This window comes from Citrobacter sp. Cf132, from assembly GCF_030333885.1.
Lineage (GTDB): Bacteria > Pseudomonadota > Gammaproteobacteria > Enterobacterales > Enterobacteriaceae > Citrobacter > Citrobacter freundii.
Window position 1 is genome coordinate 1 of the sequence record NZ_JAOWFA010000053.1, and the last position, 57,042, is coordinate 57,042.

Below are 57,042 nucleotides of genomic sequence, written 5' to 3' on the forward strand. Positions count from 1 at the left end.
AGGGAAGGTGCGAACAAGTTCCTGATATGAGATCATCATATTCATCCGGAGCGCATCCCAGAGGGACATCATGAGCCATCAACTCACCTTCGCCGATAGTGAATTCAGCACTAAGCGCCGTCAGACCCGAAAAGAGATTTTCCTCTCCCGCATGGAGCAGATTCTGCCATGGCAGAATATGACCGCTGTCATCGAGCCGTTTTATCCCAAGGCGGGCAATGGCCGACGGCCCTATCCGCTGGAGACCATGCTGCGTATTCACTGCATGCAGCATTGGTACAACCTGAGCGACGGTGCCATGGAAGATGCCCTGTACGAAATCGCCTCCATGCGCCTGTTTGCCCGATTATCCCTGGATAGCGCCCTGCCGGATCGCACCACCATCATGAATTTCCGCCACCTGCTCGAGCAGCATCAACTGGCCCGTCAATTGTTCAAGACCATCAATCGCTGGCTGGCCGAAGCAGGCGTCATGATGACCCAAGGCACTTTGGTGGATGCCACCATCATTGAGGCACCCAGCTCGACCAAGAACAAAGAGCAGCAACGCGATCCGGAGATGCATCAGACCAAGAAAGGCAATCAGTGGCACTTTGGCATGAAGGCCCACATTGGTGTCGATGCCAAGAGTGGCCTGACCCACAGCCTGGTCACCACCGCGGCCAACGAGCATGACCTCAATCAGCTGGGTAATCTGCTTCATGGAGAGGAGCAATTTGTCTCAGCCGATGCCGGCTACCAAGGAGCGCCACAGCGCGAGGAGCTGGCCGAGGTGGATGTGGACTGGCTGATCGCCGAGCGTCCCGGCAGGGTAAAAACCTTGAAGCAGCATCCGCGCAAGAACAAAACGGCCATCAACATCGAATACATGAAAGCCAGCATCCGTGCCAGGGTGGAGCACCCGTTTCGCATCATCAAGCGGCAGTTCGGCTTCGTGAAAGCCAGATACAAGGGGCTGCTGAAAAACGATAACCAACTGGCGATGTTATTCACCCTGGCCAACCTGTTTCGGGTGGACCAAATGATACGTCAGTGGGAGAGATCTCAGTAAAAACCGGAAATAACGCCAGAAATGGTGGAAAAAATAGCCTAAATAGGCTGATTCGATGTGTTTGCGGGAAAAAAATCGGCCCAGATCCGCGAAATTTTAATCAGCGAGTCAGCTTGGGAAGAAATGACCTGCTTATTCGCACCTTCCTTAGGTGCGGTCGTAACATACGCCAGAACAACACCATCCCGATTTTGATTAACTTACCGCGTACAAAGCAATGCGTTATCAAGCGAAAGGTCATTTCGCCCCCGTAGGGGCCATAAGAATGCAGAAAAGAGTTATACAGTGTACTCTGCCTGGATAAACACGCCAGATGGTGATCAGATAACCTTTCTGCTCCCACGCATCGGCGGATATTGCTGTGCCCCTTTTCCCCTGAGGGACACGAGAACTCGCTAACTTATTGAGCGTTCGGTGATTTTTATGAAGAAACTGTTTGTGCAGTTTTACCTCCTGCTGTTTGTCTGCTTTTTGGTGATGACCCTGTTGGTCGGCCTGGTATACAAATTCACCGCAGAACGCGCAGGCAGACAGTCGCTCGACGATTTGATGAAAAGCTCGTTGTACCTGATGCGCAGTGAACTACGCGAAATCCCGCCACGCGATTGGGGTAAGACGCTGAAGGAAATGGACTTAAACCTCTCATTTGACCTGCGTGTTGAACCGCTGAATAAGTACACACTGGATGCCCCAACCATGCAGCGTTTGCGCGAAGGCGATATTGTGGCTCTTGACGATCAATACACCTTTATTCAACGCATTCCTCGCAGCCATTATGTGCTGGCAGTCGGCCCGGTTCCTTACCTCTATTTTCTTCATCAAATGCGCCTGCTGGACATCGCGCTGATGGCGTTTATTGCTATCTCACTGGCCTTCCCGGTACTGATCTGGATGCGTCCACACTGGCAAGAAATGCTAAGACTCGAATCCGCCGCACAACGTTTTGGTGAAGGACATCTGAGTGAACGCCTTCATTTTGACAACGGTTCCAGCTTTGAGCGCCTGGGCGTAGCGTTTAACCAAATGGCCGACAATATCAATGCGCTGATCGCCAGTAAAAAACAGCTCATCGATGGTATTGCCCATGAGCTTCGTACTCCGCTGGTACGTTTACGTTACCGGCTGGAAATGAGTGATAACCTCACCGGGCAGGAATCTCAGGCGCTTAATCGTGATATCGGCCAACTGGAAGCGTTGATCGAAGAGTTACTGACCTACGCCCGCCTGGATCGCCCGCAAAATGAACTGAAGCTCAGTGTACCTGACCTGCCTGTTTGGTTGACAACCCATCTGGAGGATGTGCAAAGCGTGAATCCTGGCCGTACGGTGCACTTACGTCATCTCGAAACTGGCGACTACGGCGCGTTGGATATGCGCCTGATGGAGCGGGTCCTGGATAATTTGCTGAACAATGCCCTGCGCTATTGCCAATCTACAGTGCAAGCCAGTCTGCTGCTGAACGGCAATCAAGCCACGCTGGTAGTGGAAGACGACGGTCCCGGTATTGCACCAGACGCTCGCGAACAGGTTTTTGAACCGTTTGTACGCCTTGACCCCAGCCGTGACCGGGCAACCGGGGGTTGTGGGCTTGGGTTAGCCATCGTCCACTCAATTGCTTTGGCTATGGGGGGGACGGTCGTCTGTGATGAAAGTGAACTTGGCGGCGCCCGGTTTACTTTCCGTTGGCCCGTCTGGCATAACATTCCCGAAATCTCAGCTGCCTGACCTATTCTGCTCGGTGGTCAGGTGGTGGAGGTTGTGCTATAAAAAAGTATGTTGTAACTAAAATGGTAAACCTATGGCCCGTTACGATCTTGTTGACCGCCTGAACGGCACCTTTCGCCAGATGGAACAAGAACTGGCACTTTTGAACGAAAACCTGTTGCAGCAGACGCTGCTGATTGCGCGCGTATTCTCGTTACCGGAAGTGGCTAAAGAGGCAGAGCATGCCCCTCTGCAGAGCATTAATGTTAAGCAGCATTTAGGCAAAGAGGCTGAAGCGCTGGCACTGCTCCATTACCGTCACCTGTTTATTCAGCAGCAGTCCGAAAACCGCAGCAGCAAAGCGGCCTTCCGCCTACCGGGTGTATTGTGCTATCAGGTTGATAACGCGGCGCAATGTACTCTGGAAGAACAAATCCAGCGTATAAACCAGTTGAAAACCACCTTCGAGCGCATTGTTACAGTGGAATCAGGGCTGGCGCCGGCAGCACGTTTCGAATGGGTGCATCGTCATCTGCCAGGGCTGATTACTCTGAATGCCTATCGTACGCTAACCGTAGTCCGCGATCCTGCCACCCTACGATTTGGCTGGGCTAATAAGCACATCATTAAAAACCTGAAACGCGATGAAGTACTGCAGCAACTGGAAAAAAGCCTGACGTCACCGCGCAGCGTACATCCCTGGACACGTGAAGAATGGCAGGCGAAGCTTGAACGCGAATATCAGGATATCGCCGCCTTACCGCAGCAGGCCCGCCTGAAGATCAAAAGGCCGGTAAAAGTGCAGCCTATTGCCCGCGTCTGGTACAAAGGAGAGCAAAAACAGGTGCAATATGCCTGCCCGACGCCACTGATTGCTTTGCTTAATAACGACAACGGTATGACCGTACCGGATATCGGCGAGTTACTTAATTACGATGCCGAAAACGTTCAGCATCGTTTTAAACCTCAGGCGCAGCCGTTGAGATTGATTATTCCCCGGCTGCACCTGTACGTTGCGGATTAACTGCCTGGCCGCATGCTGCCAACCATCAGCTCCGGGCGTACCCAGCTGTCGAACTCCGCTTCGGTTAGATATCCCAGCGCCAGAGCGGAGGCTTTTAAGGTCAGCCCTTCTTTATGGGCTTTTTTGGCAATTTCAGCCGCTTTATCGTAACCGATATGGGTATTGAGCGCGGTCACCAGCATTAGCGACTCGTTGAGCAGTTGATCGATTCGTTCACGATTAGGCTCAATCCCCGTCGCGCAATGTTCATTGAAGCTTTCCATACCGTCCGCCAGCAGGCGTACCGACTGCAGGAAGTTGTGGATGACCATCGGTCGATAGACGTTGAGCTCAAAATTACCTGACGCCCCGCCCATGTTGATGGCGACATCGTTGCCCATCACCTGGCAGCAAAGCATAGTCAGCGCTTCACACTGGGTTGGATTGACCTTGCCCGGCATGATCGAGCTGCCCGGTTCATTTTCCGGAATTGAAATTTCGCCAATACCACACCGTGGACCGGATGCCAGCCAGCGTACATCGTTGGCGATTTTCATCAGCGACGCTGCCAGTCCTTTTAGCGCGCCGTGAGCATGAACCAGGGCATCGCAGGTGGCGAGCGCTTCAAATTTATTCGGTGCGGTAACGAACGGCGCACAGGTGATGACCCGCAGTTCATCCGCAACCCGGCGGGCGTATTCGGGATGAGTGTTCAGTCCGGTACCTACAGCGGTTCCCCCCAACGCCAGCTCCGCCACGTGTGGTAAGCTGTTTTCAATGTGTCTGAGGTTATGTTCTAGCATTGCTACCCAGCCGGAAATCTCCTGGCCAAGCGTAAGTGGAGTTGCATCTTGCAGATGTGTACGACCAATTTTAACGATATCGGCGAAAGCGTGGGACTTATCACTGAGCGTTTTGGTCAACACATTTAATTGAGGGATCAGTGATTTACGCAGCGCCAGCAGTGCGGCAACGTGCATTGCGGTCGGGAAGACATCGTTCGAGCTTTGGCTTTTATTGACATCATCGTTGGGGTGTACTTTTCGCTCCATCCCCCGCACGCCGCCCAGCAACTCGCTGGCCCGGTTTGCCAACACCTCGTTCATGTTCATATTGCTTTGCGTGCCGGACCCAGTTTGCCAGATGGCCAGCGGGAACTCATCGCGGTGTTTATCTGCCAACACCTCATCTGCAGCCTGCATAATAGCCCTGGCTTTATCCTCCGCCAGCAGCCCAAGATCCTGGTTAACCTTTGCCGCGGCGCGTTTAGTCAGCGCCAGCGCATGGATCAACGAGACCGGCATTTTCTCCGTAGAGATACGAAAATGTTCCAGTGAACGTTGGGTTTGCGCGCCCCAAAGCTTATCGGCAGGAACATCAATCGCCCCCATTGAATCATTCTCGCGGCGTACCGTTACCATTACCTGCTCCTTACATTAACAGTTGATTAGGTTATGTTTCGACATTGCCCACTTGCGTTGGTCTTATGAGTATTAACGAGGATAAAACTGTCGTTTGGTGGTTCGTGCGGTAAAAAAAACCGCCCCGAAGGGCGGTTGACGTTACTTAACGCAGCGTGCGCACTGCGACGTCTGAATTTGCTGGAAGAAATCATTGCCTTTGTCATCCACCAGGATAAACGCCGGGAAATCTTCCACTTCAATTTTCCAGATGGCTTCCATCCCGAGTTCCGGGTATTCCACGCACTCCAGACTCTTGATACTGCCCTGGGCCAGCACCGCGGCAGGGCCGCCAATACTGCCTAAATAGAAGCCGCCATGTTTATGGCAAGCATCGGTCACCTGCTGGCTACGGTTGCCTTTCGCCAGCATAATCATGCTCCCACCAGCGGCCTGAAGCTGGTCAACATACGAGTCCATACGTCCGGCCGTGGTTGGGCCAAGCGAACCAGAGGCGTAGCCTTCCGGCGTTTTTGCCGGACCGGCGTAATAGATCGGGTGATCTTTAACATACTGCGGCAAACCTTCACCGTTATCCAGACGTTCTTTCAGTTTCGCATGCGCAATATCACGGCCAACAATAATTGTACCGTTGAGTGACAAACGCGTAGAGACCGGATACTGCGACAGCTGGGCCAGGATCTCTTTCATCGGACGATTGAGATCAACGCGCACCGCTTCGCCCTCTCCCGCCTGACGCAACTCTTCTGGAATGTACTTACCTGGATTATGTTCCAGTTTTTCGATCCAGATACCTTCACGGTTGATTTTGGCTTTGATATTACGGTCAGCAGAACAAGAGACGCCCATACCAACCGGACACGACGCGCCGTGACGCGGCAGGCGGATCACGCGGATATCATGCGCGAAGTACTTCCCGCCAAACTGCGCGCCCAGCCCCAAATTCTGCGCTTCAATCAGCAGCTCTTTTTCCAGCTCCACATCACGGAATGCCTGCCCATGTTCGTTACCTGCGGTCGGCAGCTCATCGTAGTATTTAGCCGAAGCCAGTTTCACCGTTTTCAGCGTAGCTTCCGCTGACGTTCCGCCGATCACAAACGCAATGTGATACGGCGGACAAGCCGCAGTACCCAGCGTACGCATCTTTTCAACCAGGTAATTTTTTAATTTGCCCGGCGTGAGCAGCGCTTTGGTTTCCTGGTACAGATAGGTTTTGTTCGCCGAACCGCCACCTTTGGCAATACACAGGAATTTGTATTCATCGCCGTCGACGGTATACAAATCAATCTGTGCTGGCAGGTTGGTGCCGGTGTTCACCTCTTTATACATATCCAGCGCTGCGTTTTGTGAATAGCGCAGGTTGTCTTCGATGTAGGTGTTATAGACGCCTCGAGCCAGCGCCTCCTCATCGCCACCACCGGTCCAGACACGCTGACCTTTTTTACCCACGATAATCGCGGTTCCGGTGTCCTGACAGGTCGGCAAAATGCCTTTTGCCGCGATGTCAGAGTTACGCAGAAATTGCAGGGCCACATACTTGTCGTTTTCGCTGGCCTCCGGGTCGCGCAGAATATCGGCTACCTGCTGTTGATGTGCGGGACGCAGCATAAACGACGCATCATGAAAGGCCTGACGAGCCAGCAGGGTTAAAGCTTGTGGCGCGACTTTAACAATCTCCTGCCCTTCAAATTCGGCAACAGAGACATAGTCGCTGGTCAGCAGATAGTATTCGGTATCATCCTTTTTGAGGGGGAAAGGATGCTGATAATGAAAGGGTTTGTTTGACATTGTGCTCTCACTTACTGCTCGGTCTGGTTATTCTCTGGGCAGATGTTCCGTTGCCCTGCTTCCCTGCCGCAGATCCGGTTGTAGAAGGAAGGGCTGTCTGCAACCGGAATCACTCAGGGTATTAAAAGCGAGTCTCCATATCCTACACATTTTTTTAACAAAAACTGAGACAAGTACGACTTTTTACATGTGCAGGTTACTTCCCTCAGGGTTTCTTGGTTTAATAGCCGTAGAAAATTCCACATTGAAACAGGGCTTGATAATGCAAAAACTCATCAACTCAGTGCAAAACTACGCCTGGGGAAGTAAAACGGCGTTAACGGAACTCTATGGCATTGCCAACCCCACTCAGCAACCGATGGCTGAGCTGTGGATGGGTGCGCATCCGAAAAGCAGTTCGCAGGTTCTGGGCGCTGACGGCCAGACGGTTGCTCTGCGCGACGTTATCGAGCACGATAAATCCGCACTGCTGGGCGATGCCGTTGCGCAGCGTTTTGGTGAGCTGCCCTTCCTGTTTAAAGTGCTCTGCGCTGCACAACCGCTTTCGATTCAGGTTCATCCTAACAAGCACAACTCTGAAATTGGATTTGCCAAAGAAAACGCCGCAGGGATTCCGATGGATGCGGCTGAGCGCAACTACAAAGATCCTAACCACAAACCGGAACTGGTTTTTGCTTTGACGCCTTTCCTGGCGATGAACGCATTCCGCGAGTTCTCTGACATTGTTGCATTGTTACAACCCGTCTCCGCCGCACATCCGGCTATTGCGCATTTCCTGGAAGAGCCGAGTGCAGAACGTCTGAGCTATCTTTTCGCCAGCTTGCTGAATATGCAGGATGAGGAGAAATCCCATGCGTTGGCGATCCTGAAATCAGCGCTGAACAGCCAGCAGGGTGAACCCTGGCAAACCATCCGTCTGATCGCCGACGTCTACCCGAACGACAGTGGGCTCTTCTCCCCGCTGCTGCTCAATGTGGTGAAACTCAATCCCGGCGAAGCTATGTTCTTATTTGCCGAAACCCCGCATGCTTACCTGCAAGGTGTGGCGCTTGAGGTGATGGCTAACTCGGACAACGTGCTGCGTGCCGGACTGACGCCAAAATATATTGATATCCCGGAACTGGTCGCCAACGTGCAGTTTGTCGCCAAGCCAGCAAACCAGTTACTGACCACGCCGGTTAAGTCTGATGGCGAACTGGATTTCCCGATCCCGGTTGACGATTTTGCGTTCTCCCTGCATGAGCTTACTACCAGTGGCGCAGATATCAGCCAGCAAAGTGCGGCCATTTTGTTCTGCATCGAAGGTGAAGCTGTACTGAGCAAAGGCGAGCAACGTCTGGTTCTGCGACCGGGTGAATCGGCCTTTATTGGCGCGAATGAATCGCCGGTTAACATCAGTGGCGCAGGTCGTTTAGCCCGGGTTTATAACAAGCTTTAGCAAGATACTGATATTTTTAACAACTCTTGCTAAGCTGTAGTGAGTTAAAGACATGTCACTCCTCCAGGCGTCTTAAAACGCCTGGTTTTATTTTATGGATATCGAAATGAAAAAATCGCTGGTAGCTGCGGGTGTGGTGGTTGCGCTGGGTATCGTCTGGACGGGCGGCGCCTGGTACACAGGTAAGAAACTTGAAACGCATCTCGCCGAGATGGTGACGCAGGCAAACGATCAGTTAAAACGTTTCTCCCCTGAGGCGGGTATTGAACTGAGTTATCAAAACTACCAGCGCGGGGTGTTCAATAGCCAACTGCAATTGGTGGTGAAACCAATAGCCGGGCAGGCAGATTCCTGGCTGAAACCGGGGCAAAGTATTGTCCTGGATGAAACGGTGGATCACGGTCCCTTCCCACTGGCCCAACTGAAGTCACTGAATCTGGTTCCGGCTATGGCCTCCGTGAAAACGACGCTGGTGAATAACGACGTTACCAAACCGCTGTTTGATATTGCCAAGGGTGAGTCGCCATTTGTCATCAACTCCCGTATCAGCTACAGCGGCGATACCCGTTCCGATCTTTCCCTTAAACCACTGAACTACGAGAAAGGCGACGAAAAAGTAGCCTTCAGCGGCGGGGAATTCCAGTTTACCGCAGACAAAGAAGGTAACGCTGTCTCGCTGACAGGCAATGCGCAAAGCGGCGTGGTCAATGCGGTCAACGAGTATGACCAGAAAGTACAAATGACTTTCAATAATCTGAAGACTGAGGGTTCCAGCAGTATTGCCAGCTTTGGTGAGCGCATCGGCGACCAGAAATTGTCACTCGAAAAACTATCGATCTCGGTCGAGGGTAAAGAGTTGGCGGTTCTGGAAGGCATGGGTATCGATGGCAAATCCGATCTGGTTAACGACGGTAAAACTGTCAACAGCCAGCTGGATTACACGCTGAACAGCCTTAAATTGCAGGGCCAGGATATGGGTAGCGGTAAGCTGACGCTGAAAGTTGCCCAGATTGACGGTGAAGCCCTGCATCAGTTCAGTCAGCAGTATAGCGCCCAAACCAAGGCGCTGATGGCGCAGATCGATGTGGTACAAAATCCTGAGCTTTATCAGCAAAAAGTCACCGAAGCTTTCTTCAATGCGCTGCCGATACTGATGAAAGGCGAGCCGGTTATCACCATTGCCCCGCTGAGCTGGAAAAATGCGAAAGGTGAAACCGCATTTAATCTGTCACTGCTGCTAAAAGATCCGACAGCAAATACTGAGGAACCACAAACGCTGGCTCAGGAAGTGGATCGTTCGGTCAAATCACTGGATGCCAAGCTGACGATTCCGGTCGATATGGCGACTGAGTTCATGACGCAGATCGCCAAAATTGAAGGCTATCAGCAGGAGCAAGCGGCCGATCTTGCGAAGCAACAGGTGAATGGCCTGGCGGCAATGGGTCAGATGTTCCGTATTACAACGATGCAGGACAACGTCATCGGCTCCAGCCTGCAATACGCAAACGGACAGGTTACGTTAAACGGACAAAAAATGCCGCTGGATGAGTTTGTTGGCATGTTCGGTATGCCTTCTCTTGGCGAACCGGATGCCCCGGCTATCCCGCAACAGTAAATACGCGTGACAACAGGCCCGATAACCGTGTGTTTATCGGGCCTTTTTTATTTGGCCACCACCAGACGGGCGGAAAGCGTCAGGTTACGCGAATGACCATCATCGTGCCCAATGCGCTGCAGCATGCGCTCAGCAAGGGTATATCCCATTTCACGCGCAGGCGTGCAGGCCCAAATAATGGGGATATCGTCCAGTGCATTTTCCGCTACATCGGCAAATCCCGCTAAGGAGATCTGCTGTTCGAAATAGCGATCTACGCCAATTTCACCACTCTGACGCCCTGCTCTCATCAGGCCAAACCAGGCGCCAACGGCAATGGTTTCGTTGTAGCACACCACAGCGCTGATCGTTGGGTTACGACGTAACAGCGCGGTTACCTCCTCTGCGGCCTGCTTCTGGCTGGATGAACACTCCAGCACCCAGTCGCTATGAAACGGTAAACCATACTTTAGCAACGTCGTACAATAGCCGCCGACACGCTCTGCGCGAGTCAATGAGGAACTCTGCCCCCCCAACCACGCGATTCGCTGATGCCCGTGGCGGATAAGATGTTCAACCAGCAATTGCGAAGCCTGCATGTTGTCAGGTCTGACGGTGTCGGCATCATCCAGGTAGCTTGCCCGAGACGCAAACACCACCGGAATCCCCTTATCGGCGGCCAGTTGTTGTAGGTCGTCGCTACTGCCGGCAGCCCCGGCGATCACCACACCATCAACTCCTTGATTTAGCAACATAGCGAAACGCTGCGCGAGCTGTTCGCCATCTTTGCCACCATGTAATAAAAAGACCATGCGCCCCTGCATTTCTAATGCTTCCGTCAGACCCGCCGTCAACTCGGCGTAAAACGGCGTAGAAAGATCGCGCACAATCAAACCAATTACCCCGCTCTGCCCGCCACGCAGCGCCGATGCCTGGCGATTACGCACAAAACCGAGTTGCTCAATAGCGGCATTCACGCGTTCGCCTGTCGCGGATGAAATACGACCTTTTCCACTAAGCACCAATGAGACAGTACTGACCGAAACGCCCGCGGCCAGCGCAACATCATGGATGGTTATTTTTTTGGCTATAGCCATAAAAACGGAAAACTCCCTGATTACGTGACGGATAAAACGTTTTATCAATCACTTATATTTATACGCCCTATTATCGTTCGATAATGTGATTTATACCGCACTAAAATTAGGTAAAACGTTTTATCTTCTCGCCATCATTAGTCAGCTAGCTTTTACGAGGAGTCGTTTGATGACGACGAGAACCACACCAAAAATAACGTTATGGGAATTTTTCCAGCAGTTGGGCAAAACCTTTATGCTCCCCGTAGCGCTACTTTCATTTTGCGGGATCATGTTGGGGATCGGCAGCTCGTTAAGCAGCCATGATGTCTTAACACTGATCCCGGCATTGGGTAATCCGGTACTGCAGGCCATCTTTACCTGGATGAGCAAAGTAGGCTCATTTGCGTTTAGTTTCTTACCGGTGATGTTCTGTATTGCCATACCTCTCGGCCTTGCTCGCGAGAACAAAGGTGTAGCGGCATTTGCCGGTTTTGTTGGCTATGCGGTCATGAACCTTGCCGTCAACTTTTGGTTAACCGCGAAAGGTATCTTACCTACCACGGATGCCGCGATCCTGAAGGCCAACAACGTGCAGAATATCCTGGGGATCCAGTCGATCGATACTGGGATCCTCGGTGCTGTTATTGCCGGGATCATCGTCTGGATGCTGCATGAACGTTTCCACAACATTCGTCTGCCGGATGCGCTGGCTTTCTTCGGCGGCACCCGCTTTGTGCCTATCATCTCCTCGGTGGTGATGGGGCTGGTCGGGCTAGTTATTCCCCTGATCTGGCCGGTTTTCGCCATGGGCATTACCGGGCTCGGCCACATCATCAACAGCGCGGGAGAATTTGGCCCAATGCTGTTTGGTACCGGTGAACGTCTGTTGCTGCCGTTTGGTCTGCATCATATTCTGGTGGCGCTCATTCGCTTCACCGAGGCTGGCGGCACGCAAGAAGTCTGCGGTCACAGCGTGAGCGGCGCACTGACTATTTTTCAGGCCCAACTGAGCTGCCCTACAACACAAGGTTTCTCTGAAAGCGCAACCCGCTTCCTGTCGCAGGGCAAAATGCCTGCGTTCCTCGGTGGTTTACCGGGGGCAGCGCTCGCAATGTACCACTGTGCTCGCCCTGAAAATCGTCATAAAATTAAAGGGTTATTAATTTCCGGTCTTATTGCCTGTGTGATCGGCGGTACCACCGAGCCCCTTGAGTTCTTATTCCTGTTCGTTGCCCCAGTTCTGTATGTGATCCACGCCCTGCTGACCGGTCTTGGCTTCACTGTGATGGCAGTGCTTGGCGTCACCATCGGTAACACCGACGGTAACCTGATTGACTTCGTGGTGTTCGGTATCCTGCATGGACTCTCTACCAAGTGGTATCTGGTCCCTGTTGTAGCGGCGATCTGGTTCGCGGTGTACTACGTCATCTTCCGTTTCGCCATCACACGCTTCAATTTGAAGACACCGGGTCGGGACGTCGAAATTGCCAGCAATATCGAAAAAGTAATGGCTGGAGCGCCGGGTAAATCCGGTTACAACGTCCCTGCCATTCTGGCGGCGCTTGGCGGTGCGGAAAACATCGTCAGCCTGGATAACTGCATTACCCGTCTGCGTTTGTCAGTGAAGGATATGTCTCTTGTGAATGTACAGGCACTGAAGGACAATCGCGCCATTGGCGTAGTGCAACTCAATCAGCATAATCTTCAGGTCGTTATTGGCCCACAGGTCCAGTCAGTGAAAGACGAGATCGCAGTTCTGATGAACACCGTACAAGCTTAAGGACAATGATATGTTTGATTTTTCAAAGGTTGTGGACAGGCATGGTACCTGGTGTACTCAGTGGGATTACGTTGCCGACCGTTTTGGTTCAGCCGACCTGCTGCCGTTCACCATCTCCGATATGGATTTTGCCACCGCACCCTGTATTCTGGAGGCGCTGACTCAGCGCCTGTCACATGGCGTGTTGGGTTACAGTCGCTGGAAAAATGATGAATTTCTTGCGGCGATTAGTCACTGGTTTCTATCGCGTCATAATACCCATATCGATCCTCAGTCGCTGGTTTATGGCCCCTCGGTCATCTATATGGTATCGGAGCTGATCCGCCAGTGGTCTTCTGCGGGTGATGCGGTGGTGATTCATACGCCGGCGTACGACGCGTTTTACAAAGCAATTGAAGGTAATCAGCGCGTGGTGCGCGCTGTCGAACTGGAAAAACGCACTGACGGTTGGTACTGCGACATGGCCGCGCTGGAGAATGCCCTGTCTCGTCCAGAGAGCAAAATTCTTCTGCTCTGTAGCCCACAAAATCCGACGGGCAAAGTGTGGACGCGTGATGAGCTGGAAACCATGGCAGAACTGTGTCAGCGCCATGGTGTAAAAGTTATTTCCGATGAGATCCATATGGATATGGTCTGGGGGGATCACCCACATATCCCCTGGAGTAATGTCGCGCGTGACAGCTGGGCGCTGCTCACTTCCGGTTCAAAAAGTTTTAATATTCCGGCACTGACCGGGGCTTACGGAATTATTGAAGACGCTCAAAGCCGTAACGATTATCTCTGCGCATTAAAAGGTCGCGATGGTCTTTCCTCACCAGCAGTGCTCGCGCTGAGCGCACATATTGCCGCCTATCATCAGGGAGCAAGCTGGCTTGATGCGCTGCGGGATTACCTTACCAGCAATTTGCATTACGTCGCCCGCGAGCTTAATGCCGCATTCCCCGAACTGAACTGGCAGGTTCCGCAATCCACCTATCTGGCATGGATTGACCTGCGTCCGCTCAACATTGATGACCACGCATTGCAGGAAGCGCTCATCCACCAGCAGAAAGTCGCCATCATGCCCGGATACACATACGGCGAAGAAGGACGCGGTTTTGTGCGCCTGAATGCCGGATGTCCACGATCCAAACTTGAAAAAGGCGTTCAGGGGTTGATTAACGGCATACGTTCTGTACGCTAATAAAGTTTGCGCAATGAAATTATTCATTGCGCAACATAGATTTTTATCCCGATTTTTTCTTATAATACGACGCACTTTACCTAAATACACGAGTGCGACCATGATTGATACTTCCCTCCCCTTGACCGACGTCCATCGCCACCTTGATGGTAACATCCGTGCCCAAACGATTCTGGATCTGGGTCGTCAGTTCAATTTAACGCTCCCGGCACAAACGTTGGAAACGCTGATCCCTCATGTGCAAGTGACATCCACTGAGCCAGATTTAGTGAGCTTTTTATCCAAGCTCGACTGGGGCGTGAAGGTACTGGCCTCGCTGGATGCCTGTCGCCGCGTGGCATTTGAAAATATTGAGGATGCAGCACGTAACGGTCTGCACTATGTAGAATTACGTTTTTCACCAGGCTATATGGCGATGGCGCATCAACTCCCGGTGGCAGGTGTGGTTGAAGCCGTCATCGCAGGCGTGCGCGAGGGCTGCAAGACCTTTGGCGTCGAAGCACGCTTAATTGGCATTATGAGCCGTACTTTTGGCGAAGCCGCCTGTCTGCAGGAACTGGATGCGCTGTTAGCCCACCGAGATCATATTACGGCACTGGATCTAGCCGGTGACGAACTGGGATTCCCTGGCAGTCTGTTCCTGTCCCATTTCAACCAGGCACGCGACGCCGGCTGGCATATTACCGTGCATGCGGGCGAAGCCGCGGGACCAGAAAGCATCTGGCAGGCCATTAAAGAGCTGGGCGCTGAGCGTATTGGTCACGGCGTTAAAGCCGTTGAAGATCGTGCGTTGATGGATTACCTCGCCGAGCATCGTATCGGCATCGAATCCTGCCTGACATCAAACATTCAGACCAGCACCGTTGCCTCACTAGCGAACCATCCGCTGAAAACGTTCCTTGAGCATGGCGTTATTGCCAGTTTGAATACGGACGACCCGGCTGTTCAGGGTGTGGATATTATTCACGAGTACACCATTGCCGCACCAGCTGCAGGCCTAACGCGCGAACAGATCCGCCAGGCGCAAATCAACGGTCTGGAAATGGCATTCCTGAGTAACGAAGAAAAACGAGCCTTGCGCGAGAAAGTCGGCGCAGCGTAACGGGTAAAGTGCTGAATGGCGCTAACGCTTATCCGGCCTACGTTGGTTTTCATTGTAGGCCGGATAAAATGCCTGAGCATCTCCATCCGGCATTAGTCCAATCAAGCAAGGCACAGCGTCGAACGATGTTTCGCAGATTCGATACCCAGCTCAATCAGCTCCATAATTTGGATAGCCTGTCTCGCCGGTACCGGGTTTTCACCGTTACCGTTTAGCGCATCACGAATGCCAGCATAGTACGCCGGATAGTTGCCTGGTACAGTAAGCCAGGTTTCTTCAACCTGCTCTTCGCCTTCTATTCGCGTCAAAACGCCATCGCGCATATCATAACCCCAGTCTTCCTGTGGCAGTCGCTCGCCATTTTTCAGGCGCTCTTCCTGCGGGTCAAGACCATACTTCACATAGCTGCCACGCGATCCGTGCACAATATAACGGGCCGATTCCGCGGCAGCGAGCATGGTGCCATGCAGGATCACACGACGCTGCGGATACGTCAGGATGGCATGGAAGTAATCCGTCGCCTGCGCGCCTGGACGCAACTGGGCCAGGTCTACCGTCAGGCTGACGGGCAAACCAAACAGATTAATCGCCTGATCCAAAAGATGCGGTGCTAAATCGTACCAGATACCGCTTCCCGGACCGCCCTGTTCACGCCAACGGTCACGAACCTGCGGGCGGAAACGATCGAAATGGGATTCGAAATACGCCACCTCTCCCAAAACACCATCCGCCAGCAGAGCTTTCAGCGTCAGAAAATCACTGTCCCAGCGACGGTTATGGAACACAGACAGCACGCGCCCGAGGCTGCGCGCCAGCGTATCCAGCTCACGAGCTTGTGACAGTGTCACAGTAAAAGGCTTATCAACAACCACATGTTTGCCCGCTTCCAGCGCAGCTTTCGCTAATGGAAAGTGTGTGTCATTAGGCGTGGGGATCACAATCAGGTCGATATTTGGATCGTTAAAAAGATGCTTAGGCTCAGCAACAACCGCCACCGTAGGCCAGTCTGCCTTCACTTTTGCTTCATCACTACTGGAAACTGCAGCCAGTTCCAGGCCCGGCGTGCCCACAATCAGGGGGGCATGGAAGGTTTTACTGGCATAACCATAGCCAATTAGCCCAACGCGGATGTTGTCATTCATGTTATTGCCTCTCAATTCAGGACTGACCTATTTCACACCATACCTTGCAACGTCTCAATAGTTTAATAACCTTTGCGCTACAAAGGTTGCTTTTAACTTAAGTCAAACATATGCCACTTATGCTTAACTTGCAGCGAAAAAGAGGGAGAAATCGTTCCCAACCATCTTGCTGTATTAATGAGAGATTAGTAACATTTGCAGCCTGTGTTTATGGATAAATCAAAGAAAATGTCATCAGTAATGAATCGTCTTATTGAATTAACAGGTTGGATTGTTCTCGCCGTCTCCGTGATCCTGCTGGGTGTTGCCAATCATATTGACAATTACCAGCCACCAGAGCCCGTTGCGGCAGTGCAGAAGAAATAAGCATCCGCAACCTTTTATTGCCCGGCAATTAACATTGGTAGTTGCAGGGTTTGTCGGTAAAAGATCGCTTTCTGTCAAAAAAAGCGAATTATGCCGCATCCCGCTCCGCTGCATATTGCCAGCGATCGCTAAGCGCGTTACCCTTGCCGAAGACGCGCATAGCGCCTGCTTTTTCACAGGTATGAACACTCTTCTTACATTTGCACGTAAATCCGCTTTTACCTGTGCACGTTGTTTATTTTTATATTTTCTACTCCGTTGGTATTATTTTATTAATATGGATCTGCATTTATGACTGTTCAGGATTACTTATTAAAATTCCGCAAAATCAGCTCACTCGAAAGTCTGGAAAAACTTTTCGACCATTTAAACTACACGCTCACCGACGATAGCGACATGATCAATATGTACCGTGCCGCAGACCATCGCCGTGCGGAGCTTATATCCGGAGGCCGTCTGTTTGATGTTGGTCAGGTACCTAAATCAGTCTGGCATTACGTGCAATAGAGAAGAAAGTAGCGCTCAACGTTAAAAGCTTTATAATAATTGCCCCAAAATGAATGGCATGATTGATTGCGCGCGTAAAACTGGAGAAGAGATGACTACCACACCGGCACAACGTATCGGAGGCTGGCTACTTGGGCCACTGGCCTGGCTGTTAGTCGCGTTGTTGAGCGCTTCGCTGGCGTTATTACTTTATGTCACTGCGCTGGCAACACCGCAAACCTTCAAAACGCTGGGTGAGCAAAGTACAGCAAATTTGCTGTTATGGGGCGTCTCCTTTGTTACCGCGATCGCCATGTGGTATTACACACTGTGGCTGACAATTGCGTTTTTCAAACGCAGAGCCTGTGTGCCCAAGCATTACATTCTGTGGCTGCTGATCTCCGTGTTGCTGGCGATTAAAGCGTTTGCGTTTTCACCCGTCCCAGACGCTTTTGCCGTGCGCCAACTTCTGTTCCCATTATTGGCCGCAGCACTGTTGGTGCCCTACTTCAAGCGATCGCAGCGCGTTAAATCGACGTTTGTGAACCCGTAATAACCCTACAGTTAACCTGTTGTCGCCTGTTGTAGATTGTCAGATAATAGGCGGCTTTTTTATTTCAGGCCGAAAAATGACTGATTACCTGCTGCTGTTTGTCGGAACTGTACTGGTCAATAACTTTGTACTGGTCAAGTTTCTGGGCCTCTGCCCGTTTATGGGCGTTTCCAAAAAACTGGAAACCGCAATGGGTATGGGCCTTGCCACGACGTTTGTCATGACACTGGCATCCATCTGCGCATGGCTGATTGATACCTGGATCCTAATCCCGCTCAATCTCATCTATCTGCGCACACTGGCTTTTATTCTGGTTATCGCCGTCGTCGTGCAGTTTACCGAAATGGTTGTGCGCAAAACCAGCCCTGCGCTGTACCGCCTGCTGGGGATCTTCCTACCGCTGATCACGACTAACTGCGCAGTGTTAGGTGTGGCGCTGCTGAACATCAACCTCGGCCATAACTTTTTACAGTCGGCGCTATACGGTTTTTCCGCCGCCGTCGGCTTCTCGCTGGTGATGGTACTGTTCGCCGCGATCCGCGAACGCCTCGCCGTGGCGGACGTCCCGGCGCCGTTTCGCGGGAATGCGATTGCGCTGATTACCGCTGGTTTAATGTCATTGGCCTTTATGGGCTTTAGTGGTTTGGTGAAGTTGTAATGAATGCTATCTGGATTGCCGTTGCCGCAGTGAGTGTACTGGGTCTGGCGTTCGGCGCTATTTTGGGGTACGCCTCACGACGTTTTGCCGTTGAAGATGATCCGGTCGTGGAGAAAATTGATGAAATTCTCCCGCAAAGCCAGTGTGGGCAGTGCGGCTATCCGGGCTGTCATCCTTACGCTGAAGCGATCGGCTCTCAGGGTGAAAAAATTAACCGTTGCGCCCCCGGTGGCGAAGCGGTGATGTTAAAAATTGCCGCCCTGCTGAACGTCGATCCGCAGCCTATTGATGGTGATGAACAAGACGTTACGCCGGTGCGTATGCTGGCGGTCATTGATGAAAATAACTGTATCGGGTGCACTAAGTGTATTCAGGCCTGCCCGGTCGATGCGATCGTGGGCGCGACCCGCGCCATGCACACGGTAATGAGCGATCTCTGCACTGGGTGCAACCTGTGTGTTGACCCGTGCCCGACGCAATGCATTGAATTACGCCCGGTAGCCGAGACACCCGATAGCTGGAAATGGGATTTAAACACCATCCCTGTGCGCATCATTCCCGTGGAACAACATGTTTAAGTTATTCTCTGCATTCAGAAAAAATAAAATCTGGGACTTTGATGGTGGCATTCATCCACCAGAAATGAAAACCCAGTCAAACGGAACACCGTTGCGACAGGTTCCGCTGGCACCGCGTTTTGTTATTCCGCTGAAACAACATATTGGTGCGGAGGGTGAACTGTGCGTAAACGTGGGTGACACCGTGCTGCGTGGTCAGGCATTAACCCGCGGGCGTGGCAAAATGCTTCCAGTCCATGCGCCAACATCAGGTACCGTGGTTGCCATTGCCCCGCACTCCACCGCACATCCTTCGGCACTGGCTGAGTTGAGCGTTATCATAGACGCCGATGGCGAAGACCGCTGGATTGAGCGAGACGGCTGGACCGATTACCGCTCCCACAACCGGGAAGAGCTCATTGCGCGTATTCATCAGTTCGGCGTCGCCGGGCTGGGTGGCGCAGGTTTTCCCACCGGCGTTAAACTGCAGGGCGGCGGAGATAAAATTGAAACGCTGATCATTAACGCCGCTGAATGCGAGCCGTATATTACAGCAGATGACCGCCTGATGCAGGACTGTGCGGCGCAGGTCGTTGAAGGGATCCGCATCCTGGCGCACATTCTTCAGCCACGCGAGATCCTCCTCGGCATAGAAGATAACAAACCGCAGGCAATATCTATGCTGCGCGCGGTGCTGGCTGATTCACACGACATCAGTTTGCGCGTGATCCCCACCAAGTACCCTTCCGGCGGGGCTAAACAGTTAACACAAATCCTGACTGGCAAGCAGGTTCCCCACGGTGGACGCTCCTCAGATATCGGCGTATTGATGCAAAACGTCGGAACCGCCTATGCAATTAAACGTGCAGTAATTGACGGTGAGCCGATCACCGAACGTGTCGTGACGCTTACCGGTGAAGCCGTCAGCCGCCCGGGCAACGTCTGGGCGCGTTTGGGCACGCCGGTTCGTCATCTGCTCAACGACGCGGGCTTTTGCCCTTCCGCCGACCAGATGGTGATTATGGGTGGACCGCTGATGGGGTTTACGCTGCCATGGCTGGATGTCCCGGTGGTGAAGATTACCAACTGTCTTCTGGCCCCCTCTGCCAGTGAAATGGGTGAAACGCCGGAAGAGAAAGGCTGCATTCGCTGTAGCGCATGCGCCGATGCCTGTCCGGCGGATCTCCTGCCACAACAGCTTTATTGGTTCAGTAAAGGGCAACAGCACGACAAAGCAACGGCCCACAATATCGCCGACTGCATTGAATGCGGTGCCTGCGCCTGGGTATGCCCAAGCAATATTCCGTTGGTGCAGTATTTCCGCCAGGAAAAAGCCGAGATTTACGCCATTAGCCAGGAAGAAAAACGAGCCGCTGAAGCGAAAGCACGGTTTGAAGCCCGACAGGCTCGCCTTGAACGTGAAAAAGCAGCGCGTCTTGAACGCCATAAGAGCGCCGCTGCTCAACCGGCGGCCAAAGACCATGATGCCATTGCCGCCGCGCTGGCTCGCGTAAAAGAAAAACAGGCTCAGGCGCTGCAGCCGGTAGTAATTCAGGCAGGTGAAAAACCTGACAATAGCGCAGTGATTGCCGCACGCGAGGCGCGTAAGGCGCAAGCTCGTGCTTCCCGTAAGGAAAATTCGCCGCAAAGTGAAGGCAGCAGCACGGGTACAGATCCGCGTAAAGCTGCCGTCGAAGCGGCAATTGCTCGCGCCAAAGCCCGCAAGCTCGAACAGCAGGCGGTACCGGAAACAGCCGAGCCGGTTGATCCACGCAAAGCCGCCGTGGAAGCGGCCATCGCCCGCGCCAAAGCCCGCAAGCTCGAGCAGCAGGTGGTACCGGAAACAGCCGAACCGGTTGATCCGCGTAAAGCCGCCGTGGAAGCGGCCATCGCCCGCGCCAAAGCCCGCAAGCTCGAGCAGCAAGTGGTAACGGAAACAGCCGAGCCGGTTGATCCACGCAAAGCCGCCGTGGAAGCGGCCATTGCCCGCGCCAAGGCCCGCAAGCTCGAGCAGCAAGTGGTAACGGAAACAGCCGAACCGGCTGATCCACGCAAAGCCGCCGTCGCGGCCGCTATCGCACGCGCTCAGGCAAAGAAAGCCGCACAGCAGCAGGTTGTTAACGAGGAATAAATGGTATTCAGAATAGCAAGCTCCCCTTATACCCATAACCAGCGCCAGACATCACGTATCATGATGTTGGTGTTACTTGCGGCATTGCCGGGGATCGCCGCACAGCTGTGGTTCTTCGGCTGGGGTACGTTGTTCCAGATAATTCTGGCCGCCATCAGCGCTATCGCAGCCGAAGCGGGCGTGCTTAAACTGCGTAAACAACCCATTGTGCCGATTTTAAAAGACAACTCTGCGTTACTCACCGGGTTGCTGCTGGCCGTGAGTATTCCCCCGCTCGCCCCCTGGTGGATGGTGGTATTGGGCACGGTATTCGCGGTTATCATTGCGAAACAGCTGTATGGCGGTCTCGGTCAGAACCCGTTTAACCCTGCCATGATTGGTTATGTCGTGCTGCTAATCTCATTTCCAGTACAGATGACCAGTTGGCTGCCGCCGCACGAAATTGCGGCTACAGTGCCTGGGTTCTTTGACGCGCTGAACGTTATCCTTAGCGGCCATACCGTCAGCGGTGGGGATATGAATACACTGCGTATGGGCATTGATGGTATCAGCCAGGCAACGCCTCTCGATACCTTTAAGACATCACTGCATGCCGGGCATACCGTTGAACAGGTGATGCAATACCCGATTTACAGCGGTGTGCTGGCAGGCGCGGGCTGGCAGTGGGTTAATCTTGCCTGGCTGGCGGGTGGTATCGTTCTGTTATGGCAGGGGGCAATTCGCTGGCATATCCCGGTTAGCTTCCTGCTGTCGCTCGCCGTTTGCGCCACTCTGGGATGGTTGTTCTCACCTGAGTCACTCGCGTCTCCTCAGTTACACCTGCTTTCCGGCGCAACCATGCTGGGTGCATTTTTTATTCTTACCGACCCCGTTACGGCCTCGACAACTAACCGCGGCCGCCTGATTTTTGGCGCACTTGCGGGGTTGTTAGTATGGTTGATTCGCAGTTTTGGCGGTTATCCTGACGGTGTAGCCTTTGCTGTATTACTGGCAAATATCACGGTTCCCCTGATTGATTATTACACCCGCCCTCGCGTGTACGGACATCGCTAAGGACTCCCAATGCTGAAAACGATTCGTAAACACGGTATTACGCTGGCACTGTTTGCTGCTGGTTCAACGGGATTAACCGCGGCAATCAATCAATTAACCAAGTCCACCATTGATGAACAGGCCGCGCTGCAGCAAAAAGCACTGTTCGATCAGGTGCTACCTGGCGATCGCTACAATAATAACTTGTCTGAGAGCTGTTATCTGGTCAATGCGCAGGCATTGGGCAAAGGTACTCACCGCGTGTATATTGCCCGCCAGGACGACCGTCCCGTTGCAGCAATTCTTGAAGCTACGGCGCCAGATGGGTATTCCGGGGCGATTCAACTGCTGGTCGGTGTCGATTTTACGGGTACCGTGTTGGGTACGCGGGTAACCGAACATCATGAAACCCCGGGACTGGGCGATAAAATCGAACTGCGACTGTCCGACTGGATCACCCACTTTAGCGGCAAAACGATCGCTACGGGTAACGATGCCCACTGGGCTGTGAAAAAAGACGGCGGCGACTTTGACCAGTTTACTGGTGCAACCATTACGCCGCGGGCGGTAGTGAACGCAGTAAAACGCGCCGGTTTGTATGCGCAGACGCTACCCGCGCAGCTTCCTCAACTTAGCGCCTGTGGAGAATAAACCATGAGCGAAATTAAAGACGTTATTGTCCAGGGGTTATGGAAAAATAACTCCGCGCTTGTACAGCTACTCGGGATGTGTCCGCTGTTGGCCGTTACCTCTACCGCCACTAACGCGCTGGGGCTGGGGCTCGCGACGACGCTCGTTCTGACGCTGACCAACCTGACGATTTCGGCCCTTCGTCGCTGGACTCCGCCTGAAATCCGTATTCCAATTTATGTCATGATCATCGCCTCCGTGGTGAGTGCGGTGCAGATGCTGATCAATGCCTATGCCTTTGGCCTGTATCAGTCTCTGGGCATCTTTATCCCGCTGATTGTGACCAACTGTATTGTTGTTGGCCGCGCAGAAGCCTTCGCCGCCAAAAAAGGCCCTGCATTATCCGCACTCGATGGTTTTTCCATCGGTATGGGGGCGACCGGCGCCATGTTTGTTCTGGGCTCGCTGCGTGAAATAATTGGTAACGGTACACTGTTTGATGGCGCAGACGGTTTGTTGGGTAGCTGGGCCAAAGTATTGCGCGTTGAGATCTTCCATACTGATACGCCGTTTCTGCTGGCCATGCTGCCACCAGGCGCGTTTATTGGTCTGGGCTTGATGCTGGCAGTTAAGTACCTGATTGATGAGAGAATGAAGAAACGTCGTGCCGAAGCGGCTGTCGCGGACAGTCCAGCTGGTGAAACAGGGAATGTCTCATGAACAAAGCAAAACGTCTGGAAATACTGACTCGCCTGCGGGATAACAACCCGCATCCGACAACCGAGCTTAATTTTACATCGCCGTTTGAACTGCTGATTTCGGTCTTGCTATCCGCTCAGGCCACCGATGTCAGCGTCAATAAAGCGACGGCTAAACTATACCCCGTCGCCAATACGCCTGCTGCGATGCTGGAGCTCGGAGTTGAAGGTGTTAAGTCCTACATCAAGACAATCGGTTTGTTTAACAGCAAAGCGGAAAACGTAATTAAAACCTGCCGCATTCTGCTGGAACAACATAATGGTGAAGTGCCTGAAGACCGTGCTGCGTTAGAAGCTCTCCCCGGCGTTGGGCGCAAGACGGCTAATGTGGTGTTAAATACCGCCTTTGGCTGGCCCACTATTGCCGTAGATACCCACATTTTCCGGGTATGTAACCGGACACAATTCGCCCCAGGTAAAAACGTCGAGCAGGTAGAAGAAAAGCTACTGAAAGTCGTACCCAGTGAATTTAAAGTCGATTGCCACCACTGGTTAATTCTTCATGGCCGCTACACCTGTATAGCCAGAAAGCCACGTTGTGGTTCCTGTATCATCGAAGATCTCTGCGAATTCAAAGAGAAAGTCGATATCTAATACTGCCGGGGCATCCTCTTTGCCCCATACATAACGTTTAGTTATGCACTCCCCAATGTTTCTTTTCCCGACAATGATGCCATTCAATTGCTCAAATCTAATGCAATATTCTTGTTAATTAACACCTGAGCAGGTTAATCGTTTTTTTAGCAAAAGAAATTTCTATCTATACGTGATCCAGATCATCCAGCTAACACAATGTTAATAAGTTTTTATTTTTTAGTTAAGGTGACAATTAGATGACCTAACTGCACAGTTTATAAACAAAACATTACACTGCCTATTTTTCAGATAATGGCCTATATCACTGGATTCAACCTTAAATAGCAGAACATATCGCCACATTGCGGTTTTAGCGGTGATTAAACAGTGTAAAAATCTGCCATTTTACAAATGAAGAAATTTAACGCTAGATAACATTTCGCAGCCCCGACGATTTCACCAGTCATGATATATGTAACAGATTATTACAAACCACTTGTCTGAATGGTCAAGATAGTGAACATTACTTGCCGTTTCCCCTCCCACTATAACAATCGGACGGATGAACTTGACTCATCACGTACCTGAACACCCCCGTTGATATGGGATGTAAAAAAAGAGGTAAAAGTGTCTACTGCAAACAATAAACCAACAGAAAGCGTAAGTTTAAACGCCTTCAAACAACCAAAAGCGTTCTATCTCATTTTCTCTATTGAGCTGTGGGAACGTTTTGGTTATTACGGCCTGCAAGGGATTATGGCCGTCTACCTGGTTAAACAGCTGGGTATGTCAGAAGCGGATTCCATCACCCTTTTCTCGTCCTTTAGCGCCCTGGTGTACGGTCTGGTTGCCATTGGCGGCTGGTTAGGTGATAAAGTTCTGGGAACAAAACGTGTCATTATGCTGGGTGCCGTTGTCCTGGCCATCGGTTATGCGTTGGTAGCATGGTCCGGTCACGATGCGGGTATCGTTTATATGGGCATGGCGGCTATCGCGGTCGGTAACGGCCTGTTTAAAGCAAACCCATCCTCCCTGCTCTCTACCTGCTATGCCAAAGATGACCCGCGTCTTGATGGTGCATTTACCATGTACTACATGTCCGTCAACATCGGTTCATTCTTCTCTATGCTGGCAACGCCATGGTTAGCTGCGCGTTACGGCTGGAGCACTGCGTTCGCGCTGAGCGTCGTGGGTATGCTGATTACCGTTGTTAACTTCGCATTCTGTCAGCGCTGGGTTAAACAATACGGTTCTAAACCTGACTTTGAACCAATCAACTTCCGTAACCTGCTGCTGACTATCGTTGGCGTTGTGGTTCTGATCGCGATTGCGACCTGGCTGCTGCACAACCAGCAGATCGCACGTATGGTTCTGGGTGTAATTGCTATCGGTATCGTGTTTATCTTCGGTAAAGAAGCCTTCACCATGAAAGGCGCTGCACGTCGTAAAATGATCGTCGCCTTCATTCTGATGCTGGAAGCGATTATCTTCTTCGTGCTGTACAGCCAGATGCCGACCTCACTGAACTTCTTTGCGATTCGTAACGTTGAGCACTCTATTCTTGGCATTGCTTTCGAACCTGAACAGTACCAGGCGCTGAACCCGTTCTGGATCATCATTGGTAGCCCAATCCTCGCCGCTATCTATAACAAGATGGGCGATACCCTGCCGATGCCGACCAAGTTTGCGATTGGTATGGTGCTGTGTTCCGGTGCATTCCTGATCCTGCCGCTGGGCGCGAAATTCGCTACCGATGCGGGCATCGTTTCCGTTAACTGGCTGATTATCTGCTATGGCCTGCAAAGTATCGGTGAGCTGATGATCTCCGGTCTGGGTCTGGCAATGGTGGCACAGCTGGTTCCGCAACGCCTGATGGGCTTCATCATGGGTAGCTGGTTCCTGACCACTGCCGGTGCAAACATCATCGGTGGCTACGTCGCTAACATGATGGCTGTACCAGAGAACGTGACTGACCCGCTGATGTCCCTTGAAGTCTACGGTCGTGTGTTCCTGCAGATTGGTGTTGCGACGGCTGTTATCGCTGTTCTGATGCTGCTGACGGCTCCGAAACTGAACCGTATGACTCAGGATGACGAAGCCGATGAGAAAACCGCTAAGGCCGCGACAGCGTAATTCTCAGGGAAACTCATTTTCAGGCCGCTAACTGTTGTTAGCGGCTTTTTTTTTGCATGAGGTAGCACTACCATACGATATACCTCAGCCAAAAGGAGTTACCGATGAAACTGTTCTACAAACCGGGCGCTTGTTCTCTTGCTTCCCACATCACACTTCGTGAGAGCGGTAAAGATTTCACGCTGGATGGTGTTGATCTGATGAAGAAACGTCTGGAAAATGGCGATGATTTTTTCGCGGTAAACCCAAAAGGGCAAGTTCCCGCACTGCTGCTGGATGATGGTACGCTACTTACCGAAGGTGTCGCCATCATGCAATACCTGGCGGACAGCGTGCCAGACCGTCAGCTCCTTGCCCCTACCAGCAGCCTCTCCCGTTACAAAACCATCGAATGGCTTAACTACATTGCGACAGAACTGCATAAAGGCTTTACGCCACTGTTCCGTCCCGATACGCCGGAAGACTTCAAGCCAACCGTTCGCGCGCTGCTGGAGAAAAAAATGCAGTATGTGAACGACTCGCTAAAAGATAACCAATGGATCTGCGGCCCGCGCTTCAGCATCGCCGATGCCTACCTGTTTACCGTACTGCGTTGGGCCTATGCGGTTAAGCTGAATATGGCAGGATTAAGCCATATCGACGCGTATATGGCGCGTATGGCTGAACGCCCGGCGGTTGCCGCAGCGCTTAAAGCAGAAGGGTTAAATTAATTGTTGTTGCCGGGTGGTGCTTACGTTTGCCCGGCCTACAGCTAAAAATATGCCCGATAAGCGTGAACGCCATCGGGCATTGATTACAGCTGCGTTGCGCTGAAGTAGTGTTCAGGCTTCACGATGCGATCCTGCGCAGCCACCACTTGCAACTCATACTCGTGCATCTCTTTAGTGGCGATCATCACTTCGTACACTGCCGCAGTCACATGCTCAAGCGCCTGCTGTAAAGACGCGCCCTGTAACAGTTTCACCAGCAACAAGCCACTGGTAACATCACCCACACCCACCGGTTGACGTGCGCCAAAATCGACCAGCGGGCGACTGATATGCCACGCCTGCTCAGCGGTGACCAGCAGCATCTCGAAACGGTCGGTGCTAATACCTGCGCGTGCCAGATGCTTCACCAGTACAATTTCAGGTCCCTGAGCGATCAGTTCACGCGCCGCCGCAACAGCCTCATCAACATTGTTCACCGCATGCTCGCACAGAATTTCGAGCTCAACCAAATTCGGGGCAATAATGTCACTAGCCGGAAGCGCATGACGTACATGAAATTCCGCCACACCCGGAGCTACGATACATCCCTTTTCAGGGTGTCCCATCACCGGATCGCAAAAGTATTTTGCCTGCGGGTTGGCCGCTTTTACTTCACGTACAATACCCAGAATATGCTCGCCCTGTTCAGCTGAGCCAAGATAGCCGCTCAGTACTGCGTCACAGGTCTGGAGTTTATCAATATCAGCAATGCCCTGGACAATTTCAGTCAGGTGGCTCGGCGGCATAACGCAACCGGTCCATTTGCCATACTGCGTGTGGTTTGAAAACTGGACGGTATTCAACGGCCAGACGTTTGCGCCAAGACGACGCATCGGAAATTCTGCTGCACTGTTGCCCGCATGGCCAAAAACAACGTGGGACTGGATGGCGAGGATATTCTTCATTTTACTTATCACAACCCTGAAAAAATAAAGGGGCGTAGTTTCCCACGCCCCTGCTAACGCAATCTTACTTCCAGCAAATCAGACAATAGTTCTTCTTGCCACGGCGCAGTAAGGTATAGCGCCCGAACAGGATATCACTCTCCTGGAAGAAATATTCCGGATCGGACTGCTTCTCACCGTTGATGGTCACCGCGTTAGACGCAATGGTCTTACGGGCCTGACCGCGAGAAGGTTGTAGCTCGGAGTCTACCAGCGCCTGCATCAAATCGGCACCTTTATCCATCTCGATCATCGGCACGCCATCCTGCGCCAGCTGTTCGAAATCTGCTTCACTCAAATCGCTGAGATTGCCATTGAACAAGCTTTCGGTAATGCGTTTTGCCGCGACCAGACCTTCTTCACCGTGAACCAGACGCGTAACCTGTTCGGCCAGAACATACTGGGCACGCGGCGCTTTACCGCTGTTTTTATCTTCTTCTTCCAGCGCATTGATCTCTTCAATATCCATGAAAGTGAAGAATTTCAGGAAGCGATAAACGTCCGCATCGGCGGTGTTGATCCAGAACTGGTAGAATTTGTACGGACTGGTTTTCTTCGGATCCAGCCACACTGCGCCGCCTTCCGTCTTACCGAATTTGGTACCATCAGCTTTAGTAATCAGTGGTACGGTCAGACCAAACACCTGATTCTGGTGCAGACGACGGGTCAAATCGATACCCGAAGTAATGTTACCCCACTGGTCAGAACCACCAATCTGCAGTGCCACGCCGTGCAGCTTATTCAGGCAGGCAAAGTCATAACCCTGCAGCAGATTGTAAGAAAACTCAGTAAAGGAGATCCCCTGATCGTCACGGTTCAGACGCTGCTTAACCGCTTCTTTGTTGATCATCTGGTTAACGGAGAAATGTTTGCCGATATCACGCAGGAAAGTCAGTACGTTCATACCGCCAAACCAGTCGTAGTTGTTCGCAGCAATCGCCGAGTTGTCGCCACAGTCGAAATCGAGGAACGGTGCAACCTGTTTGCGGATTTTATCCACCCACTCCTGCACAGTGTCTTCGGTATTCAGTTTACGCTCGGCGGCTTTAAAGCTCGGGTCACCAATCAGACCGGTTGCGCCACCTACCAGTGCGACAGGCTTATGGCCTGCCTGCTGGAAGCGTTTCAGGCATAACAATGGAACCAGATGCCCCAAATGCAAGCTGTCAGCGGTAGGATCGAAGCCGCAATAGAGCGCGATCGGGCCTTGCGCCAGTCGCTCTGCTAACGCTTCCTCGTCCGTCACCTGGGCCACCAGCCCCCGCTCTTGCAATTGTTTAATCAAGTTACTGCTTGCCATCAAAATCTCCATGTATAAAACGACTGCACCTTTGCCGGTACACGACTTTTCGCCTGATGCGAAAGAAACATAGAATAAAGCGCCGGATTGATCAGCACCAGCGCTTAAAACAAGAAATTTGCATCTTTAGGGGGCCAGGCGATCAATTTTCCACGCGTTATCTTCGCGTTGGTATAAAAAACGATCGTGTAAGCGGTTTTCACCACCTTGCCAGAACTCCATTTGCTCAATACTCACGCGAAAGCCGCCCCAGAAACTTGGCAGCGGAACTTCTCCTTGCTGAAACTTCTGCTTCAACTCGAGAAATTTACTTTCAAGAATACCACGAGCTGAGATCCGGCTGGATTGCTTAGAGACCCAGGCGCCAATCTGGCTATCGCGTGGGCGACTGTGGAAGTATTTCACTACTTCTAACGTGGAGAGACGATCAGCCTTGCCGATCACCATCACCTGCCGTTCCAGCGTATGCCAGGGAAATAAAAGGCTGATGCGTGGATTTTTCTCGATCTGATGCGCCTTTCGGCTGCCAAGGTTGGTATAGAACACCAGCCCTTTGTCATCATAATGTTTGAGTAACACGATACGCTGATACGGCTGGCCATTTTCATCGACGGTCGCAACGACCATCGCGGTGGGATCGGCCAGTTTGGCGTCACAGGCTTGCCCCAGCCAGCGCTCAAACAGCGCAAGGGGTTCGGCGGGAAGATCGCGGCGGCGAAGACCGCCTTTCGTGTATTCACGGCGCAGATGCGCGATTTGCTGCAATTCGTCGTTATCAGACATGATGTTGGGCTACGGATTGTCAGTGGGTGACGCTATTGTGCGCCGCCCAGGTGAAAATCTCAACGCTTCGGGTTCTGTAACTGACAGTTATTTAGCACAATTCTGTCTCGTTTATAGACCGTTGCCTCGTCTCCTTTAGACCAGAAAACGTAGATCCCATCGGTATAGCGCGCACCTGATGCCGATACGCCCTGTTTGAGGTTCAATAGCTGATTATCATAAACAAAGCTTGCCGTCTGGCGGGTATTGTTCAGCTTGACGGTAAGCGGTTTTTCGTCGCAGCGGTATTCGAGCGTATCCGTTTGCATACGCTCAACAAATTGGTTGTATACGCTACACCCGCTAAGCAGTACCGGCAGACACACTAACAATAGTTTTTTCATAGCCATATCCTGAAGACTTTCCTGGTCCCGGAGGGTAATGGAACCCTCCCTAATATCCCTAGTTTACCGGCATACGGTGCTGAATAATTTCAGTTAACTCTGAGTTCGTGGGTTAGCAGGATAAATCGCCCCTAAAACGCTCGGCTCTGATGCGCCAGTCACAGAAGGCAGATTTCCAGGTAATCCGGCCAGTGTCCGCCACGCCAGCCAGGCAAAGGCTAACGCTTCCATATCATCGCCGCTGATCCCGGCTTCATCAGTTGAGGTGACCTCTGTTCCCGGCAATAGTGCCGCCAGACGCATCATCAGCAGCGGATTACGGCTTCCTCCACCGCAGACCATGAGCCGTTCACAACCGCCGCTTAGCAAGACCTGCTCTGAAATGGTCACCGCGGTCAGTTCGGCAAGCGTCGCCTGCACATCCCGCGGACTAATCCCCGGGAACTGCACCAGATGACGTTCTATCCAGCCATAATTGAAATACTCACGACCAGTGCTTTTCGGCGCAGGCGCGGAGAAATAAGGGTCGTTAAGCATATTTTGCAGTAACGGCAGGATAACCATTCCCGAAATGGCCCACTGTGCATCTTTGTCGTAAGGTTGACCGCATTGCCGCCAGATCCAGGCATCCATCAGCATATTGCCCGGCCCGGTGTCGTATCCGCGAACGGGTTGTTGCGGAATAAGCAGAGACAGATTGGCAATCCCGCCGATGTTTAACACCATCCGCCGTTCCGTTGGATGTGCCAGCAGTGCCTGATGAAACGCGGGAACGAGCGGTGCACCCTGCCCGCCAAGGGCGATATCACGTCGACGAAAATCGCCGACTACGGTTATCCCTGTACGCGCAACAATCTGGTTGTTATCGCCAATTTGCAGCGTGTGTGGCGCAGCACCGTTCGGTTCATGCCACACGGTTTGCCCGTGGCAACCAATCGCAACGATATCCTGCGGTTTCAATTTTTCTTGCGCCAATAACGCATTCACTGCCTCAGCAAATAAATAACCGAGCTGTGCGTCCAACTGACCAAACTGAGAAAGTGTAAGCTGCTGCCCCTGGCAGATATCCAGAATCGCTTGTTTAACATGAATGGGGATGGGCCAGGTCAGACTCGCCTGCTGCGCAACCATCGTTTCATCTATTGTCGCCAGCACAACATCGACGCCATCAAGGCTGGTTCCAGACATTACACCGATAAAACGGCCCGATTTCATAGGTCATCCTTTTAAGCAAATTAGCCTTGACACTCAACCATAAAGTGTCGACTAATGCCATGCTTGCTTAATGATTTTTGGTGGCTAATCATTACAATGATCGTTTAATTACATCAATTACATGAATGATTCGTTTATACTCGGTTGATCCGATTTCGGTTAAGATTTTCATATTGTTCCAGTAGAACATGTGACCTTAGGCTCACAAATGCCATATAATTTAACCATGAAGGGTGCTTTATTAGCGTTTCGTGGTGACAAAGGAGATTTGTAAATGATTAAACGTGTGCTGATTGTTTCATTAATGGGCGTATCTTTAGCGGGTTGCGTTAACAATGATAGCCTTTCAGGTGACGTGTATACCGCATCCGAAGCGAAACAAGTTCAGAACGTTACCTACGGTACGATTGTGCATGTTCGTCCGGTGCAAATCCAGGGTGGCGATGACGCAAACGTGATTGGTGCTATTGGTGGTGCGGTACTCGGCGGGTTCCTCGGTAACACCGTCGGCGGCGGTACGGGTCGTTCATTAGCGACGGCTGCAGGCGCAGTTGCCGGTGGCGTAGCGGGTCAAGGCGTACAAGGTGCGATGAATAAAACCCAGGGTGTGGAACTGGAAATCCGTAAGGATGATGGTAATACCATCATGGTGGTTCAGAAACAGGGTGCGACCAAGTTTTCAGCCGGCCAGCGCGTTGTTATGGCTAACAACGGCAGCCAGGTTACCGTGTCTCCACGCTAATCTAATTCACGTGTGGTCAGACCCTGGCCACACGTCATTTTTTGCTTCAGCCCTGTGACTGCAGCTCAATAATATTGTGTTCCAGCCTGGCGACCAGTTTAATCAGCAGATCAATTTCCTCAGCTGAAATCCCTTCCAAAATTTCTCCACGCGTCTTGTTGATAACCGCTTCCATATCAGCGATCAGCGGCTCTGCTTTTTCTGTCAGTTTAATTCTCTTTGCCCGACGATCGCTGGCGCAAGTCTGTCGTGAAATGAGTCCCTTTTCCTCTAACTGGTCAAGCGTACGTACCAACGAAGGCTGCTCGATGCCAATCGCTTTAGCCAACTGAATCTGCGATTGATCCGGCGGCAACTGATGAATGTTGTGCAGCGTAACCCAATGCGTCTGCGTCAACTCCAGAGGTTTCAGGCGATGGTCAATCAGAGCACGCCAAATGCGCACCAACCGTGCCAGATCAGAACCTAATGGCGATTCCAATTTCATCTCCTTATAATTAGCTTGCTAAGTTATTGTGCTGATTTTAGAATAGTGTGCAGCATTTGTATTCCCAAAACAAATGTATTGCCAAATTTGCTTACCGGCTGACATTTTTTCAGACATTATGCGTTACGGAGACTCATTGTCTCTTTTTTGCTAAACCTATAGCAATGCTCTCTTCCGCCAAGGATTTTGCCCGTGAAGTTTATGTTTAATGCAACAGGATTGCCCCTACAAGATTTAATGATCGGCGCATCTGTCTACTTCCCTCCTGTTTTCAAGGCGATTGTAGCAGGATTTATTCTCTGGCTGGTTGTTCATCGCCTACTGCGCGACTGGATTTACTCTGGCGAAATCTGGCATCCCTTGTTAATGGATCTGTCACTCTTTACGCTTTGCGTATGTCTGGCCTTTGTTATGCTGATAGCGTGGTGATTATGTCGCTTAAAACCGTTAAATACTTCTCCACTATTATAGTCGCTGCAATCGCAGTTTTCGCCGGGTGGTGGATGTGGAATTACTATATGCAATCGCCCTGGACACGTGATGGCAAAGTGCGAGCTGAGCAGGTCAGCATTACGCCACAGGTGTCAGGTAGCATTAGCGAACTCTATATAAAAGATAACCAGTTTGTGAATAAAAGCGATGTCCTTTTTATTATCGACAAGACGCCATTTCACATTGCTGAACTGAATGCGCAAGCGCAACTTGCAAAAGCGCAGTCTGACCTGGCGAAAGCCAATAACGAAGCCAACCGTCGCCGTCATTTATCGCAAAATTACATCTCAGCCGAGGATCTGGATACCGCAAATCTCAACGTGAAAGCCATGCAGGCGAGTGTTGAAGCAGCAGAGGCCAGTCTGCGCCAGGCACAGTGGCAATTGACGCAAACGGTGGTCAAAGCCCCCGTAGCGGGCTGGGTCACCAATCTTTCAACCCGTACCGGAGACTACGCTTCAACCGGGAAGCCTCTGTTTGCTCTCGTCGACAGTCACTCTTTTTATGTGATGGGGTATTTTGAAGAAACTAAGTTGCGCCACATTCGCGAAGGTGCACCAGCCCTCATCACGCTCTACAGCGGCGATATAAAGTTACAGGGTCACGTTTCCAGTATTGGTCGTGCTATCTACGATCAAAGTGTGGAAAGTGATTCCGGCCTGATTCCAGATATCAAGCCCAACGTGCCGTGGGTGCGTCTGGCGCAGCGTATCCCGGTACGCATCGAATTCGACGCCCTGCCGCGGGATGTCACGCTGGTATCAGGTACAACCTGCAGCGTATCCATCGGCCAGCGTAAATGAAACTACCTCGCCTGACACCTGGCAATTTGCCGTGGTTTAAAGCCACGGCGGCACAGTGGCGTTATGCGCTGCGTAACACCATTGCGATGTGTCTGGCGTTAACTTTTGCTTATTATCTGAATCTGGACGAACCCTATTGGGCGATGACCTCAGCGGCGGTGGTCAGTTTTCCCACCGTTGGCGGGGTTATCAGCAAAAGTCTGGGTCGCGTGGCGGGTAGCTTACTGGGTGCCACCGCCGCATTGATTATTGCCGGTCATACCCTTAATGAGCCGTGGTTATTCTTGCTGAGCATGTCGGTGTGGATCGGTTTTTGTACCTGGGCCTGTGCGCATTTCACCAATAACGTTGCCTACGCCTTTCAACTGGCAGGTTATACGGCGGCGATCATTGCGTTTCCCATGGTCAATACCGTGGAAATTACGCAGTTATGGGATATCGCGCAGGCACGCGTGTGTGAAGTCATCGTCGGTATCTTGTGTGGCGGTGTGATGATGATGATCCTGCCCAGCACCTCCGATGGCATCACGTTACTGACTGCTTTGAAAAACATGCATTCACGTTTACTGGAACATGCCAGCCTACTCTGGCAACCAGAAACCACGGACGCCATTCGCACAGCCCATGAAGGTGTTATCGGTCAGATTCTTACCATGAACCTGCTGCGTATTCAGGCGTTCTGGAGCCACTACCGTTTTCGCCGACAAAATGCTTTGCTCAATTCGCTGTTGCATCAACAGTTAAGGATGACCAGCGTGATTTCCAGTCTGCGCAGGATGCTGTTGAACTGGCCTAATCCCCCTTCCAATACCCGGGAAATTATCGAGCAGTTGCTCAGCGAACTGATAAAATCCAATGCTAATAGCTACACCGTTGCACGTATTATTGCCCCATTGAGACCCGTCGATGCACGCGACTATCGACACGTCGCCTTCTGGCAACGACTGCGTTATTTTTGTCGGCTCTATCTGCGCAGCAGTCATTATCTGCATTTACTGGAAAATGGCGTTACCGCCGAGCGTATTAATATCGTCCGCACGCCGGGGCTTGCCCGTCATACCGATAATGCGGAAGCTATCTGGAGCGGGTTACGTACGTTCTGCACTTTGATGCTTATCGGCGCATGGAGCATTGGCGCACAATGGGAATCAGGCTCTGGCGCACTCACGCTCGCCGCCATCAGCAGCGTGCTGTATTCCGCCGTTGCCACGCCGTTCAAGTCGCTTTCTTTGCTGATGCGCACACTGGTTCTGCTGTCGCTGTTTAGCTTTGTGGTTAAGTTTGGCCTGATGGTGCAAATTTCCGACCTCTGGCAATTCATTCTTTTTCTCTTCCCGCTACTCGCCACCATGCAACTGTTGAAGCTGCAAATGCCAGCCCTGGCAGGTCTTTGGGGGCAACTGATTGTATTTATGGGTTCGTTTATCGCGGTGACCAATCCGCCGGTATATGATTTTGCTGATTTCCTGAATGACAATATGGCGAAAATCACTGGCGTGGCGCTGTCATGGCTGGCCTTCGCCATTCTGCGGCCCGGATCGGATGCACGGAAAAGTCGCCGTCATATTCGCGCCCTGCGCCGGGATTTTGTCGATCAGCTCAGCCGACACCCGTCACTCAGTGAAAACGAATTTGAATCGCTGACCTATCATCACGTCAGCCAGCTCAGCAGCAGTCAGGACGCGCTGGCGCGACGCTGGTTATTACGTTGGGGGGTCGTATTGCTGAACTGCTCGCACGTGGTGTGGCAACTGCGCACCTGGGAGGCGCGTTCGGATCCGCTGGCTCGCGTCAGGGACGTGTGTATCTCTCTGCTGCGCGATGTAATGAGCGAACGTGGCGTCCAGCAACGACCACTGAATGCCACGCTGAGTGAGCTACAACGCATCTGCGATACGCTTGCCCACCATCATCAACCTGCTGCACAGGAGTTATCGGCATTGGTCTGGCGGCTACACTGCTCGCTTTCACAACTCGAACAGGCGCCACCGCCGGGCACTCTCAGTAGTTGATTATTTGATAACACCACAGGCGTAGCGCGCTCCGCCACCGCCAAGCGGTTTCGGTTGATCGGACATATTATCGCCGCCCACATGGATCATCAGCGCTTTGCCTTTAACCTCATCGAGCGTTTTGAGGCGCGGCGCAATGACCGGTGTTGTGGCGTTTCCGTCGTTATTCACCACCAGCAGCGGCAGGTCACCCATATGACCTGCGCCTTCCGGGCCTTCGTGTTTGCCGGTTTGGTGCGGATCATAATGGCCTCCAGCCGATTCCGCGGCTGAGGCTTTCCCTTCTTTAATCGCCGGTTGGCAGCTGCCGTTCATATGCACGTGGAAGCCATGTTCTCCCGGCGGCAACGCTTTCAGATCGGGCGAAAACTCCAGCCCCTTTGCGGTTTCAGCAATAGTGACCGTACCAATCGCCTGGCCAACGCCTTGCGACGTGACCAGATTCATCTTCACTTTTTCTTCAATGGCAGCCTGCGCTCCTGCACAGGCGAGTAGAGTGATGATGGCCAAACTCAAACGCTTCATAAGACCTCCGTCCAAAAGGTGTCTGATTGTTAAGTGTAAACCAGTGACGCAATTTTGAACGGAGATGCACCAAAAACACGATTAAGGTACGTCGTAACCCAGTGCAGCTTTACGAATGCGGAACCATTGCTGGCGAGACATGTTCAGCGTCTCAGACTCAATGGCGGCGCGTACGCGCTCTATTTTTCCTGAGCCAATAATCGGCAGCGGCTGAGACGGCAAACGTAAAATCCAGGCGTACACCACCTGCTCAATAGACTGCGCGTTTAACTCTTCTGCGATCGCGGCAAGTTCATTTCGTAATGGCTGGAACGCATCGTCATTAAACAAGCGACCGCCGCCGAGGCAGGACCAGGCCATTGGACGAATACGCAACTGTTGCAGTTGATCTAAAGTGCCATCCAGCAGGAGCGGCTGATGTACCGGAGAGATTTCAACCTGGTTGGTCGCCAGCGTAAACGGCAGACGCGATTGCAACAATGAGAACTGTGCCGGGGTGAAATTAGAGACACCAAAGTGACGCACTTTGCCACTGTGGTGCAATTTTTTGAAAGCGTCGGCGACGTCGTCAGCATCCATAAGCGGATCGGGACGGTGGATGAGCAACAGATCAATATGATCGGTCGCCAGCAGCTTCAGCGATTCTTCCGCACTGGCAATAATATGCGCGCTGTCGGTAATGTAATGTCCCAGCGCATTTTCCGCGCGCGCCGTCGTCGCGATCCCGCATTTGGTCACAATCTGCATTTTTTCACGCAAATGCGGAGCCAGTTTCATTGCCTCACCAAACGCCGCTTCACACTGGTATCCACCGTAGATATCGGCGTGATCGACGGTGGTCACGCCCAGATCCAGATGCTCTTCAATAAAGCTGACTAGCTGGCGCGCGGACATATTCCAGTCCATCAGGCGCCAGTACCCCATCACAAAGCGAGAAAATTCCGGGCCTTGCGGCGCAATAGTAATACGCTGAACCATAGCAGCTTCCTTTTAAGTGAATGTGCCTCGAGTATACGCAATTACGCTTTTAAAAGAGTGAAGGTTGTTGCGGTTCTTCCGAAGGGTTAGCTTTGTTCGCTCGTAATTTACGCATCAGGCGCTGACGACAAAGCCGTAGCACTTCCTGCTTTTGGGCATCGCTCATCTTTTGCCAGTTAAAACGTTCATCCCGACTGCGAAAACAGCCACGGCAAAATCCGCGTTCGTCAGACTGACATATTCCACGGCATGGGCTCTGGACGGGGAAAAACTCCAGCTGTTCGGCCACATCCCCTCCTTTAGTAAGATTGATATACTTATTGAAGACGTTAACTGAATTTCTCGCAAGCGCTATTGCATTAGACCGACTGGTCTATTACACTCCTGTTCATGAACAAAATCACTGAACACGATACACGCGAACATCTACTGGCGACTGGCGAACTGCTGTGTATGCAGCGCGGCTTCACCGGCATGGGTTTAAGCGAACTACTGAAAACCGCTGAAGTGCCCAAAGGTTCGTTTTATCATTATTTTCGCTCTAAAGAAGCGTTCGGTGTCGCGATGCTGGAACGCCACTATGCGGCCTATCATCAGCGACTGGCTACGCACTTTGATACGGGTGCGGGAAACTACCGCGACCGCATTCTGGCCTACTATCAGGAAACCCTGAACCAGTTTAGCCAGCACGGCATTATTAGCGGCTGTTTAACTGTAAAACTGTCTGCCGAAGTGTGCGATCTGTCAGAAGATATGCGCACAGCGATGGATAAAGGCGCGCGGCACATTATTGTGCTGTTAGCGCAGGCACTGGAGAAAGGTCAGGCCAGCCATTGTCTGTCCTTTGTTGGCGAGCCGTTACAGCAGGCGCAAGTACTGTATGCGCTGTGGCTTGGCGCCAACCTACAGGCCAAGATTTCTCGTAGCGCTACTCCGCTGGAAAATGCGCTGGCGCACGTTAAAAACATCATCACAACGCCTGCCGTTTAACAGGCGTTTTTATTTCTTTTATTACTAGACGACCGGTCTATTCAGGAGTGCCACATGTCATCTGAAAAACTGTTTTCCCCACTGAAAGTGGGTGCCATTACGGCAGCAAACCGCGTATTCATGGCGCCACTGACGCGTCTGCGCAGTATTGAGCCTGGCGACATCCCTACTCCGCTGATGGCCGAGTATTACCGTCAACGCGCCAGCGCGGGTCTTATTATCAGCGAAGCGACGCAGATTTCCGCACAGGCGAAAGGCTATGCCGGAGCACCCGGCTTACACAGCGAAGCGCAAATTGCCGCATGGAAGAAAATCACCGCTGCCGTACACGCTGAGCAAGGTCATATTGCTGTCCAGTTGTGGCACACCGGACGCATCTCTCACGCCAGTCTGCAACCAAATGGTCAAGCTCCAGTTGCACCTTCCGCGATTAGTGCTGGAACCCGCACCTCGCTGCGCGATGAAAACGGCCTGGCAACGCGTGCCGATACCTCAATGCCACGTGCGCTGGAAACCGAAGAGATTCCGGGCATCGTTAATGACTTCCGCCAGGCGATAGCCAACGCGCGCGAAGCGGGTTTCGACATGGTTGAACTGCACTCTGCCCACGGCTACCTGCTGCACCAATTCCTGTCGCCAACCTCTAATCAGCGTACCGATCAATACGGCGGTAGCGTCGAAAATCGTGCGCGTCTTGTGCTGGAAGTGGTTGATGCCGGTATTAAAGAATGGGGTGCCGATCGTATTGGTATTCGCGTCTCCCCGATTGGCTCATTCCAGAACGTTGACAACGGTCCGAACGAAGAAGCCGATGCGCTGTATCTGATTGAACAATTGGGCAAGCGTGGAATCGCTTACCTGCACATGTCTGAGCCGGATTGGGCCGGTGGTGAGCCGTATTCCGATGCGTTCCGCGAAAAAGTTCGCGCGCGCTTCCACGGTCCTATCATTGGTGCTGGTGCCTACACCCCTGAAAAGGCAGAAGCGCTGATCGAGAAAGGTCTGATCGACGCCGTTGCTTTTGGTCGCGCCTATATTGCTAACCCGGATCTGGTGGCGCGTCTGCAACGCAAAGCGGAACTGAATCCGCAACGTGCCGAGAGCTTCTACGGCGGCGGCGCGGAAGGTTACACCGACTATCCTACCCTCTAACGTCACAATCTCCGCTCTGCCATTGATAGCGGCGTAACAACGCCGCTATACTAAAACAACATTTTGAATGTATTAGCCATTTTCGAAGGGGAAAAAGATGCGTTTACTCCATACCATGCTGCGCGTGGGTGACCTGCAGCGTTCCATCGAGTTTTATACCAACGTGCTGGGCATGAAGCTGCTGCGTACCAGCGAAAACCCTGAATACAAGTACTCTCTGGCTTTTGTCGGCTACGGTCCTGAAACCAGTGAAGCCGTAATCGAACTGACCTATAACTGGGGTGTCGACAAGTATGAGCTGGGTACTGCCTATGGCCATATCGCCCTGAGCGTAGACAACGCGGCTGAAGCCTGTGAACGTATTCGCCAGAATGGCGGTAACGTAACGCGTGAAGCGGGTCCGGTAAAAGGCGGCACCACAGTGATTGCGTTCGTTGAAGATCCGGACGGCTATAAAATTGAGCTGATCGAAGAGAAAGACGCCGGGCGCGGCCTGGGCGACTAACTTCCCCCTCGGGCGCAGATCGTCTGTGCCCGTAGTTTTATACTCATCATTTTGCCATAATACGCGCTGCAATTTTCCCGTATTAAGAGACCCAGATGTCCGATAACGCTCAACTTTCCGGTCTGTGTGACCGTTTTCGTGGTTTTTATCCTGTCGTCATTGATGTCGAAACCGCAGGGTTCAATGCCAAAACCGATGCGCTGCTTGAGATTGCAGCCATCACACTGAAAATGGATGAACAAGGCTGGCTGATGCCGGACACGACGTTACATTTCCACGTAGAGCCGTTTGAAGGCGCGAATCTGCAGCCGGAGGCCCTCGCCTTTAACGGTATTGACCCGAACAATCCGCTACGCGGCGCGGTCAGCGAATATGACGCTCTGCATGCCATCTTCAAAATGGTGCGTAAAGGCATTAAAGACAGCGGCTGCAATCGGGCAATCATGGTGGCGCATAACGCTACGTTCGACCACAGTTTCATGATGGCAGCAGCAGAACGCGCCTCGCTGAAACGGAATCCGTTTCATCCATTTGTCACCTTTGATACAGCGGCATTAAGCGGTCTGTCATTGGGGCAAACGGTGTTGTCAAAAGCGTGCCTGGCGGCGGGAATGGAGTTTGACGGGAATCAGGCACACTCGGCACTGTATGACACCGAACGTACGGCCGTGCTGTTTTGCGAAATCGTTAACCGCTGGAAACGTCTCGGTGGTTGGCCTCTTCCCGTGCCTGAAGAAGCGTAACGGCGACATAAAAAAAAGCGACCATTTCAGGTCGCTTTTTTACTTCTGCTGATATTACTCAGCGTCCGGCTCTTCGGTTTTGTATTTCGCAGCTGTTTCTTTAATCAGCTGCTGCAACTCACCGCGCTGGTACATTTCGATCAAAATGTCACAACCGCCAACCAGCTCACCATCAACCCACAGTTGTGGGAAAGTTGGCCAGTTTGCGTATTTCGGCAGTTCGGCGCGAATATCCGGGTTCTGCAGAATATCAACGTAAGCAAAGCGTTCACCACAGGCTGACAGCGCCTGCACAGCCTGAGCGGAGAAACCGCAGCTTGGCAGTTTAGGAGAACCTTTCATGTACAGGAGAATCGGGTTTTCAGCGATCTGGCGCTGGATTTTTTCGATAGTGGTGCTCATTATCTTGCTTCCTTAAACTTCTTTTACGGCAGTAGTCTGACATTGTAACGGGTCAGACAGGCAACGGAAAATAACATTTTCATTACGCGTTATTATTTTATCCCCTGACGCTAAAAGTTGCATTCATAATCTCATTTATCCCCTTCAAACATGTGGTTTTGATTATCTGTTCACCAACTCCAACGTTAATTGATGTTTTTTTTTGCGGTCGGTTACGAAACATAGTTTTAAACAAAAAAAGCTATTAACTTTCCCTCTTTCTATAGATTAGAATCGTCAAGTTTTGAAAATCACACGCAGGCACGATAGACCTGCCTTACCAGAGGACTGCTCAGTGGCGCGGATAAACCGAATCTCGATCACGCTCTGTGCTTTACTTTTTACTACACTGCCCTTTACGCCTATGGCTCATGCTTCCAAGCAAGCCAGGACGACACCTACCAATTCTCACACCATCAAAACGGTAGATAAAAAGAAAAGCGCAACAACCAGCCAAAAAACAACAAAGACCAGCAAGAAAACGGCGACAAAAACCACCAGTAAAACCAGCACCAAAACCGCTTCCTCTTCTAAAAAACGCACTGCCACTCCGGCAAAGTCGACTAAAACTGCAAATCGTCGTGGTAAAACTGCCGTAGCACAAACCGCAGCTGTTACCTGGACTGAAAAATGCACACCGCGCAAAGGTCATAAACCACGCTGCGTGAAGGTGAAAACCACTGCACCAACTACGCTTGCTGACGCCCATAAAGTGAAAGTCCAGAAAGCGACTAAAACCGCTATGTCCACCTTGATGAACCAAATCGGTAAACCTTATCGTTGGGGCGGCTCCTCGCCAAGAACCGGGTTTGACTGCAGCGGTCTGGTTTATTACGCCTATAAAGATCTGGTGAAGTTCCGCATTCCGCGTACCGCGAACGAAATGTATCATCTGCGTGATGCAGCACCGATTGAACGTGGCGAACTGAAAAATGGCGATCTGGTCTTCTTTCGTACCCAGGGTCGCGGAACAGCCGATCACGTCGGCGTCTACGTCGGAAACGGTAAGTTTATTCAGTCACCGCGTAGCGGGCAGGAAATTCAAATCACCTCTCTGAGCGAAGATTACTGGCAGCGCCACTATGTGGGCGCTCGTCGGGTAATGACGCCAAAAACAATTCGCTAAAAACTTACCCTACAGAACATGCTGTAGGGTAAGTTCTTCTTTTGCATAACCTTTCAATTTGCTACCCTATCCTTACTCACAATGAGGCTATTGTGTGTACTCAATATAAATAATAAGGAGAGAAGCAATGTCGTTTGAATTACCTGCATTACCGTATGCCAAAGATGCTCTGGCACCGCACATTTCTGCCGAAACGCTGGAATATCACTATGGCAAACACCATCAAACCTACGTGACCAATCTGAACAATCTGATTAAAGGCACGGCGTTTGAAGGCAAATCACTGGAAGAGATCGTTCGTAGCTCTGAAGGCGGTGTATTCAATAACGCAGCACAAGTATGGAACCACACGTTCTACTGGAACTGCCTGGCACCAAACGCAGGTGGCGAACCAACCGGTAAACTGGCCGATGCAATTGCCGCCTCCTTTGGCAGCTTTGCAGATTTCAAAGCGCAGTTCACCGATGCCGCTATCAAAAACTTCGGTTCTGGCTGGACCTGGCTGGTTAAAGGAACTGATGGCAAACTGGCTATCGTCTCCACCTCCAACGCAGGTACTCCGCTGACCACCGACGCGACGCCGCTGATGACCGTTGACGTATGGGAACACGCCTACTACATCGACTATCGCAATGCCCGTCCTGGCTACCTGGAACATTTCTGGGCGCTGGTGAACTGGGAATTTGTTGCGAAGAACTTCGCAGCATAAAAAAGATAACGCAGAAGGGCTTCCTTCTGCGTTTTTGCATTAATTCGTGGTCGTGAAAGCCTCTTCTGGCTGTCTTCTTGCGGAAATAAACACCAGCAGCAGCGCAAGACCCGCCACAATCGCCCCCATCACTGGCACAAAACTGTAGCCCAGGCCGCCTGATATCACCGCCCCACCGGCCGCTGCACCCAGAGCGTTCCCCAGATTAAACGCGCCAATATTGACTGACGATGATAATCCAGGTGCTTCACTGGCAACGCGCATCACACGCATCTGCAACGGTGGAACGACCGCGAACGTCGCCGCGCCCCAGACCACCATACTGATCGCCGCCCCCAGCTCATTACTCGCAAGGAAAGGAATGGCCAGCATAATAACCATCAGCAGCAGTAAAAAGCCTTTCAACGTACCGTTGACTGAACGGTCAGCAAACTTGCCACCAAAGTAGTTACCGATCGAGAAACCAATGCCTATCAACACCAGCATCCCGGTAACAAATGCCGGAGTGGCATGAGTGATAGTATGCAGAACCGGCGAGATGTAGGTATAAAGCGTGAACATCGCCCCAGCACCCAGTACGGTAGTCAGTAACGCCGACAACACCTGTGGGCGCATAAGTACCGCCAGTTCGCTGCGAACATCCGGGCGCTCTCCGGCTCCACCCTTGGGTAAGGAGAAGAACAGGCTGACCATAGCAATGACGCCCAGACCCGCAGTGGCCATAAATGACATGCGCCAACCGATGGTTTCACCAAGCCATGTCGCCGCCGGAACGCCGCCAATATTGGCGATGGTTAACCCCATAAACATCGTTGCTACGGCGCTGGCCTGCTTATGTTTGGGTACAACACTGGCAGCAACCACTGAACCGAGACCAAAAAAGGCCCCATGGTTAAGACTGGTCAAAATACGCGATAGCATTAGCGTGGTGTAATCCGGCGAGATAGCCGAAAGCACATTACCCAGCGTGAAGATCGCCATCAGGAATATCAAAGCATTACGTCGCGCGCGATGAGACAGCAGCAATGTCATCAGCGGTGCACCTACCATCACACCTACCGCATAGGCGCTGATCAGCATGCCGGCCGCCGGAATCGAGACATCCACACCTTTGGCTATGACGGGCAATAATCCCATTGGCGAAAATTCGGTGGTGCCTATGCCAAACGCTCCGATCGCCAGCGCCAGTAAAGGATAATTGAGTTTCATATTGCGACTCCGTAACGTCGAGCCGTGGCGCGACATAAAATAAGAGTCAAAAGCATGACATTGATCGCAAAATTAATAAAGTTAACAAAATTGCAAAAGACTTTTGCTTATTCGCAAACAATAGAAGAGATAGACGAGCGGAAAGAGTGAGGGAGAGCTAACTCCCTCGGGGAAATCAATGCAGCGCTGCGGTCAGGCCACCCGCAACGATCAAACCCAGAACAATAATGGTAGTCACTAACGAAAATTTCAGATCGGTGCTCATCAAGTTTTCTCCTTTTTATTCCCACACAAAAAGTGATATTGCGCATTTTTACACACTTGAAAGCAAAAATCTCTCACGATTTATATTGATAACTGCTTTTAACTCTTCCCCTTTTCGTTAAGATCAGACAAAATTCCACGCTTACTTGATTAGCGTACCGGCCATTGACCCCTTCCTGACGTTCCGTGTCGTTTTCCCGGCGTGCCGCAACCCTTACGTTGCGCTAAGGGTGTGTAAAGGCAAACGTTTACCTGGAGTATTCTCAGGAGCTTAGGATATGGTCTGGAGTGAGATGTAATGGCAACAATTAAAGATGTAGCGAAGCGAGCAAACGTTTCCACTACAACCGTATCACACGTAATTAACAAGACGCGCTTTGTCGCGGAAGAAACGCGTAATGCTGTCTGGGCAGCGATCAAAGAACTGCACTATTCTCCGAGCGCAGTTGCCCGCAGCCTGAAGGTGAATCACACCAAGTCTATTGGCTTGCTGGCGACCAGCAGCGAAGCGGCCTATTTCGCAGAAATTATCGAAGCCGTGGAGAAAAACTGTTTCCAGAAAGGCTATACGCTGATTCTAGGTAACGCATGGAACAGTCTCGAAAAGCAGCAGGCCTATCTGTCGATGATGGCGCAAAAGCGCGTTGATGGTCTGCTGGTGATGTGTTCTGAGTATCCGGAGTCGCTGCTTTCGATGCTCGAAGAGTATCGCCATATTCCGATGGTCGTCATGGACTGGGGCGAAGCTAAAGCCGACTTTACCGATACGGTCATTGATAACGCCTTCGAAGGCGGTTACATGGCGGGTCGGTATCTGGTAGAACGCGGTCATCGTGAAATTGGCGTGATCCCAGGTCCAATGGAACGTAATACCGGGGCCGGGCGTCTGGCGGGCTTTATGAAAGCGATGGAAGAAGCGCTGATTAAAGTGCCTGATAACTGGATTGTCCAGGGCGATTTCGAGCCTGAGTCCGGCTATCGCGCCATGCAGCAAATTCTGTCGCAATCGCATCGTCCAACCGCTGTCTTCTGCGGTGGCGATATTATGGCGATGGGTGCGCTGTGCGCCGCTGACGAAATGGGTCTGCGCGTACCACAGGATGTCTCACTCATCGGCTACGACAACGTGCGCAACGCCCGCTTCTTCACGCCGGCCTTAACGACTATTCACCAGCCGAAGGATTCACTAGGTGAAACGGCCTTCAACATGCTGTTAGACCGTATCGTGAATAAACGTGAAGAGTCACAGTCTATCGAGGTGCATCCACGTCTGGTTGAGCGTCGCTCCGTTGCCGACGGTCCGTTCCGAGATTACCGCCGTTAAGCCTGTTGTGCGGGAGTCTCATCTGGCTCCCGCAGCCATTCCTTGTTCAACGTTTCACTATCCCCTAAATAGTCCAGCAGCCAACTCAATGCCGGTGACGTATCGTTCTGCTGCCATGTCAGACAGCATGCAGCATCAGGAAAGGGGTTCTCCAGTTGCAGCGCAACCCACTTGCCGCTATCGATCCACGGCTTGGCAAAATGCGTCGGTACCATGCCAACACACAGCCCTGCTGATAAGCAGGTAGCGGATGATTCCCAGTCAGGCACCACGACGCGCTTTTGGTTATCCAGCAGCCAGGTAATACGCTTTGGCAGTGTACGGGAGGTATCTTCGCGCACCAGTGACGGCCAGTTGCGCAACGTATCATCACTTAGCGGTCCGGGCATTGATGCCAGTGGATGATGGCTGGCTACCACGCAGCTCCAGCTCAGCATTCCCATATCGCGGAAGGTATAGCGCCCCCCTACCGGAATCGCCTGTGTGGCGCCGATGGCCAGCTCCACGCGTCCATCGGACAGCGCGTCCCATACGCCGTTAAACACTTCCTGAAAAACTAACAACTCCACATCATCAAAGTGACGGTAGAAATCCACGATCATCTGTCGGGTACGATCCGGGCGGACAATGTTATCGACTGCGATCGCCAGCTGTCCGCGCCAGCCGTTGGCAATTTGCTGACATTGCTGGCGCGTGATCTGCATTTTTTTGATAACAGAGCGACCTTCTTTTAAAAACCATGCCCCGGCAGGAGTTAATTCCACATCCCGATGGCGTCGCTCAAAAAGTGGTACCGCCAGCCACTCTTCCAGTTGGCGCACAGTGTAGCTTACCGCCGAAGGTACACGGTGTAGCTCCTGTGCGGCTGAACTAAAGCTACCGTTACGCGCAACCGCATCAACCACTTCAAGTGAATATTCCGACCACATATTCTGCCTGCAAAAATTTTGAAATCAGTAAGCAAATATTAGCGTTTCACAGCGAGAATTACACTCACTACACTCAGCGGCATTGTTCTATTGCTAAAAAAAGAGAAATAATGATGCAACCTGGGAAAGGGTTTTTAGTCTGGCTAGCGGGCCTTAGCGTGCTCGGCTTTCTGGCAACAGATATGTATCTGCCCGCCTTCGCCGCAATTCAGTCCGATCTGCAAACGCCTGCATCTGCCGTCAGCGCTAGCCTGAGCTTGTTCTTAGCCGGTTTTGCCGTCGCACAACTGCTGTGGGGACCGCTCTCTGACCACTATGGTCGCAAGCCTATTTTGCTGCTGGGTTTATCTATCTTCGCACTGGGCAGTCTGGGCATGCTGTGGGTTGAAAACGCCACAGGCCTGCTGGTACTGCGATTTGTTCAGGCCGTTGGCGTCTGTGCAGCATCGGTTATCTGGCAAGCGCTGGTTACCGACTATTATCCTTCACAAAAAGTAAACCGCATCTTTGCCACCATTATGCCGCTGGTCGGGTTATCACCTGCCCTCGCCCCGTTATTAGGTAGTTGGATCCTGGTACATTTTTCCTGGCAGGCCATTTTTGCCACCCTGTTCGCCATTACTCTGATTCTGATGCTTCCGGCGCTGCGTTTAAAGCCTTCAGCTAAAGCACGCGATGACAGCCAGGATAAACTGACTTTCACCACCTTGCTGCGCTCGAAAACTTACCGTGGAAACGTGCTGATTTATGCCGCCTGTTCCGCGAGCTTTTTTGCATGGCTGACGGGTTCCCCGTTCATCCTTAGCGAAATGGGTTATAGCCCAGCGGTAATTGGTCTGAGCTATGTTCCGCAAACTATCGCCTTTTTAATCGGTGGTTACGGCTGTCGTGCTGCGCTGCAAAAATGGCAGGGTCGTCAGCTGCTGCCCTGGTTACTCATTCTGTATGCCTTCAGCGTTGTAGGCACCTGGGCGACCGGCTTTATTCATCATGTCGCATTGGCTGAAATCCTGATCCCATTCTGCGTTATGGCGATTGCGAACGGCGCAATCTACCCTATCGTTGTCGCGCAGGCATTACGCCCTTTCCCACAGGCCACTGGACGCGCTGCCGCATTGCAGAATACGCTGCAACTGGGTTTATGCTTCCTGGCAAGCCTTGTCGTTTCCTGGTTGATTGCTACCCCGCTGCTCACCACTACCAGCGTTATGCTGACCACGGTATTGCTGGCTGCTGTAGGTTACAAAATGCAATCGCAGAAAACTGACGCCCCGCAAACAGATGACCGCGCGCAAATTGCCCATGGAGAGTCTCACTAATAATTGTCGCGGGCAATTAATTAGCCCGCTAAGAATTATCGGTTGAATCGTCAAAAGTTCAGGCCTATACTGATTTCCGGATGTTAAAAAAACGATAATTTTTATGTGTTAGCGGGAACAAGAATGTTCCCGTATTCCCACGGATGGTCTTTTCGGCAAGGGTTCCTCCCTTCCTCTGTTCTACGTCGGATTATAGATTCACGGATTAATTCCGTGAAATTTCTCACAAAGCCCAAAAAAGCGTCTACGCTGTTTTAAGGTTCTGATCACCGACCAGTGATGGAGAAGCTATGAGTTCATCGTGTATAGAAGACGTCAGAGTACCGGATGATGACTGGTACCGCATCACCAATGAATTATTGAGCCGTGCAGGCATTACCATTAATGGCCCGGCACCGGCGGATATTCGCGTAAAGAACCCCGATTTTTTCAAACGTGTATTGCAGGAAGGATCGTTAGGGTTGGGTGAAAGTTATATGGATGGCTGGTGGGAATGCGACCGGCTGGACATGTTTTTTAGTAAAGTCCTACGCGCCGGTCTTGAAAACCAACTCCCCCGCCACTTCAAAGATACGTTACGAATTGCCGCTGCTCGCTTGTTCAATTTGCAGACCAAAAAGCGTGCATGGGTTGTCGGCAAAGAACATTACGATTTAGGCAACGATCTCTTTACTCGCATGCTGGACCCCTATATGCAGTATTCCTGCGCCTACTGGAAAGATGCCGATACCCTGGAATCTGCCCAGCAGGCGAAGCTAAAAATGATTGCTGAAAAGCTGCAGTTGAAGCCAGGGATGCGGGTGCTCGATATAGGCTGCGGCTGGGGCGGCTTATCCCAGTTTATGGCATCAGAATATGGCGTCAGCGTGGTGGGTGTAACCATTTCGGCAGAACAGCAGAAAATGGCGCAGTCACGGTGTGCGGGGCTTGATGTCACAATTTTGCTGCAGGATTATCGTGACCTGAATGACAAATTCGATCGTATTGTTTCCGTCGGCATGTTTGAGCATGTAGGGCCGAAAAACTACGCCACCTATTTTGACGTGGTCGATCGCAATTTAAAACCGGATGGTCTCTTTTTACTGCATAGCATCGGCTCCAAAAAGACCGACAATAACGTTGATCCGTGGATCAATAAATATATCTTCCCGAACGGCTGTTTACCATCAGTTCGCCAGATTGCCAACGCCAGCGAGCCACATTTTGTAATGGAAGACTGGCATAATTTTGGCGCGGATTACGACACGACGCTGATGGCCTGGCACGAACGTTTCATTAACTCCTGGCCTGAAATCGCCGATAACTATACCGAACGTTTCAAACGGATGTTCAGCTATTATCTGAACGCCTGTGCCGGAGCGTTTCGAGCTCGCGATATTCAGTTATGGCAGGTGGTTTTTTCTCGCGGCGTTGAACACGGCCTGCGCGTTCCCCGTTAATCGTTATCGCCCCCGTATCAACGAGGGCTTAACTCTCAGGCTTAGGCTCCCGCTTCTCCCGTTATGTTGCTGATGGCGCTTTCACGCGCCGCCAGCACACGCTCAACAGTATCAACCACCGCCTGCGTTTGGGGATCGATTTCGATATTAACCCTTGCGCCCAACTTTTTCTTGCCAAGCGTCGTACGCTCCAGCGTTTCCGGGATCAAGTGCACACAGAAACGCGTCGGCGTCACTTCACCGACCGTCAGACTGATACCGTCAATACCAATAAATCCTTTGTACAGGATATATTTCATCAGCGACGGGTCCTGGACTTTAAACCACACCTGGCGGTTATTCTCCGAGGTCAGAATTTTCGACACTTCGGCAGTGGTCATAATATGGCCCGACATTAAATGTCCGCCAATCTCATCACTGAATTTTGCCGCACGCTCAACGTTAACCAAATCACCGACCTTCAGTTCGCCCAGATTGGTGATACGCAGCGTTTCTTTCATCAGGTCAAAGCTTATCTGGTTACCGTTAATTTCGGTGACCGTCAGGCAGCACCCATTGTGGGCAACCGATGCGCCGGTCTCCAGCGCATCCAGCATATATTCAGGCAACTCCACAACATGCGTACGAAAATTTGGTTTTTCATCAATGGACACCAATTTTGCGGTGCCCTGCACAATACCCGTAAACATACTTCCTACTCCTGAACTCAATTAAGACATCTCTGCACAGCACAATAGCAGGTGGAAATTCAGGTTGCCAGCAATGCGCCATCAGCGCCTGTTTTTTCACTGGAGAATTACGTATTCCTCGCTACAATAGACTGAAATTTCCCCTGCTTTTTCTCCTTGCTGCCATATAAGGCGGCTTTTTTAGTCTCTCAAATAACAACAATATAGTGGTGTACACGTGCAAAAGTATGTAAGTGAAGCGCGTCAGTTATTAGCTCTGGCAATACCGGTGATTCTTGCGCAAATCGCTCAAACCGCAATGGGATTCGTTGATACCGTCATGGCGGGCGGATACAGCGCTACTGATATGGCGGCAGTCGCCATTGGTACCTCTATCTGGTTACCTGCCATTCTGTTTGGTCATGGACTACTGCTGGCTTTGACGCCGGTCATTGCGCAACTCAATGGTTCCGGACGCCGGGATCGAATCGCCCATCAAATACGTCAGGGATTCTGGCTGGCGGGCAGCGTCTCCGTGCTGATTATGGTTGTGCTATGGAACGCAGGGTACATTATTCGCTCCATGCATAACATTGACCCGGCGCTGGCGGATAAAGCCGTTGGCTACCTGCGTGCCTTGCTGTGGGGCGCACCGGGGTATTTGTTCTTCCAGGTAGCCCGTAACCAGTGCGAAGGATTAGCCAAAACTAAACCAGCGATGGTGATGGGTTTTCTCGGCCTGCTGGTGAACATTCCGGTTAACTACGTTTTCATTTATGGACATTTAGGCATGCCGGAACTGGGTGGCGTAGGCTGCGGCGTGGCTACGGCGGCTGTTTACTGGGTGATGTTTATCGCCATGCTCTCTTACATCAAACGTGCGCGCTCGATGCGCGATATCCGTAATGAGCGTGGTTTCCAGAAACCTGACACCGCAGTAATGAAGCGTCTGGTGCAACTGGGTTTACCTATCGCGCTGGCGTTATTTTTCGAGGTAACGCTGTTTGCAGTGGTCGCTCTGCTGGTATCCCCGCTGGGGATTATCGACGTGGCCGGACACCAGATAGCACTGAACTTCAGTTCGTTAATGTTCGTCCTGCCGATGTCTCTGGCTGCTGCCGTCACCATTCGTGTCGGTTATCGTCTGGGCCAGGGCTCCACGCTGGATGCACAAACTGCAGCCAGAACGGGCCTGGGTGTCGGTGTCTGCATGGCGGTCGTAACGGCGCTTTTCACCGTGACATTCCGCGAGCATATTGCCCTGCTCTACAACAATAATCCGGAAGTTGTCGCCCTGGCCGCGCAGCTCATGTTACTGGCCGCGGTGTATCAAATATCGGACTCTATCCAGGTTATTGGCAGCGGGATCCTGCGTGGTTATAAAGATACGCGTTCCATTTTCTTTATAACCTTTACAGCCTACTGGGTGCTGGGTCTGCCGAGCGGTTATATTCTGGCGCTGACCGATCTGGTAGTTGACCGAATGGGGCCAGCAGGATTCTGGATGGGCTTTATTATCGGCCTGACCTCTGCGGCGGTGCTGATGATGCTGCGGATGCGCTTTCTGCAACGCCAGCCGTCAGCGGTTATATTGCAACGAGCTGCACGATAATGCCTAAATAGCCGCCGTCTGGCGGCTTTTTTTACATCCTCAGAACGGACTGGCGTTTTGGGCGTTCATCCACGCTTCACTAATGGGATGCCTGAAATGCAGTTCACTGGCATGCAGCATCAGTCGCGGCACCCTTTCAGTGCCAGGCAGCAGACGCCCGCCATACAAATCACAGCCTAAAATCGGATGTCCCAACAGCTGACAGTGGATCCGCAGTTGGTGGGTCCGCCCGGTTTCAGGCATCAGTTGTACCCGCGTCAAGGGGAGCAACGCCCCCTTTTCCTGACGATGATAAAAGCGCTCGACAACCTGATAGCGCGAGCGTGCGGGTTTGCCGTTGAGAGCACAAATTGACATTAATGGAAACAGCGCTGGGTCTTTGGCAATCGCTGCATCGATAACTCCTTCGTCGTTTTCCAGATGCCCGCATAACAGTGCGCTGTACACCTTAGTGACCGTACGCTGGCTGAACTGCTGGCAAAGTGCAGCGTTGATAGCCTTGTTACGGGCGACCACCATCAGTCCAGAAGTGCCGAAATCAAGCCGATGTACCAGCGTGCAGCCAGGGTAAATCTGTACCAGCCGATGATGTACCGAATCGAGATTCTGCGGATTTTTGCCCGACAAGCTAAGTAACCCGCTGGGTTTATTGATTAGCACCAGATGCTCGTCCCGATAGAGGGTCTCTATCTCGTCATGACAAGGCGGGGCAATAAAGGTATCGAGGATCGTAGACATCAGGCGGCCAGAATGAGGTGTGGGGACGGATGATAACGAATTTTCACCGCAGTGGCGAATCGGAGCGCTGACCCAATGGCTGGCATGGTAGAGTGTGATTTATCCTGAGTGCGATGAGAGGGTTATTCTGTGCAACAAATCGATTTTTACATGGTGGATGCCTTTACCACCACGACGTTTGGCGGTAATGCCGCAGCAGTCTGTCCGCTCACGGACTGGTTGCCCGATGAAACATTATTAAAGATGGCGCAGCAGCATAACCAGTCAGAAACCGCTTTTTTTGTCGCCAATGAGAATGGTTTTGAGCTGCGTTGGTTTACCACTCAGGGTGAAATCAATCTGTGTGGGCATGCCACGCTTGCCGCCGCGCATGTCATCTTTGAACATCTGGATTACCCGGATACAAAAATCCATTTTGCTACCCGCTTTGTGGGACCGCTGACGGTCACGCGCAGCGGTGAATGGCTGACGCTCGATTTTCCAGCCTGGCAAAGCGAATCTGCCATGCCGCCCGCTTTACTGCTGGAAACATTAGGCATCACCGAATACAAGGAGATGCGCGTGGCACGCGATTACATGGTGGTGTTGGAAAATCAACAGCAGGTTGAGGCTGTTCGCCCAAACATCCACGCCATGCTTCCGCTGGGGAAAATGGTGTGCATCACCGCGCCGGGTGACGGGGAATACGATTTTGTCAGCCGTTTCTTCTGCCCGGGTGAAGCCGTCGCTGAAGACCCGGTCACAGGCTCGGCACATAGCATGCTGATCCCTTACTGGGCTGCAAAACTGAATAAAACACAGATGCTGGCGCGCCAGGTCTCTGAGCGCGGCGGGGATTTACGCTGTCAGTTAGCAGGAACGCGTGTTTATATCAGTGGACAGGCAATAACTTATCTGACCGGTAAAGTGCTGCTGCGCTAGCAGCCTTACCCGAAATAACCAATCCATGGAGGATTTATGTCGAACAAACTCGTGCAGATACACTTTGATTTTCATGGTCCGTTTGGGGCTGAGATGTCGAGTCAGCTCGTTGAACTGGCCGAATCAATCAACCAGGAGCCGGGGTTCATCTGGAAAATCTGGACCGAGAACGAAGCAAATCACGAAGCGGGTGGCATCTACCTGTTCCGGGACGAAGACACCGCTCAGGCCTATATCAAAAAGCATACCGCCCGTCTGAAGCATCTGGGTGTGGAAGACGTGACGTTCAAAATCTTCGATATCAATGAACCGTTAACTAAAATTAACCACGGTCACATCGGCTAGTATTTTGCCTTAGACGCCCCGCCCGGGGCGTTTCTTCACTCTCCTGCCTTCCCCTCTTCGTTCCTACCCAGGTTAGCTATTTACGTTAGCCACATTTGCAATAGTTCACAAAATCATCACCCGCGAAAATTATCTCTAGCCGAATGTGGCATAAAGGCGTATAAAATAATACAAATCGTATTATTTTATACAAAATGAATCATCAGCTACTGGAGGTTTATTATGTCCGCGGACATTACACTGAACTCATCTGCTGGAAGCTTCCCGCCAGCAGGTCATTACTCGCACAGTACAACGGCTGGCGGTTTCGTCTTCATTTCCGGGCAATTGCCGGTCACTTTCGACGGTGAGAAAAAAGCGGATGCCTCTTTTGAAGATCAAACCCGGCTGGTGCTACAGAATATTGATGCTTGTCTGGCAGGTGCTGGAGTTTCCCGCCAGCATCTGGTGTCAGTTCGCGTATATGTGACGGATATGAATCAGTGGCCGACGTTTAACAAAATCTATGGGGAGTGGATCGGCGATTTCCGTCCATCCCGTGCAGTAGCCGGTGTTGCGGAACTTCATTATGGTTTTGCGCTGGAAGTTGAAGCTATGGCGCTGGCCCCGCAAGCGTGACATTTAACAACATACAGGTGAACAACAATGACTGAAATGACACTGCCTGATTATAACGATGTTGCCGCTGCGGCAGAGCGCATCGCAGATTATGCTAACAAAACGCCGGTGATGACATCCCGAACGGTTAATGAAGAATTTGGCGCGGAAGTCTTCTTTAAGTGCGAAAACTTCCAGAGAATGGGTGCCTTCAAATTTCGCGGCGCTATGAATGCGCTACGCCAGTTCACACCACAACAACGTGCTGCGGGCGTCGTGACGTTTTCTTCCGGTAACCATGCGCAGGCCATTGCACTGTCGGCAAAATTATTGGGGATTCCAGCAACAATTATCATGCCGCATGATGCTCCGGTAGCTAAAGTTGCAGCAACAAAAGGCTATGGCGGAAAGGTGGTAACTTACGATCGCTATACTGAAGATCGTGAAAAAATTGGTCGGGACCTGGCAGAGAAACAGGGATTAACGCTGATCCCCCCTTACGACCATCCGCACGTGATTGCAGGCCAGGGCACCGCCACAAAAGAGCTGATTGAAGAAGTGGGTCAGTTAGACGCCCTTTTCGTTTGTCTGGGCGGTGGCGGCCTGCTCTCAGGATCCGCTCTGGCGGCCAGACATCTGTCTCCTGACTGCATCGTCTATGGTGTTGAACCTGAGGCGGGTAACGATGGTCAACAGTCGTTTCGTAGCGGAAAAATTGTTCATATCGATACGCCCAAAACCATTGCTGACGGTGCTCAGACCCAACATCTCGGGAACTATACGTTTCAGATTATCCAGCAAAACGTGAACGATATTCTGACGGTTTCAGACGCTGAATTAATCACCTCAATGAAATTTATCGCTGAACGCATGAAAATCGTCGTAGAACCGACCGGGTGTCTGGGTTTTGCTGCCGCCAGAGCGCGCAAAGCTGAACTTCGCGGCAAAAAAGTCGGCATTATCATCAGCGGCGGAAACGTGGATATCAGCCGCTACAGTGAATTTCTGGCCGGATGATAAACAGGGTATCTGTGATGCAGATACCCTAATGTTACTGTCTGTACATTGCCGTCTGGAAAAACGATCCCAGGTCACTGTAAACTGCTCGCAATCATGGCAACAGGCATCACCGCAGGAGACTGGCATGCCAAAAACCGACAATAACTCGCTTCTCAGCCAAATTGATACTATCGCCAGGGGATTGAGTGAGACCTTCTCTCCGTTTTGCGAAGTGGTGGTTCATGACCTCAAAAATCCTGAACATGCCATTTTATCCATCCATAATAATCTGTCCGGACGTCAACCCGGCCAGCCAGCAACCGAGCTTGGCCTGGCGAGAATCGCATCGCCTGACTTTCCCAGCATCATTGCGAACTACAGTAATCAGTTTGCCGATGGTCGCCCGGTGAAAAGTACCTCAATTGGCATCAAGGACGAAGAAGGCAGATACGTAGCAGCTCTCTGTCTGAATGTAGATATGACACTGTTTCGTGGTATGCAGAGTGCTCTTGCGCGTTTTACTGAAACCGAAAACTCCCCCATTAAGGAACATATCGATCCCGGCAGTAACGAAGTCATCCGCCAGCGTATTGATGACTTTGCCGCTAAACGCGCTACGACGGCCCGAGCCCTTAAACCTCAAGACCGTAAGCTGCTGATTCAACAATTACGCCAGGACGGTTTGCTCAACGTACGCAAATCTATGGATACGGTGGCGCAGCATCTGGGCGTATCGAGGGCCACCGCCTACCTGTATGCCCGCCAGTCAGTTCAGGCGGGTGAATAAACGGGTTCTGTTGAACCGCACCAGCCGCAGTATAAAAAGTCTGTTCTTGATTACCGACACGAAGCGCTCCCGCTATACTTTGGCCCGCTTCGTATCCGATATAGCCATCAACCAGTAAACAACGCCCGCCGCAGGGAAAAAAATAAACCTTTATTTTCGTAGGTATTTATTGGCACTGGGTCAATAAATGATTTATTTTTGTACATACATAGTGAGATTACGTTTTCCTCTAATAACTCCATCAGCATTGATTAAACATCATAATAAAACAAACAAAATCTAACCCATTGATTTAGGTGAATAAAAATAAAGCTGAATTTATTGCATCAATAATACCTATGCAATATATATAAATAGAGTGATATCTAAATTATAATTCTTTTACATCCGGCTGATTGGTGAGGTAAGAATGCGGTTAATCGTCATGTTAGTAAGCTTTGTGCTCACCACCCAGCTCTGGGCAGGTGAACTTCCCCAGCCTTCCGGTACAGTTCTTTTAACGCTGTCCGGTAATATTGAAAATACAAATGCAGACGGGAAAGCCGTTTTTGATACCGCCAGCCTTGAGAAGCTGGGCATGGTCAGTTTCCAGACCACCTCCCCCTGGTATAATGGACGCACTACTTTTACGGGTATTCCACTACAAA

The 57,042-nt window shown here is 51.7% G+C and carries 58 protein-coding genes and 1 pseudogene (1 of these 59 only partly in view); 40 read left to right on the plus strand and 19 right to left on the minus strand.

What is annotated here, in order from left to right; all coding sequences use genetic code 11:
- Window positions 1-70: 70 nt before the first annotated feature.
- The 3 genes from OGV85_RS10705 (at window position 71) to tus (ending at window position 3,779) form a co-directional block, all read left to right on the plus strand.
- Window positions 71-1,051 (plus strand): IS5-like element ISKpn26 family transposase, encoded by a 981-nt coding sequence (locus tag OGV85_RS10705; RefSeq protein ID WP_000019450.1) that lies wholly within the window; start codon window positions 71-73, stop codon window positions 1,049-1,051.
- Between the two features lie 423 nt (window positions 1,052-1,474).
- Entirely contained in the window at window positions 1,475-2,776 is a 1,302-nt protein-coding gene (gene rstB / locus OGV85_RS10710; protein ID WP_003028962.1) for a two-component system sensor histidine kinase RstB, read from the plus strand.
- A gap of 73 nt (window positions 2,777-2,849) precedes the next feature.
- Window positions 2,850-3,779: a DNA replication terminus site-binding protein gene (tus, locus tag OGV85_RS10715; protein ID WP_061548242.1), complete on the plus strand. Its 930-nt coding sequence runs from the start codon at window positions 2,850-2,852 to the stop codon at window positions 3,777-3,779.
- Here the strand turns inward: tus and fumC are convergent.
- Together fumC and fumB are read right to left on the minus strand one after the other, a co-directional pair.
- Window positions 3,776-5,179 carry a class II fumarate hydratase gene (gene fumC / locus OGV85_RS10720; RefSeq protein WP_003028966.1) on the minus strand — a complete coding sequence of 468 codons (1,404 nt, stop codon included), beginning with the start codon at window positions 5,177-5,179 and terminating at the stop codon, window positions 3,776-3,778. The two genes, tus and fumC, sit on opposite strands and share 4 nt — an antisense overlap.
- A gap of 141 nt (window positions 5,180-5,320) precedes the next feature.
- Window positions 5,321-6,967, minus strand: a complete 1,647-nt coding sequence (gene fumB / locus OGV85_RS10725) for a class I fumarate hydratase (RefSeq protein WP_061548241.1) — start codon at window positions 6,965-6,967, stop codon at window positions 5,321-5,323.
- A 262-nt stretch (window positions 6,968-7,229) separates the two neighbouring features.
- Here fumB and manA point away from each other — a divergent pair, with 262 nt between their 5' ends.
- Window positions 7,230-8,405 (plus strand): mannose-6-phosphate isomerase, encoded by a 1,176-nt coding sequence (manA, locus tag OGV85_RS10730; protein WP_032949235.1) that lies wholly within the window; start codon window positions 7,230-7,232, stop codon window positions 8,403-8,405.
- A 106-nt stretch (window positions 8,406-8,511) separates the two neighbouring features.
- A complete protein-coding gene (locus OGV85_RS10735; RefSeq protein ID WP_003028973.1) occupies window positions 8,512-10,020 on the plus strand; it encodes a YdgA family protein in 1,509 nt (502 codons plus the stop codon).
- A 47-nt stretch (window positions 10,021-10,067) separates the two neighbouring features.
- On the opposite strand, the gene OGV85_RS10740 is transcribed toward OGV85_RS10735, so the two are convergent.
- The gene (locus OGV85_RS10740; RefSeq protein ID WP_061548240.1) at window positions 10,068-11,096 is read right to left on the minus strand and encodes a Mal regulon transcriptional regulator MalI; all 1,029 of its coding nucleotides are present in this window, start codon (window positions 11,094-11,096) and stop codon (window positions 10,068-10,070) included.
- Window positions 11,097-11,265: 169 nt separating this feature from the next.
- Between OGV85_RS10740 and malX the strand changes: the two genes are divergently transcribed.
- The 3 genes from malX (at window position 11,266) to add (ending at window position 15,143) form a co-directional block, all read left to right on the plus strand.
- Window positions 11,266-12,858, plus strand: coding sequence for a maltose/glucose-specific PTS transporter subunit IIBC (gene malX, locus OGV85_RS10745; protein ID WP_003843555.1), 1,593 nt, complete (start codon window positions 11,266-11,268; stop codon window positions 12,856-12,858).
- Window positions 12,859-12,868: 10 nt separating this feature from the next.
- Window positions 12,869-14,041, plus strand: coding sequence for a MalY/PatB family protein (locus OGV85_RS10750; protein ID WP_032949233.1), 1,173 nt, complete (start codon window positions 12,869-12,871; stop codon window positions 14,039-14,041).
- Between the two features lie 100 nt (window positions 14,042-14,141).
- Complete coding sequence (add, locus tag OGV85_RS10755) at window positions 14,142-15,143, plus strand: adenosine deaminase (RefSeq protein WP_003843551.1); 1,002 nt, start codon at window positions 14,142-14,144, stop codon at window positions 15,141-15,143.
- Window positions 15,144-15,244: 101 nt separating this feature from the next.
- Here the strand turns inward: add and OGV85_RS10760 are convergent, their stop codons facing one another.
- Entirely contained in the window at window positions 15,245-16,285 is a 1,041-nt protein-coding gene (locus OGV85_RS10760) for an oxidoreductase (RefSeq protein WP_061548239.1), read from the minus strand.
- A gap of 240 nt (window positions 16,286-16,525) precedes the next feature.
- On the opposite strand from OGV85_RS10760, the gene blr reads away from it, so the two are divergent.
- From blr to gstA, 12 genes are all read left to right on the plus strand, one after another.
- Entirely contained in the window at window positions 16,526-16,651 is a 126-nt protein-coding gene (gene blr / locus OGV85_RS10765; protein ID WP_003029134.1) for a division septum protein Blr, read from the plus strand.
- 291 nt (window positions 16,652-16,942) lie between these two features.
- Window positions 16,943-17,158, plus strand: a complete 216-nt coding sequence (gene ydgT / locus OGV85_RS10770) for a transcription modulator YdgT (RefSeq protein ID WP_003029138.1) — start codon at window positions 16,943-16,945, stop codon at window positions 17,156-17,158.
- Window positions 17,159-17,249: 91 nt separating this feature from the next.
- Window positions 17,250-17,690 carry a DUF2569 domain-containing protein gene (locus tag OGV85_RS10775; RefSeq protein WP_003832803.1) on the plus strand — a complete coding sequence of 147 codons (441 nt, stop codon included), beginning with the start codon at window positions 17,250-17,252 and terminating at the stop codon, window positions 17,688-17,690.
- A gap of 76 nt (window positions 17,691-17,766) precedes the next feature.
- Window positions 17,767-18,348 (plus strand): electron transport complex subunit RsxA, encoded by a 582-nt coding sequence (rsxA, locus tag OGV85_RS10780; protein WP_003029144.1) that lies wholly within the window; start codon window positions 17,767-17,769, stop codon window positions 18,346-18,348.
- Window positions 18,348-18,926: an electron transport complex subunit RsxB gene (rsxB, locus tag OGV85_RS10785; RefSeq protein ID WP_003029148.1), complete on the plus strand. Its 579-nt coding sequence runs from the start codon at window positions 18,348-18,350 to the stop codon at window positions 18,924-18,926. Before rsxA ends, rsxB begins: the two co-directional genes overlap by 1 nt.
- A complete protein-coding gene (gene rsxC, locus OGV85_RS10790; RefSeq protein ID WP_061548238.1) occupies window positions 18,919-21,036 on the plus strand; it encodes an electron transport complex subunit RsxC in 2,118 nt (705 codons plus the stop codon). Before rsxB ends, rsxC begins: the two co-directional genes overlap by 8 nt.
- Complete coding sequence (gene rsxD / locus OGV85_RS10795; RefSeq protein ID WP_003836424.1) at window positions 21,037-22,089, plus strand: electron transport complex subunit RsxD; 1,053 nt, start codon at window positions 21,037-21,039, stop codon at window positions 22,087-22,089. It begins immediately after the preceding gene.
- A gap of 9 nt (window positions 22,090-22,098) precedes the next feature.
- A complete protein-coding gene (gene rsxG, locus OGV85_RS10800) occupies window positions 22,099-22,719 on the plus strand; it encodes an electron transport complex subunit RsxG (protein ID WP_003029155.1) in 621 nt (206 codons plus the stop codon).
- A 3-nt stretch (window positions 22,720-22,722) separates the two neighbouring features.
- Window positions 22,723-23,418: an electron transport complex subunit E gene (locus OGV85_RS10805; protein ID WP_032949225.1), complete on the plus strand. Its 696-nt coding sequence runs from the start codon at window positions 22,723-22,725 to the stop codon at window positions 23,416-23,418.
- On the plus strand, window positions 23,415-24,050 hold the full coding sequence (nth, locus tag OGV85_RS10810; protein WP_003029161.1) for an endonuclease III: 636 nt from the start codon (window positions 23,415-23,417) through the stop codon (window positions 24,048-24,050). The genes OGV85_RS10805 and nth overlap by 4 nt, the downstream gene beginning before the upstream one ends.
- Before the next feature lie 609 nt (window positions 24,051-24,659).
- Window positions 24,660-26,165 carry a dipeptide/tripeptide permease DtpA gene (gene dtpA, locus OGV85_RS10815; protein WP_061548237.1) on the plus strand — a complete coding sequence of 502 codons (1,506 nt, stop codon included), beginning with the start codon at window positions 24,660-24,662 and terminating at the stop codon, window positions 26,163-26,165.
- A gap of 104 nt (window positions 26,166-26,269) precedes the next feature.
- Window positions 26,270-26,875, plus strand: a complete 606-nt coding sequence (gstA, locus tag OGV85_RS10820) for a glutathione transferase GstA (RefSeq protein ID WP_003029164.1) — start codon at window positions 26,270-26,272, stop codon at window positions 26,873-26,875.
- Window positions 26,876-26,958: 83 nt separating this feature from the next.
- Here gstA and pdxY read toward each other — a convergent pair whose 3' ends face one another.
- The 5 genes from pdxY to anmK all read right to left on the minus strand — a co-directional run bounded on the left by pdxY (window position 26,959) and on the right by anmK (window position 31,539).
- Window positions 26,959-27,819 (minus strand): pyridoxal kinase PdxY, encoded by an 861-nt coding sequence (pdxY, locus tag OGV85_RS10825; RefSeq protein WP_061548236.1) that lies wholly within the window; start codon window positions 27,817-27,819, stop codon window positions 26,959-26,961.
- A gap of 64 nt (window positions 27,820-27,883) precedes the next feature.
- Window positions 27,884-29,158: a tyrosine--tRNA ligase gene (tyrS, locus tag OGV85_RS10830; RefSeq protein WP_003029168.1), complete on the minus strand. Its 1,275-nt coding sequence runs from the start codon at window positions 29,156-29,158 to the stop codon at window positions 27,884-27,886.
- Between the two features lie 126 nt (window positions 29,159-29,284).
- On the minus strand, window positions 29,285-29,941 hold the full coding sequence (pdxH, locus tag OGV85_RS10835; protein ID WP_061548235.1) for a pyridoxamine 5'-phosphate oxidase: 657 nt from the start codon (window positions 29,939-29,941) through the stop codon (window positions 29,285-29,287).
- Window positions 29,942-30,000: 59 nt separating this feature from the next.
- The gene (mliC, locus tag OGV85_RS10840; RefSeq protein ID WP_003029170.1) at window positions 30,001-30,330 is read right to left on the minus strand and encodes a C-type lysozyme inhibitor; all 330 of its coding nucleotides are present in this window, start codon (window positions 30,328-30,330) and stop codon (window positions 30,001-30,003) included.
- A gap of 87 nt (window positions 30,331-30,417) precedes the next feature.
- Window positions 30,418-31,539, minus strand: a complete 1,122-nt coding sequence (gene anmK / locus OGV85_RS10845; protein ID WP_003029171.1) for an anhydro-N-acetylmuramic acid kinase — start codon at window positions 31,537-31,539, stop codon at window positions 30,418-30,420.
- Window positions 31,540-31,813: 274 nt separating this feature from the next.
- Here anmK and slyB point away from each other — a divergent pair, with 274 nt between their 5' ends.
- Window positions 31,814-32,281, plus strand: coding sequence for an outer membrane lipoprotein SlyB (slyB, locus tag OGV85_RS10850; protein WP_003029175.1), 468 nt, complete (start codon window positions 31,814-31,816; stop codon window positions 32,279-32,281).
- 46 nt (window positions 32,282-32,327) lie between these two features.
- Here the strand turns inward: slyB and slyA are convergent, their stop codons facing one another.
- Complete coding sequence (slyA, locus tag OGV85_RS10855; protein ID WP_019076732.1) at window positions 32,328-32,768, minus strand: transcriptional regulator SlyA; 441 nt, start codon at window positions 32,766-32,768, stop codon at window positions 32,328-32,330.
- A 192-nt stretch (window positions 32,769-32,960) separates the two neighbouring features.
- On the opposite strand from slyA, the gene OGV85_RS10860 reads away from it, so the two are divergent.
- The 3 genes and pseudogenes from OGV85_RS10860 (at window position 32,961) to OGV85_RS10870 (ending at window position 36,100) form a co-directional block, all read left to right on the plus strand.
- Complete coding sequence (locus tag OGV85_RS10860) at window positions 32,961-33,197, plus strand: DUF1656 domain-containing protein (protein WP_003029180.1); 237 nt, start codon at window positions 32,961-32,963, stop codon at window positions 33,195-33,197.
- A 2-nt stretch (window positions 33,198-33,199) separates the two neighbouring features.
- The gene (locus tag OGV85_RS10865; RefSeq protein ID WP_061548233.1) at window positions 33,200-34,063 is read left to right on the plus strand and encodes an efflux RND transporter periplasmic adaptor subunit; all 864 of its coding nucleotides are present in this window, start codon (window positions 33,200-33,202) and stop codon (window positions 34,061-34,063) included.
- Window positions 34,060-36,100 (plus strand): annotated as a pseudogene (locus OGV85_RS10870) (FUSC family protein). The gene OGV85_RS10865 and the pseudogene OGV85_RS10870 overlap by 4 nt, the downstream one beginning before the upstream one ends.
- Here the strand turns inward: OGV85_RS10870 and sodC are convergent.
- The 3 genes from sodC to OGV85_RS10885 form a co-directional block, all read right to left on the minus strand.
- Window positions 36,076-36,600 carry a superoxide dismutase [Cu-Zn] SodC gene (gene sodC / locus OGV85_RS10875; protein ID WP_061548232.1) on the minus strand — a complete coding sequence of 175 codons (525 nt, stop codon included), beginning with the start codon at window positions 36,598-36,600 and terminating at the stop codon, window positions 36,076-36,078. The pseudogene OGV85_RS10870 and the gene sodC sit on opposite strands and share 25 nt — an antisense overlap.
- 81 nt (window positions 36,601-36,681) lie before the next feature.
- Window positions 36,682-37,578: an aldo/keto reductase gene (locus OGV85_RS10880; protein WP_003029189.1), complete on the minus strand. Its 897-nt coding sequence runs from the start codon at window positions 37,576-37,578 to the stop codon at window positions 36,682-36,684.
- A 49-nt stretch (window positions 37,579-37,627) separates the two neighbouring features.
- Window positions 37,628-37,867, minus strand: a complete 240-nt coding sequence (locus OGV85_RS10885; protein WP_003029191.1) for a DUF1289 domain-containing protein — start codon at window positions 37,865-37,867, stop codon at window positions 37,628-37,630.
- 101 nt (window positions 37,868-37,968) lie between these two features.
- Here OGV85_RS10885 and OGV85_RS10890 point away from each other — a divergent pair, with 101 nt between their 5' ends.
- The 4 genes from OGV85_RS10890 (at window position 37,969) to rnt (ending at window position 40,968) form a co-directional block, all read left to right on the plus strand.
- Window positions 37,969-38,568, plus strand: coding sequence for a TetR/AcrR family transcriptional regulator (locus OGV85_RS10890; protein WP_003836447.1), 600 nt, complete (start codon window positions 37,969-37,971; stop codon window positions 38,566-38,568).
- Window positions 38,569-38,622: 54 nt separating this feature from the next.
- Window positions 38,623-39,720, plus strand: a complete 1,098-nt coding sequence (locus tag OGV85_RS10895; RefSeq protein WP_003029197.1) for an alkene reductase — start codon at window positions 38,623-38,625, stop codon at window positions 39,718-39,720.
- A gap of 97 nt (window positions 39,721-39,817) precedes the next feature.
- The gene (gene gloA, locus OGV85_RS10900; RefSeq protein ID WP_003029198.1) at window positions 39,818-40,225 is read left to right on the plus strand and encodes a lactoylglutathione lyase; all 408 of its coding nucleotides are present in this window, start codon (window positions 39,818-39,820) and stop codon (window positions 40,223-40,225) included.
- A gap of 95 nt (window positions 40,226-40,320) precedes the next feature.
- Complete coding sequence (gene rnt, locus OGV85_RS10905) at window positions 40,321-40,968, plus strand: ribonuclease T (RefSeq protein WP_003029200.1); 648 nt, start codon at window positions 40,321-40,323, stop codon at window positions 40,966-40,968.
- Between the two features lie 54 nt (window positions 40,969-41,022).
- Here the strand turns inward: rnt and grxD are convergent, their stop codons facing one another.
- On the minus strand, window positions 41,023-41,370 hold the full coding sequence (gene grxD / locus OGV85_RS10910) for a monothiol glutaredoxin 4 (protein ID WP_003832760.1): 348 nt from the start codon (window positions 41,368-41,370) through the stop codon (window positions 41,023-41,025).
- Between the two features lie 334 nt (window positions 41,371-41,704).
- On the opposite strand from grxD, the gene OGV85_RS10915 reads away from it, so the two are divergent.
- Both OGV85_RS10915 and sodB read left to right on the plus strand, forming a co-directional pair.
- Complete coding sequence (locus OGV85_RS10915) at window positions 41,705-42,535, plus strand: C40 family peptidase (RefSeq protein ID WP_032935840.1); 831 nt, start codon at window positions 41,705-41,707, stop codon at window positions 42,533-42,535.
- A gap of 127 nt (window positions 42,536-42,662) precedes the next feature.
- Window positions 42,663-43,244, plus strand: coding sequence for a superoxide dismutase [Fe] (gene sodB / locus OGV85_RS10920; protein ID WP_003029205.1), 582 nt, complete (start codon window positions 42,663-42,665; stop codon window positions 43,242-43,244).
- Between the two features lie 39 nt (window positions 43,245-43,283).
- Here sodB and OGV85_RS10925 read toward each other — a convergent pair whose 3' ends face one another.
- Window positions 43,284-44,453 (minus strand): MFS transporter, encoded by a 1,170-nt coding sequence (locus OGV85_RS10925; RefSeq protein ID WP_016150189.1) that lies wholly within the window; start codon window positions 44,451-44,453, stop codon window positions 43,284-43,286.
- Between the two features lie 175 nt (window positions 44,454-44,628).
- Complete coding sequence (gene cydH, locus OGV85_RS10930) at window positions 44,629-44,718, minus strand: cytochrome bd-I accessory subunit CydH (protein ID WP_003029209.1); 90 nt, start codon at window positions 44,716-44,718, stop codon at window positions 44,629-44,631.
- Between the two features lie 297 nt (window positions 44,719-45,015).
- On the opposite strand from cydH, the gene purR reads away from it, so the two are divergent.
- Window positions 45,016-46,041 carry an HTH-type transcriptional repressor PurR gene (gene purR, locus OGV85_RS10935; RefSeq protein ID WP_003029211.1) on the plus strand — a complete coding sequence of 342 codons (1,026 nt, stop codon included), beginning with the start codon at window positions 45,016-45,018 and terminating at the stop codon, window positions 46,039-46,041.
- Here the strand turns inward: purR and punR are convergent.
- Window positions 46,038-46,970, minus strand: a complete 933-nt coding sequence (punR, locus tag OGV85_RS10940; RefSeq protein WP_003029215.1) for a DNA-binding transcriptional activator PunR — start codon at window positions 46,968-46,970, stop codon at window positions 46,038-46,040. The two genes, purR and punR, sit on opposite strands and share 4 nt — an antisense overlap.
- Before the next feature lie 113 nt (window positions 46,971-47,083).
- Here punR and punC point away from each other — a divergent pair, with 113 nt between their 5' ends.
- Both punC and cfa read left to right on the plus strand, forming a co-directional pair.
- On the plus strand, window positions 47,084-48,289 hold the full coding sequence (gene punC / locus OGV85_RS10945; RefSeq protein ID WP_061548231.1) for a purine nucleoside transporter PunC: 1,206 nt from the start codon (window positions 47,084-47,086) through the stop codon (window positions 48,287-48,289).
- 290 nt (window positions 48,290-48,579) lie between these two features.
- Window positions 48,580-49,728 carry a cyclopropane fatty acyl phospholipid synthase gene (gene cfa / locus OGV85_RS10950; RefSeq protein ID WP_003836458.1) on the plus strand — a complete coding sequence of 383 codons (1,149 nt, stop codon included), beginning with the start codon at window positions 48,580-48,582 and terminating at the stop codon, window positions 49,726-49,728.
- A gap of 41 nt (window positions 49,729-49,769) precedes the next feature.
- Here the strand turns inward: cfa and OGV85_RS10955 are convergent, their stop codons facing one another.
- Window positions 49,770-50,417, minus strand: a complete 648-nt coding sequence (locus OGV85_RS10955) for a riboflavin synthase (RefSeq protein ID WP_003029220.1) — start codon at window positions 50,415-50,417, stop codon at window positions 49,770-49,772.
- Between the two features lie 217 nt (window positions 50,418-50,634).
- Between OGV85_RS10955 and mdtK the strand changes: the two genes are divergently transcribed.
- Entirely contained in the window at window positions 50,635-52,008 is a 1,374-nt protein-coding gene (mdtK, locus tag OGV85_RS10960; protein ID WP_044699913.1) for a multidrug efflux MATE transporter MdtK, read from the plus strand.
- 39 nt (window positions 52,009-52,047) lie between these two features.
- Here mdtK and OGV85_RS10965 read toward each other — a convergent pair whose 3' ends face one another.
- Window positions 52,048-52,746, minus strand: coding sequence for an RluA family pseudouridine synthase (locus OGV85_RS10965; RefSeq protein ID WP_032949212.1), 699 nt, complete (start codon window positions 52,744-52,746; stop codon window positions 52,048-52,050).
- A gap of 129 nt (window positions 52,747-52,875) precedes the next feature.
- Between OGV85_RS10965 and OGV85_RS10970 the strand changes: the two genes are divergently transcribed.
- The 6 genes from OGV85_RS10970 to OGV85_RS10995 all read left to right on the plus strand — a co-directional run.
- Window positions 52,876-53,667 carry a PhzF family phenazine biosynthesis protein gene (locus OGV85_RS10970; protein WP_044699919.1) on the plus strand — a complete coding sequence of 264 codons (792 nt, stop codon included), beginning with the start codon at window positions 52,876-52,878 and terminating at the stop codon, window positions 53,665-53,667.
- A gap of 36 nt (window positions 53,668-53,703) precedes the next feature.
- A complete protein-coding gene (locus OGV85_RS10975; RefSeq protein ID WP_003836470.1) occupies window positions 53,704-54,012 on the plus strand; it encodes a monooxygenase in 309 nt (102 codons plus the stop codon).
- Between the two features lie 222 nt (window positions 54,013-54,234).
- Window positions 54,235-54,630, plus strand: coding sequence for a RidA family protein (locus tag OGV85_RS10980; RefSeq protein WP_003029233.1), 396 nt, complete (start codon window positions 54,235-54,237; stop codon window positions 54,628-54,630).
- Between the two features lie 27 nt (window positions 54,631-54,657).
- On the plus strand, window positions 54,658-55,626 hold the full coding sequence (locus OGV85_RS10985; protein ID WP_003029236.1) for a threo-3-hydroxy-L-aspartate ammonia-lyase: 969 nt from the start codon (window positions 54,658-54,660) through the stop codon (window positions 55,624-55,626).
- Window positions 55,627-55,753: 127 nt separating this feature from the next.
- Window positions 55,754-56,395: a helix-turn-helix transcriptional regulator gene (locus OGV85_RS10990; RefSeq protein WP_003029239.1), complete on the plus strand. Its 642-nt coding sequence runs from the start codon at window positions 55,754-55,756 to the stop codon at window positions 56,393-56,395.
- 409 nt (window positions 56,396-56,804) lie between these two features.
- A protein-coding gene (locus OGV85_RS10995; protein ID WP_003029241.1) for a putative pterin-binding protein crosses the window boundary here: on the plus strand, window positions 56,805-57,042 show its beginning. It continues 257 nt past the right edge of the window; the window shows 238 of its 495 coding nt (coding positions 1-238); the start codon lies at window positions 56,805-56,807; its stop codon lies off the right edge, out of view.

Bases quoted from the DNA above. Each gene is read 5' to 3' on its own strand.
- slyB (WP_003029175.1), top strand. From the start codon at position 31,814: ATGATTAAACGTGTGCTGATTGTTTCATTAATGGGCGTATCTTTAGCG.
- tyrS (WP_003029168.1), bottom strand. From the start codon at position 29,158: ATGGCAAGCAGTAACTTGATTAAACAATTGCAAGAGCGGGGGCTGGTG.
- manA (WP_032949235.1), top strand. From the start codon at position 7,230: ATGCAAAAACTCATCAACTCAGTGCAAAACTACGCCTGGGGAAGTAAA.
- anmK (WP_003029171.1), bottom strand. From the start codon at position 31,539: ATGAAATCGGGCCGTTTTATCGGTGTAATGTCTGGAACCAGCCTTGAT.
- OGV85_RS10705 (WP_000019450.1), top strand. From the start codon at position 71: ATGAGCCATCAACTCACCTTCGCCGATAGTGAATTCAGCACTAAGCGC.
- OGV85_RS10990 (WP_003029239.1), top strand. From the start codon at position 55,754: ATGCCAAAAACCGACAATAACTCGCTTCTCAGCCAAATTGATACTATC.
- rsxC (WP_061548238.1), top strand. From the start codon at position 18,919: ATGTTTAAGTTATTCTCTGCATTCAGAAAAAATAAAATCTGGGACTTT.
- OGV85_RS10975 (WP_003836470.1), top strand. From the start codon at position 53,704: ATGTCGAACAAACTCGTGCAGATACACTTTGATTTTCATGGTCCGTTT.
- rsxB (WP_003029148.1), top strand. From the start codon at position 18,348: ATGAATGCTATCTGGATTGCCGTTGCCGCAGTGAGTGTACTGGGTCTG.
- OGV85_RS10980 (WP_003029233.1), top strand. From the start codon at position 54,235: ATGTCCGCGGACATTACACTGAACTCATCTGCTGGAAGCTTCCCGCCA.
- OGV85_RS10890 (WP_003836447.1), top strand. From the start codon at position 37,969: ATGAACAAAATCACTGAACACGATACACGCGAACATCTACTGGCGACT.
- OGV85_RS10880 (WP_003029189.1), bottom strand. From the start codon at position 37,578: ATGGTTCAGCGTATTACTATTGCGCCGCAAGGCCCGGAATTTTCTCGC.
- OGV85_RS10740 (WP_061548240.1), bottom strand. From the start codon at position 11,096: ATGGCTATAGCCAAAAAAATAACCATCCATGATGTTGCGCTGGCCGCG.
- rstB (WP_003028962.1), top strand. From the start codon at position 1,475: ATGAAGAAACTGTTTGTGCAGTTTTACCTCCTGCTGTTTGTCTGCTTT.
- rsxD (WP_003836424.1), top strand. From the start codon at position 21,037: ATGGTATTCAGAATAGCAAGCTCCCCTTATACCCATAACCAGCGCCAG.
- OGV85_RS10805 (WP_032949225.1), top strand. From the start codon at position 22,723: ATGAGCGAAATTAAAGACGTTATTGTCCAGGGGTTATGGAAAAATAAC.
- sodB (WP_003029205.1), top strand. From the start codon at position 42,663: ATGTCGTTTGAATTACCTGCATTACCGTATGCCAAAGATGCTCTGGCA.
- tus (WP_061548242.1), top strand. From the start codon at position 2,850: ATGGCCCGTTACGATCTTGTTGACCGCCTGAACGGCACCTTTCGCCAG.
- punC (WP_061548231.1), top strand. From the start codon at position 47,084: ATGCAACCTGGGAAAGGGTTTTTAGTCTGGCTAGCGGGCCTTAGCGTG.
- OGV85_RS10955 (WP_003029220.1), bottom strand. From the start codon at position 50,417: ATGTTTACGGGTATTGTGCAGGGCACCGCAAAATTGGTGTCCATTGAT.
- sodC (WP_061548232.1), bottom strand. From the start codon at position 36,600: ATGAAGCGTTTGAGTTTGGCCATCATCACTCTACTCGCCTGTGCAGGA.
- OGV85_RS10750 (WP_032949233.1), top strand. From the start codon at position 12,869: ATGTTTGATTTTTCAAAGGTTGTGGACAGGCATGGTACCTGGTGTACT.
- cydH (WP_003029209.1), bottom strand. From the start codon at position 44,718: ATGAGCACCGATCTGAAATTTTCGTTAGTGACTACCATTATTGTTCTG.
- cfa (WP_003836458.1), top strand. From the start codon at position 48,580: ATGAGTTCATCGTGTATAGAAGACGTCAGAGTACCGGATGATGACTGG.
- slyA (WP_019076732.1), bottom strand. From the start codon at position 32,768: ATGAAATTGGAATCGCCATTAGGTTCTGATCTGGCACGGTTGGTGCGC.
- gstA (WP_003029164.1), top strand. From the start codon at position 26,270: ATGAAACTGTTCTACAAACCGGGCGCTTGTTCTCTTGCTTCCCACATC.
- OGV85_RS10895 (WP_003029197.1), top strand. From the start codon at position 38,623: ATGTCATCTGAAAAACTGTTTTCCCCACTGAAAGTGGGTGCCATTACG.
- rsxG (WP_003029155.1), top strand. From the start codon at position 22,099: ATGCTGAAAACGATTCGTAAACACGGTATTACGCTGGCACTGTTTGCT.
- add (WP_003843551.1), top strand. From the start codon at position 14,142: ATGATTGATACTTCCCTCCCCTTGACCGACGTCCATCGCCACCTTGAT.
- OGV85_RS10735 (WP_003028973.1), top strand. From the start codon at position 8,512: ATGAAAAAATCGCTGGTAGCTGCGGGTGTGGTGGTTGCGCTGGGTATC.
- malX (WP_003843555.1), top strand. From the start codon at position 11,266: ATGACGACGAGAACCACACCAAAAATAACGTTATGGGAATTTTTCCAG.
- ydgT (WP_003029138.1), top strand. From the start codon at position 16,943: ATGACTGTTCAGGATTACTTATTAAAATTCCGCAAAATCAGCTCACTC.
- fumB (WP_061548241.1), bottom strand. From the start codon at position 6,967: ATGTCAAACAAACCCTTTCATTATCAGCATCCTTTCCCCCTCAAAAAG.
- pdxH (WP_061548235.1), bottom strand. From the start codon at position 29,941: ATGTCTGATAACGACGAATTGCAGCAAATCGCGCATCTGCGCCGTGAA.
- grxD (WP_003832760.1), bottom strand. From the start codon at position 41,370: ATGAGCACCACTATCGAAAAAATCCAGCGCCAGATCGCTGAAAACCCG.
- mliC (WP_003029170.1), bottom strand. From the start codon at position 30,330: ATGGCTATGAAAAAACTATTGTTAGTGTGTCTGCCGGTACTGCTTAGC.
- rnt (WP_003029200.1), top strand. From the start codon at position 40,321: ATGTCCGATAACGCTCAACTTTCCGGTCTGTGTGACCGTTTTCGTGGT.
- OGV85_RS10925 (WP_016150189.1), bottom strand. From the start codon at position 44,453: ATGAAACTCAATTATCCTTTACTGGCGCTGGCGATCGGAGCGTTTGGC.
- rsxA (WP_003029144.1), top strand. From the start codon at position 17,767: ATGACTGATTACCTGCTGCTGTTTGTCGGAACTGTACTGGTCAATAAC.
- punR (WP_003029215.1), bottom strand. From the start codon at position 46,970: ATGTGGTCGGAATATTCACTTGAAGTGGTTGATGCGGTTGCGCGTAAC.
- OGV85_RS10760 (WP_061548239.1), bottom strand. From the start codon at position 16,285: ATGAATGACAACATCCGCGTTGGGCTAATTGGCTATGGTTATGCCAGT.
- fumC (WP_003028966.1), bottom strand. From the start codon at position 5,179: ATGGTAACGGTACGCCGCGAGAATGATTCAATGGGGGCGATTGATGTT.
- OGV85_RS10775 (WP_003832803.1), top strand. From the start codon at position 17,250: ATGACTACCACACCGGCACAACGTATCGGAGGCTGGCTACTTGGGCCA.
- pdxY (WP_061548236.1), bottom strand. From the start codon at position 27,819: ATGAAGAATATCCTCGCCATCCAGTCCCACGTTGTTTTTGGCCATGCG.
- nth (WP_003029161.1), top strand. From the start codon at position 23,415: ATGAACAAAGCAAAACGTCTGGAAATACTGACTCGCCTGCGGGATAAC.
- OGV85_RS10965 (WP_032949212.1), bottom strand. From the start codon at position 52,746: ATGTCTACGATCCTCGATACCTTTATTGCCCCGCCTTGTCATGACGAG.
- blr (WP_003029134.1), top strand. From the start codon at position 16,526: ATGAATCGTCTTATTGAATTAACAGGTTGGATTGTTCTCGCCGTCTCC.
- purR (WP_003029211.1), top strand. From the start codon at position 45,016: ATGGCAACAATTAAAGATGTAGCGAAGCGAGCAAACGTTTCCACTACA.
- OGV85_RS10985 (WP_003029236.1), top strand. From the start codon at position 54,658: ATGACTGAAATGACACTGCCTGATTATAACGATGTTGCCGCTGCGGCA.
- gloA (WP_003029198.1), top strand. From the start codon at position 39,818: ATGCGTTTACTCCATACCATGCTGCGCGTGGGTGACCTGCAGCGTTCC.
- OGV85_RS10865 (WP_061548233.1), top strand. From the start codon at position 33,200: ATGTCGCTTAAAACCGTTAAATACTTCTCCACTATTATAGTCGCTGCA.